The 53,673-nt window shown below is 63.2% G+C and carries 64 protein-coding genes (2 of these 64 cut by a window edge); 47 read left to right on the forward strand and 17 right to left on the reverse strand.

The genetic code is table 11. The features are described from left to right. From truD to rpoS, 5 genes are all read left to right on the forward strand, one after another. Positions 1-146, forward strand: the 3' end of a protein-coding gene (gene truD / locus VQ067_RS07110) for a tRNA pseudouridine(13) synthase TruD (RefSeq protein WP_003092343.1). Its footprint begins 922 nt before the window's first position; only the last 146 of its 1,068 coding nucleotides appear in the window; its start codon lies off the left edge, out of view; the stop codon is at positions 144-146. Then, complete coding sequence (gene surE / locus VQ067_RS07115; protein ID WP_003092341.1) at positions 134-883, forward strand: 5'/3'-nucleotidase SurE; 750 nt, start codon at positions 134-136, stop codon at positions 881-883. Before truD ends, surE begins: the two co-directional genes overlap by 13 nt. Before the next feature lie 32 nt (positions 884-915). Further along, positions 916-1,551 carry a protein-L-isoaspartate(D-aspartate) O-methyltransferase gene (locus VQ067_RS07120; RefSeq protein WP_003098558.1) on the forward strand — a complete coding sequence of 212 codons (636 nt, stop codon included), beginning with the start codon at positions 916-918 and terminating at the stop codon, positions 1,549-1,551. A gap of 45 nt (positions 1,552-1,596) precedes the next feature. Further along, positions 1,597-2,490, forward strand: a complete 894-nt coding sequence (locus tag VQ067_RS07125; RefSeq protein ID WP_033991080.1) for a peptidoglycan DD-metalloendopeptidase family protein — start codon at positions 1,597-1,599, stop codon at positions 2,488-2,490. Positions 2,491-2,594: 104 nt separating this feature from the next. Further along, positions 2,595-3,599: an RNA polymerase sigma factor RpoS gene (gene rpoS, locus VQ067_RS07130; protein ID WP_003113871.1), complete on the forward strand. Its 1,005-nt coding sequence runs from the start codon at positions 2,595-2,597 to the stop codon at positions 3,597-3,599. A 426-nt stretch (positions 3,600-4,025) separates the two neighbouring features. Here the strand turns inward: rpoS and fdxA are convergent, their stop codons facing one another. Beyond that, complete coding sequence (fdxA, locus tag VQ067_RS07135; protein WP_003092272.1) at positions 4,026-4,349, reverse strand: ferredoxin FdxA; 324 nt, start codon at positions 4,347-4,349, stop codon at positions 4,026-4,028. A 66-nt stretch (positions 4,350-4,415) separates the two neighbouring features. Beyond that, positions 4,416-6,983: a DNA mismatch repair protein MutS gene (mutS, locus tag VQ067_RS07140; RefSeq protein WP_078451731.1), complete on the reverse strand. Its 2,568-nt coding sequence runs from the start codon at positions 6,981-6,983 to the stop codon at positions 4,416-4,418. Positions 6,984-7,319: 336 nt separating this feature from the next. On the opposite strand from mutS, the gene VQ067_RS07145 reads away from it, so the two are divergent. Both VQ067_RS07145 and VQ067_RS07150 read left to right on the forward strand, forming a co-directional pair. Beyond that, positions 7,320-8,303, forward strand: coding sequence for an ATP-binding protein (locus VQ067_RS07145; protein WP_124074654.1), 984 nt, complete (start codon positions 7,320-7,322; stop codon positions 8,301-8,303). A 74-nt stretch (positions 8,304-8,377) separates the two neighbouring features. Continuing rightward, positions 8,378-8,689 (forward strand): STAS-like domain-containing protein, encoded by a 312-nt coding sequence (locus tag VQ067_RS07150; RefSeq protein WP_052150740.1) that lies wholly within the window; start codon positions 8,378-8,380, stop codon positions 8,687-8,689. 43 nt (positions 8,690-8,732) lie between these two features. On the opposite strand, the gene VQ067_RS07155 is transcribed toward VQ067_RS07150, so the two are convergent. The 11 genes from VQ067_RS07155 to VQ067_RS07205 all read right to left on the reverse strand — a co-directional run bounded on the left by VQ067_RS07155 (position 8,733) and on the right by VQ067_RS07205 (position 16,439). Beyond that, the gene (locus VQ067_RS07155) at positions 8,733-9,992 is read right to left on the reverse strand and encodes a site-specific integrase (RefSeq protein WP_015649074.1); all 1,260 of its coding nucleotides are present in this window, start codon (positions 9,990-9,992) and stop codon (positions 8,733-8,735) included. 290 nt (positions 9,993-10,282) lie between these two features. Then, positions 10,283-10,729, reverse strand: a complete 447-nt coding sequence (locus tag VQ067_RS07160; protein WP_171894641.1) for a hypothetical protein — start codon at positions 10,727-10,729, stop codon at positions 10,283-10,285. After that, positions 10,726-12,561 (reverse strand): DNA cytosine methyltransferase, encoded by a 1,836-nt coding sequence (locus VQ067_RS07165; RefSeq protein ID WP_034011743.1) that lies wholly within the window; start codon positions 12,559-12,561, stop codon positions 10,726-10,728. Before VQ067_RS07165 ends, VQ067_RS07160 begins: the two co-directional genes overlap by 4 nt. Further along, on the reverse strand, positions 12,558-13,037 hold the full coding sequence (locus tag VQ067_RS07170) for a hypothetical protein (protein ID WP_034011745.1): 480 nt from the start codon (positions 13,035-13,037) through the stop codon (positions 12,558-12,560). Before VQ067_RS07170 ends, VQ067_RS07165 begins: the two co-directional genes overlap by 4 nt. Positions 13,038-13,046: 9 nt before the next feature. Continuing rightward, the gene (locus VQ067_RS07175) at positions 13,047-13,286 is read right to left on the reverse strand and encodes a hypothetical protein (protein WP_015649068.1); all 240 of its coding nucleotides are present in this window, start codon (positions 13,284-13,286) and stop codon (positions 13,047-13,049) included. Then, positions 13,283-13,909, reverse strand: a complete 627-nt coding sequence (locus VQ067_RS07180) for a hypothetical protein (protein WP_034011746.1) — start codon at positions 13,907-13,909, stop codon at positions 13,283-13,285. The genes VQ067_RS07175 and VQ067_RS07180 overlap by 4 nt, the downstream gene beginning before the upstream one ends. Before the next feature lie 50 nt (positions 13,910-13,959). Then, the gene (locus tag VQ067_RS07185; protein WP_031639816.1) at positions 13,960-14,277 is read right to left on the reverse strand and encodes a pyocin activator PrtN family protein; all 318 of its coding nucleotides are present in this window, start codon (positions 14,275-14,277) and stop codon (positions 13,960-13,962) included. After that, complete coding sequence (locus tag VQ067_RS07190) at positions 14,274-14,582, reverse strand: hypothetical protein (protein ID WP_031673600.1); 309 nt, start codon at positions 14,580-14,582, stop codon at positions 14,274-14,276. The genes VQ067_RS07185 and VQ067_RS07190 overlap by 4 nt, the downstream gene beginning before the upstream one ends. A gap of 153 nt (positions 14,583-14,735) precedes the next feature. Beyond that, the gene (locus VQ067_RS07195) at positions 14,736-15,029 is read right to left on the reverse strand and encodes a phage antirepressor KilAC domain-containing protein (protein ID WP_014603908.1); all 294 of its coding nucleotides are present in this window, start codon (positions 15,027-15,029) and stop codon (positions 14,736-14,738) included. Positions 15,030-15,038: 9 nt separating this feature from the next. Then, a complete protein-coding gene (locus tag VQ067_RS07200) occupies positions 15,039-15,350 on the reverse strand; it encodes a hypothetical protein (protein WP_023087724.1) in 312 nt (103 codons plus the stop codon). 282 nt (positions 15,351-15,632) lie between these two features. Then, positions 15,633-16,439, reverse strand: a complete 807-nt coding sequence (locus VQ067_RS07205; RefSeq protein WP_171894642.1) for a LexA family protein — start codon at positions 16,437-16,439, stop codon at positions 15,633-15,635. Positions 16,440-16,452: 13 nt separating this feature from the next. Between VQ067_RS07205 and VQ067_RS07210 the strand changes: the two genes are divergently transcribed. The 31 genes from VQ067_RS07210 to VQ067_RS07360 all read left to right on the forward strand — a co-directional run bounded on the left by VQ067_RS07210 (position 16,453) and on the right by VQ067_RS07360 (position 42,118). Further along, the gene (locus VQ067_RS07210) at positions 16,453-16,707 is read left to right on the forward strand and encodes a transcriptional regulator (RefSeq protein WP_019726484.1); all 255 of its coding nucleotides are present in this window, start codon (positions 16,453-16,455) and stop codon (positions 16,705-16,707) included. 316 nt (positions 16,708-17,023) lie between these two features. Further along, on the forward strand, positions 17,024-17,578 hold the full coding sequence (locus tag VQ067_RS07215; protein WP_023087721.1) for a phage regulatory CII family protein: 555 nt from the start codon (positions 17,024-17,026) through the stop codon (positions 17,576-17,578). Further along, the gene (locus tag VQ067_RS07220) at positions 17,571-17,780 is read left to right on the forward strand and encodes a TraR/DksA C4-type zinc finger protein (RefSeq protein ID WP_003130865.1); all 210 of its coding nucleotides are present in this window, start codon (positions 17,571-17,573) and stop codon (positions 17,778-17,780) included. The genes VQ067_RS07215 and VQ067_RS07220 overlap by 8 nt, the downstream gene beginning before the upstream one ends. Further along, positions 17,744-19,990, forward strand: a complete 2,247-nt coding sequence (locus tag VQ067_RS07225; RefSeq protein ID WP_052168559.1) for a VapE domain-containing protein — start codon at positions 17,744-17,746, stop codon at positions 19,988-19,990. Before VQ067_RS07220 ends, VQ067_RS07225 begins: the two co-directional genes overlap by 37 nt. Beyond that, a complete protein-coding gene (locus tag VQ067_RS07230) occupies positions 19,987-20,358 on the forward strand; it encodes a PA0613 family protein (RefSeq protein ID WP_019396873.1) in 372 nt (123 codons plus the stop codon). Before VQ067_RS07225 ends, VQ067_RS07230 begins: the two co-directional genes overlap by 4 nt. A gap of 571 nt (positions 20,359-20,929) precedes the next feature. Continuing rightward, positions 20,930-21,292 carry a phage holin family protein gene (locus VQ067_RS07235; RefSeq protein WP_014603903.1) on the forward strand — a complete coding sequence of 121 codons (363 nt, stop codon included), beginning with the start codon at positions 20,930-20,932 and terminating at the stop codon, positions 21,290-21,292. Positions 21,293-21,406: 114 nt separating this feature from the next. Then, entirely contained in the window at positions 21,407-21,931 is a 525-nt protein-coding gene (locus tag VQ067_RS07240; RefSeq protein ID WP_023127296.1) for a terminase small subunit, read from the forward strand. Continuing rightward, positions 21,912-23,861 carry a phage terminase large subunit family protein gene (locus VQ067_RS07245; RefSeq protein WP_317951675.1) on the forward strand — a complete coding sequence of 650 codons (1,950 nt, stop codon included), beginning with the start codon at positions 21,912-21,914 and terminating at the stop codon, positions 23,859-23,861. The genes VQ067_RS07240 and VQ067_RS07245 overlap by 20 nt, the downstream gene beginning before the upstream one ends. A gap of 12 nt (positions 23,862-23,873) precedes the next feature. Next, on the forward strand, positions 23,874-24,089 hold the full coding sequence (locus VQ067_RS07250; RefSeq protein WP_014603900.1) for a hypothetical protein: 216 nt from the start codon (positions 23,874-23,876) through the stop codon (positions 24,087-24,089). Positions 24,090-24,091: 2 nt separating this feature from the next. Continuing rightward, a complete protein-coding gene (locus VQ067_RS07255) occupies positions 24,092-25,705 on the forward strand; it encodes a phage portal protein (protein WP_031652606.1) in 1,614 nt (537 codons plus the stop codon). Between the two features lie 2 nt (positions 25,706-25,707). Further along, the gene (locus VQ067_RS07260; protein WP_033964211.1) at positions 25,708-26,928 is read left to right on the forward strand and encodes a S49 family peptidase; all 1,221 of its coding nucleotides are present in this window, start codon (positions 25,708-25,710) and stop codon (positions 26,926-26,928) included. A gap of 13 nt (positions 26,929-26,941) precedes the next feature. Then, the gene (locus tag VQ067_RS07265; RefSeq protein ID WP_014603897.1) at positions 26,942-27,292 is read left to right on the forward strand and encodes a head decoration protein; all 351 of its coding nucleotides are present in this window, start codon (positions 26,942-26,944) and stop codon (positions 27,290-27,292) included. Positions 27,293-27,307: 15 nt separating this feature from the next. Then, a complete protein-coding gene (locus tag VQ067_RS07270; protein ID WP_340080810.1) occupies positions 27,308-28,345 on the forward strand; it encodes a major capsid protein in 1,038 nt (345 codons plus the stop codon). 1 nt (position 28,346) lies between these two features. Next, a complete protein-coding gene (locus VQ067_RS07275) occupies positions 28,347-28,532 on the forward strand; it encodes a hypothetical protein (protein WP_014603895.1) in 186 nt (61 codons plus the stop codon). 2 nt (positions 28,533-28,534) lie between these two features. Beyond that, complete coding sequence (locus tag VQ067_RS07280) at positions 28,535-28,849, forward strand: head-tail joining protein (RefSeq protein WP_015649052.1); 315 nt, start codon at positions 28,535-28,537, stop codon at positions 28,847-28,849. Continuing rightward, positions 28,849-29,517, forward strand: coding sequence for a hypothetical protein (locus VQ067_RS07285; RefSeq protein WP_014603894.1), 669 nt, complete (start codon positions 28,849-28,851; stop codon positions 29,515-29,517). The genes VQ067_RS07280 and VQ067_RS07285 overlap by 1 nt, the downstream gene beginning before the upstream one ends. Next, a complete protein-coding gene (locus VQ067_RS07290; RefSeq protein ID WP_033964215.1) occupies positions 29,510-30,046 on the forward strand; it encodes a hypothetical protein in 537 nt (178 codons plus the stop codon). Before VQ067_RS07285 ends, VQ067_RS07290 begins: the two co-directional genes overlap by 8 nt. Next, positions 30,043-30,600 (forward strand): phage baseplate assembly protein V, encoded by a 558-nt coding sequence (locus VQ067_RS07295; RefSeq protein WP_034011753.1) that lies wholly within the window; start codon positions 30,043-30,045, stop codon positions 30,598-30,600. The genes VQ067_RS07290 and VQ067_RS07295 overlap by 4 nt, the downstream gene beginning before the upstream one ends. 57 nt (positions 30,601-30,657) lie before the next feature. After that, positions 30,658-30,879 carry a hypothetical protein gene (locus VQ067_RS07300; RefSeq protein WP_014603891.1) on the forward strand — a complete coding sequence of 74 codons (222 nt, stop codon included), beginning with the start codon at positions 30,658-30,660 and terminating at the stop codon, positions 30,877-30,879. 9 nt (positions 30,880-30,888) lie between these two features. Beyond that, the gene (locus tag VQ067_RS07305; protein WP_340080811.1) at positions 30,889-31,215 is read left to right on the forward strand and encodes a GPW/gp25 family protein; all 327 of its coding nucleotides are present in this window, start codon (positions 30,889-30,891) and stop codon (positions 31,213-31,215) included. After that, positions 31,212-32,096, forward strand: coding sequence for a baseplate assembly protein (locus tag VQ067_RS07310; protein WP_033964218.1), 885 nt, complete (start codon positions 31,212-31,214; stop codon positions 32,094-32,096). The genes VQ067_RS07305 and VQ067_RS07310 overlap by 4 nt, the downstream gene beginning before the upstream one ends. After that, entirely contained in the window at positions 32,093-32,623 is a 531-nt protein-coding gene (locus VQ067_RS07315; RefSeq protein ID WP_033964219.1) for a phage tail protein I, read from the forward strand. The genes VQ067_RS07310 and VQ067_RS07315 overlap by 4 nt, the downstream gene beginning before the upstream one ends. Next, positions 32,620-34,701, forward strand: coding sequence for a phage tail-collar fiber domain-containing protein (locus VQ067_RS07320; protein WP_033964221.1), 2,082 nt, complete (start codon positions 32,620-32,622; stop codon positions 34,699-34,701). Before VQ067_RS07315 ends, VQ067_RS07320 begins: the two co-directional genes overlap by 4 nt. After that, on the forward strand, positions 34,698-35,162 hold the full coding sequence (locus tag VQ067_RS07325; protein WP_034002913.1) for a hypothetical protein: 465 nt from the start codon (positions 34,698-34,700) through the stop codon (positions 35,160-35,162). The genes VQ067_RS07320 and VQ067_RS07325 overlap by 4 nt, the downstream gene beginning before the upstream one ends. 43 nt (positions 35,163-35,205) lie before the next feature. Then, a complete protein-coding gene (locus VQ067_RS07330) occupies positions 35,206-36,366 on the forward strand; it encodes a phage tail sheath subtilisin-like domain-containing protein (RefSeq protein WP_023107128.1) in 1,161 nt (386 codons plus the stop codon). Positions 36,367-36,378: 12 nt separating this feature from the next. Then, positions 36,379-36,888 carry a phage major tail tube protein gene (locus VQ067_RS07335; protein WP_033964226.1) on the forward strand — a complete coding sequence of 170 codons (510 nt, stop codon included), beginning with the start codon at positions 36,379-36,381 and terminating at the stop codon, positions 36,886-36,888. 9 nt (positions 36,889-36,897) lie between these two features. Further along, positions 36,898-37,194 (forward strand): phage tail assembly protein, encoded by a 297-nt coding sequence (locus tag VQ067_RS07340; RefSeq protein ID WP_014603883.1) that lies wholly within the window; start codon positions 36,898-36,900, stop codon positions 37,192-37,194. A gap of 138 nt (positions 37,195-37,332) precedes the next feature. Further along, positions 37,333-40,023 carry a phage tail tape measure protein gene (locus VQ067_RS07345; RefSeq protein WP_034012938.1) on the forward strand — a complete coding sequence of 897 codons (2,691 nt, stop codon included), beginning with the start codon at positions 37,333-37,335 and terminating at the stop codon, positions 40,021-40,023. A gap of 8 nt (positions 40,024-40,031) precedes the next feature. Next, on the forward strand, positions 40,032-40,871 hold the full coding sequence (locus VQ067_RS07350) for a phage tail protein (protein WP_014603880.1): 840 nt from the start codon (positions 40,032-40,034) through the stop codon (positions 40,869-40,871). Further along, positions 40,846-41,052, forward strand: a complete 207-nt coding sequence (locus tag VQ067_RS07355; protein ID WP_015649042.1) for a tail protein X — start codon at positions 40,846-40,848, stop codon at positions 41,050-41,052. The genes VQ067_RS07350 and VQ067_RS07355 overlap by 26 nt, the downstream gene beginning before the upstream one ends. Before the next feature lie 13 nt (positions 41,053-41,065). Then, positions 41,066-42,118 (forward strand): phage late control D family protein, encoded by a 1,053-nt coding sequence (locus VQ067_RS07360; RefSeq protein WP_034012936.1) that lies wholly within the window; start codon positions 41,066-41,068, stop codon positions 42,116-42,118. A 37-nt stretch (positions 42,119-42,155) separates the two neighbouring features. Here VQ067_RS07360 and VQ067_RS07365 read toward each other — a convergent pair whose 3' ends face one another. After that, positions 42,156-42,341 carry a hypothetical protein gene (locus VQ067_RS07365; protein ID WP_014603877.1) on the reverse strand — a complete coding sequence of 62 codons (186 nt, stop codon included), beginning with the start codon at positions 42,339-42,341 and terminating at the stop codon, positions 42,156-42,158. A gap of 111 nt (positions 42,342-42,452) precedes the next feature. Here VQ067_RS07365 and VQ067_RS07370 point away from each other — a divergent pair, with 111 nt between their 5' ends. The 6 genes from VQ067_RS07370 to VQ067_RS07395 all read left to right on the forward strand — a co-directional run bounded on the left by VQ067_RS07370 (position 42,453) and on the right by VQ067_RS07395 (position 47,791). Then, positions 42,453-43,082, forward strand: coding sequence for a glycoside hydrolase family 19 protein (locus VQ067_RS07370; RefSeq protein WP_034012935.1), 630 nt, complete (start codon positions 42,453-42,455; stop codon positions 43,080-43,082). After that, positions 43,079-43,447, forward strand: a complete 369-nt coding sequence (locus tag VQ067_RS07375; protein WP_079392378.1) for a hypothetical protein — start codon at positions 43,079-43,081, stop codon at positions 43,445-43,447. Before VQ067_RS07370 ends, VQ067_RS07375 begins: the two co-directional genes overlap by 4 nt. After that, the gene (locus VQ067_RS07380) at positions 43,444-43,704 is read left to right on the forward strand and encodes a hypothetical protein (RefSeq protein ID WP_060853382.1); all 261 of its coding nucleotides are present in this window, start codon (positions 43,444-43,446) and stop codon (positions 43,702-43,704) included. Before VQ067_RS07375 ends, VQ067_RS07380 begins: the two co-directional genes overlap by 4 nt. Before the next feature lie 144 nt (positions 43,705-43,848). Next, positions 43,849-44,652: a DNA adenine methylase gene (locus tag VQ067_RS07385; RefSeq protein WP_060853383.1), complete on the forward strand. Its 804-nt coding sequence runs from the start codon at positions 43,849-43,851 to the stop codon at positions 44,650-44,652. Positions 44,653-44,909: 257 nt separating this feature from the next. Then, positions 44,910-46,715, forward strand: a complete 1,806-nt coding sequence (locus VQ067_RS07390) for an HsdM family class I SAM-dependent methyltransferase (protein WP_034011836.1) — start codon at positions 44,910-44,912, stop codon at positions 46,713-46,715. After that, on the forward strand, positions 46,715-47,791 hold the full coding sequence (locus VQ067_RS07395) for a BsuBI/PstI family type II restriction endonuclease (RefSeq protein ID WP_034011833.1): 1,077 nt from the start codon (positions 46,715-46,717) through the stop codon (positions 47,789-47,791). The genes VQ067_RS07390 and VQ067_RS07395 overlap by 1 nt, the downstream gene beginning before the upstream one ends. Before the next feature lie 441 nt (positions 47,792-48,232). Here the strand turns inward: VQ067_RS07395 and VQ067_RS07400 are convergent, their stop codons facing one another. Next, positions 48,233-49,240 carry a TolB family protein gene (locus VQ067_RS07400; RefSeq protein ID WP_003098486.1) on the reverse strand — a complete coding sequence of 336 codons (1,008 nt, stop codon included), beginning with the start codon at positions 49,238-49,240 and terminating at the stop codon, positions 48,233-48,235. A gap of 147 nt (positions 49,241-49,387) precedes the next feature. Here VQ067_RS07400 and VQ067_RS07405 point away from each other — a divergent pair, with 147 nt between their 5' ends. From VQ067_RS07405 to recX, 3 genes are all read left to right on the forward strand, one after another. Then, entirely contained in the window at positions 49,388-49,894 is a 507-nt protein-coding gene (locus tag VQ067_RS07405) for a CinA family protein (protein ID WP_003092262.1), read from the forward strand. A gap of 133 nt (positions 49,895-50,027) precedes the next feature. Continuing rightward, entirely contained in the window at positions 50,028-51,068 is a 1,041-nt protein-coding gene (gene recA / locus VQ067_RS07410; protein ID WP_003092260.1) for a recombinase RecA, read from the forward strand. 5 nt (positions 51,069-51,073) lie between these two features. Continuing rightward, a complete protein-coding gene (gene recX / locus VQ067_RS07415; protein ID WP_003109699.1) occupies positions 51,074-51,535 on the forward strand; it encodes a recombination regulator RecX in 462 nt (153 codons plus the stop codon). Between the two features lie 21 nt (positions 51,536-51,556). On the opposite strand, the gene VQ067_RS07420 is transcribed toward recX, so the two are convergent. Next, on the reverse strand, positions 51,557-52,627 hold the full coding sequence (locus VQ067_RS07420; RefSeq protein WP_003092255.1) for an LOG family protein: 1,071 nt from the start codon (positions 52,625-52,627) through the stop codon (positions 51,557-51,559). A gap of 82 nt (positions 52,628-52,709) precedes the next feature. Further along, on the reverse strand, positions 52,710-53,673 hold the 3' portion of the coding sequence (locus VQ067_RS07425; RefSeq protein WP_340080813.1) for an MBL fold metallo-hydrolase. Its footprint extends 440 nt past the window's final position; only the last 964 of its 1,404 coding nucleotides appear in the window; its start codon lies beyond the right edge, outside the window; its stop codon occupies positions 52,710-52,712.

The following is a 53,673-nucleotide window of genomic DNA, read 5'->3' on the forward strand; positions in this document are numbered from 1 at the left end:
TCCAGGGGCTGGCGTGGCATTATCCCGAACCTGATGTTCTGCAACTGGAATTCGTCCTGCCGGCCGGTTGTTTCGCCACCGTAGTGGTGCGTGAAATCCTCGACCTGGTACCGACAGGGCAGACGGAAAACCCATGCGCATACTGATTGCCAACGACGACGGGGTGACCGCACCCGGTATCGCCGCGCTTTACGACGCGCTGGCGGATCATGCCGATTGCGTAGTGATCGCCCCCGACCAGGACAAGAGCGGCGCCAGCAGTTCCCTGACGCTGGACCGCCCGCTGCACCCGCAGCGCCTGGACAACGGATTCATCAGCCTCAACGGCACGCCGACCGACTGCGTGCACCTGGGCCTGAACGGCTTGCTGGAGGAATTGCCGGACATGGTGGTCTCGGGTATCAACCTGGGCGCCAACCTCGGCGATGACGTCCTCTATTCCGGTACCGTGGCGGCGGCCATCGAAGGGCGCTTCCTGAAGGGGCCGGCCTTCGCCTTCTCGCTGGTCTCGCGGTTGACGGACAACCTGCCCACCGCCATGCACTTCGCCCGCCTGCTGGTCTCCGCCCACGAGCGCCTGGCCGTGCCGCCGCGTACCGTGCTCAACGTCAATATCCCGAACCTGCCGCTGGATCGCGTACGCGGTATCCAGCTGACCCGCCTCGGGCACCGCGCCCGTGCCGCCGCACCGGTGAAGGTGGTCAATCCGCGCGGCAAGGAAGGCTACTGGATCGCCGCGGCCGGCGATGCCGAGGATGGCGGGCCGGGGACGGATTTCCACGCGGTCATGCAAGGCTACGTGTCGATCACTCCGTTGCAGCTGGACCGTACCTTCCACGAAGCCTTCGGCGGCCTCGACGAGTGGCTGGGAGGACTGACGTGATGTCCGAAGACCTGCATCGCCGGGGTATCGGCATGACCTCCCAGCGTACCCGAGAGCGCCTGATCCAGCGCCTGTACGAAGAAGGTCTGTCCAACGCCCACGTGCTCGAGGTGATCCGCCGCACGCCGCGTCATCTGTTCGTCGACGAGGCGCTCTCGCATCGCGCCTACGAAGACACTGCCCTGCCGATCGGCCACAACCAGACCATTTCCCAGCCGTTCATGGTGGCGCGGATGACCGAGTTGCTGCTGGCGGCCGGCCCGCTGGACAAGGTCATGGAGATCGGTACCGGGTCCGGCTACCAGACCGCGGTGCTGGCGCAACTGGTCGAGCGGGTCTTCTCCGTCGAGCGGATCCAGGCGTTGCAGGACAAGGCCAAGGAGCGTCTTGCGGAGCTAAACCTGCGTAATGTTGTCTTTCGTTGGGGCGATGGCTGGGAGGGCTGGTCGGCGTTGGCTCCCTACAATGGAATCATCGTCACCGCGGCGGCCACGGAAGTCCCGCAGTCGTTGCTGGACCAGTTGGCGCCGGGGGGCCGTCTGGTGATCCCGGTCGGTGGCGGCGAGGTCCAGCAACTGATGCTGATCGTCCGCACCGAGGACGGGTTCAGCCGCCAGGTACTCGACTCGGTACGTTTCGTCCCGCTGCTCAACGGCCCGATCGCCTGAGCCGGCGGCCGGCGTCGCCGGCCCGATTGAACGAAAGCGAAGAAGATGGATAAGGGGGAAGGATTGAGGCTAGCAGCGACCCTGCGGCAATGGACTCGGCTCTACGGTGGCTGCCACCTGTTGCTCGGGGCCGTCGTCTGTTCCCTTCTCGCCGCCTGTTCGTCGTCGCCTCCCGGCGGGGTCAAGGTCGTCGATCGCAACGGTTCCGCGCCTGCCGCTGCGCGGCGTACGCCGGTCACCAGCGGGCAGTACATCGTGCGCCGCGGCGACACCCTGTATTCCATTGCCTTCCGCTTCGGCTGGGACTGGAAAGCCCTGGCCGCGCGCAATGGCATCGCGCCGCCCTATACCATCCAGGTCGGTCAAGCTATCCAATTTGGTGGGCGGGCACCGGCGCAACCGTCCGTCGCTAAAAACACGCCGGTCGTCGCTCCGTCCGTGGCGACCAAGCCTGCCCCGGTTCCACCCGCTGTTAGTACGTCGGTACCTGCCAAGCCCGTACCGGCTCCGGCCTCGACCACGACCCCACCCAGCAGCGGCGCGACTCCCGTCGTTGCGGGGTCTGCGGTGGGCGGTTGGGCATGGCCTGCGAGCGGTAGTCTGATCGGCCGTTTTGCCTCAAACGGAAGTTTGAATAAAGGGATTGATATAGCCGGTCAATTGGGCCAGCCTGTCCTGGCTGCGTCTGGTGGGACCGTTGTATACGCCGGTAGTGGTTTGCGGGGCTACGGCGAGTTGGTCATCATCAAACACAACGAGACCTACGTGAGTGCCTACGGTCACAACCGCAGGCTGCTGGTGCGGGAAGGGCAACAGGTCAAGGTAGGGCAATCGATTGCCGAGATGGGCTCCACAGGAACCGATCGGGTGAAGCTGCACTTCGAGATTCGCCGCCAGGGTAAGCCTGTCGATCCACTGCAATATTTGCCACGTCGCTGACCGGGAGTTCGCCCGCCCACATCATGTAGGTGAGCGGGTCCGGGCGTGTCCAGCGGGAAAGGAATCGCCCGGGCTTGAGTCGAACTCATGCAAGGGATAACGACATGGCACTCAAAAAAGAAGGGCCGGAGTTTGACCACGATGATGAAGTGCTCCTCCTGGAGCCCGGCATCATGCTGGACGAGTCGTCTGCCGACGAGCAGCCTTCTCCCCGGGCAACTCCAAAAGCCACCACTTCCTTCTCTTCCAAACAACACAAGCACATCGACTACACGCGCGCGTTGGACGCAACGCAGCTGTATCTCAACGAAATCGGTTTCTCGCCCCTGTTGACGCCCGAAGAGGAAGTCCACTTCGCTCGTCTGGCGCAGAAGGGCGATCCCGCTGGTCGGAAGCGGATGATCGAGAGCAACCTGCGGTTGGTGGTGAAGATCGCCCGGCGCTATGTCAATCGCGGACTGTCCCTGCTCGACCTGATCGAGGAAGGCAACCTAGGCCTGATCCGCGCCGTGGAGAAGTTCGATCCGGAGCGCGGATTCCGGTTCTCGACCTACGCCACCTGGTGGATCCGCCAGACCATCGAACGGGCCATCATGAACCAGACCCGGACCATTCGCTTGCCGATCCATGTGGTCAAGGAGCTCAACGTCTACCTGCGTGCGGCGCGGGAACTGACCCACAAGCTCGACCACGAACCTTCACCCGAAGAAATCGCCAACCTGCTGGAGAAGCCGGTCGCCGAGGTCAAGCGCATGCTCGGCCTGAACGAACGGGTGACTTCGGTAGACGTCTCTCTTGGTCCGGACTCGGACAAGACCCTGCTGGATACGCTCACCGACGATCGCCCCACCGATCCGTGCGAGCTGCTGCAGGATGACGATCTCAGCGAAAGCATCGACCAGTGGCTGACGGAACTCACCGACAAGCAGCGTGAGGTGGTGATTCGCCGCTTCGGCTTGCGCGGGCACGAAAGCAGCACGCTGGAAGAGGTCGGTCAGGAAATCGGCCTGACCCGCGAGCGGGTTCGTCAGATCCAGGTCGAGGCGCTGAAGCGCCTGCGGGAGATCCTGGAGAAGAACGGCCTGTCGAGTGACGCGCTGTTCCAGTGACGGAAAACCTTAGACCCACTGAAGACCCGGCGTTCGCCGGGTTTTTTGTGTCTGCTCTTGTAAGCATTAACTTACACGGCGTGTGAGCCTAAGTAGATAAATGCCCGGGAGGTTTGCCAAAAACGCTCGGTGAATTTAAGTAACTTATTGAAAATAAAGGAATATATTTTTCTAAAATGACTGCCGAAGAAGCTTCGCTGGGTTTTCTGGCAGGTTGCGGGAGCACAGGGAATCGCTAATATCACTCCTGCGTACAGGGAACACGCAACCCCGAAGGATCGGGGAAGGGACGTCGCCAGGGAGGCGATTCATCAGGACGATGACGAGGGACTGAAGAGTGGGCGGGGTAATACCCCGCCCCTTTTTTTTGCCTGCCGTTTTACTCGTCGCCAAAGAAAAGGCCCGCTGTTTGCGGGCCTTGGCGTATCAGCGCTCCAGATGCTGGAGCTTGCCGGCGACGCCGTCCCATTCCTCAGCGTCGGGCAGGGCATCCTTCTTCTCGGTGATGTTCGGCCAGACTTCCGCCAGCTCGCTGTTCAGCTCGATGAATTCCTGCATGTTCTCCGGCACTTCGTCTTCGGAGAAAATCGCCTGGGCCGGACATTCGGGCTCGCACAGGGCGCAGTCGATGCACTCGTCCGGATGGATGACCAGGAAGTTGGGTCCTTCGTAGAAGCAGTCTACCGGGCAGACTTCCACGCAGTCGGTGTATTTGCACTTGATGCAGTTGTCGGTGACGACGAAGGTCATTTTCTAGTTCTCTCCTCAGGCGGGCGGCTAAGCGCGCGCGATTCTAGCAGCTTGTGCGGTAGTCCGTCAGACCCGCATCTTCCATGCATATAACAGATCGAGAGCTTGCCGCGGGCTGATATCGTCGGGATTGATCCTCGACAATTCATCGATCACCGGGTGCGGCAGGCTGGCGAACAGGTCGCTCTGCATCGGCGAGGCGGGCTTGCCGCTCTGCTGGCTCGGCATCTCGTGCGGCAGGCTGGTGGTTTCCAGGCGCTTGAGGTGTTCGCGGGCGCGCTGGATTACCGGGGCCGGCACGCCGGCCAACTGGGCCACCGCGAGGCCGTAGCTCTGGCTCGCCGGTCCCGGCAGTACATGGTGCAGGAACACGATGCGTTCATTGTGCTCGGTCGCGTTCAGGTGCACGTTGGCTACCGCGGGCTGGCTTTCCGGCAGTACGGTCAGCTCGAAGTAGTGGGTGGCGAACAGGGTGAAGGCGCGAGTCCGGGCCAGGTCCTCGGCCGCTGCCCAGGCCAGCGACAGGCCGTCGAAGGTGCTGGTGCCGCGGCCGACCTCATCCATCAGCACCAGGCTCTTGTCAGTGGCGTTGTGCAGGATGTTGGCGGTTTCGCTCATCTCCACCATGAAGGTCGAGCGGCCGCCGGCAAGGTCGTCGGACGAGCCGATGCGGGTGAAGATGCGGTCCACCAGGGACAGCTCGCAGCGCGCAGCCGGAACGAAGCTGCCGATATGCGCAAGCAGCACGATCAGCGCGGTTTGCCGCATGTAGGTGGATTTACCGCCCATGTTCGGACCGGTGATCACCAGCATCCGGGTGTCGGCATCCAGCGCCAGGTCGTTGGCCACGAACGGTGTCTCCAGCACCTGCTCGACCACCGGATGGCGGCCCTGCTCGATGTGCAGGCAGGTGTGTTCGACGAACCGCGGGCGATTCAGGTCGAGGTTCAGCGCGCGTTCGGCGAGATTCGCCAGCACGTCCAGCTCCGCCAGCGCCGAGGCGCTGTCCTGGAGCGGAGCGAGATGGCCGATCAGGCGTTCCAGCAGCTCTTCGTAGAGCGCCTTCTCGCGGGCCAGGGCGCGGCTCTGGGCCGACAGCGCCTTGTCCTCGAAGGCCTTCAGTTCCGGCGTGATGAAGCGCTCGGCGCCTTTCAGGGTCTGCCGGCGGATGTAGTCGGCCGGCGCCTGTTCGGCCTGCACCCGTGGCAGCTCGATGAAGTAGCCATGGATGCGGTTGTAGCCGACCTTCAGGTTGGGCAGGCCGGTGCGGGCCTTCTCGCGCGCTTCCAGGTCCATCAGGAATTGCCCGGCGTTTTCGCTCAGCGCCTGCAGCTCGTCCAGCTCGGCGTCATAGCCGGTCTTGATCACGCCACCGTCGCGGATCACCGCCGGCGGGTTGTCGATGATCGCCTTGGCCAGCAGTTCGGCGAGTTCGGGATAGGTGCCGATGGTGGTGGCCAGCGCCTGCAGGTGCGGCGCTTCCAGTTCGGTCATGGCGTTCTGCAGGTCCGGCAACGCCGCCAGCGCGTCGCGCAGGCGCGCCAGGTCGCGAGGGCGGGCGTTGCGCAGGCCGATGCGGGCGAGGATACGTTCGAGGTCGCCGATTTCCTTGAGCTGCGGTTGCAGGTTCTCGAAGCGATAGCGTTCCAGCAGGCAGGCGATGGACTCCTGGCGGGCTTCCAGCACCGCGCGGTCACGCAGCGGACGGTTCAGCCAGCGGCTCATCAGGCGGCTGGCCATGGCGGTCTGGCAGCGGTCGACCACCGATTGCAGGGTGTTCTCGCGGCCACCGCTGAGGTTGATATCCAGCTCCAGGTTGCGGCGGCTGGCGCCGTCGAGGATCACCGTGTCATCGAGGCGGTCGTGGCGCAGGCTGCGCAGGTGCGGCAGGGCGGTACGCTGGGTTTCCTTGGCGTAGGCGAGCAGGCAGCCGGCGGCGCCGATGGCCAGGGTCAGGTTCTGGCAGCCGAAGCCTTTCAGGTCCTGGGTGCCGAATTGCTGGCAGAGGCTCTTGTGCGCCGAGTCGCGATCGAAGTCCCACGGCGCGCGGCGACGTACGCCGCGGCGCTTCTCCGCCGGCAGGCCCTGTGGCCAGTCGTCGGGAATCAGCAGCTCGGCCGGGTTGAGGCGCTCCAGTTCGGCCAGCAGGGTTTCCCAGCCTTTTATCTCCTGGACGCTGAAGCGGCCGCTGGTGATGTCCAGCACGGCGAGGCCGAACAGGCGCTCGTCGCCGAGGATCGCCGCCAGCAGGTTGTCGCGGCGTTCGTCGAGCAGCGCCTCGTCGCTCACCGTGCCGGGGGTGATGATCCGCACCACCTGGCGCTCCACCGGCCCCTTGCTGGTGGCCGGGTCGCCGATCTGCTCGCAGATCGCCACCGACTCGCCGAGCTTGACCAGCTTGGCCAGGTAGCCCTCCGCCGAATGGAAGGGAATGCCTGCCATCGGGATCGCCTTGCCGCCGGACTGGCCGCGCGCGGTCAGGGTGATGTCGAGCAGCTTGGCGGCCTTCTTCGCGTCCTCGTAGAACAGCTCGTAGAAGTCGCCCATGCGATAGAACATCAATTGGTCGGGGTGCTGATGCTTCAGTTTGAAGTACTGCTGCATCATTGGCGTGTGCTGGGAGAGGTCGGAAATTGCTTTGTTCATCAATTAGATAGGTTGGTTATGACAAGGGGGTGGGGCAGATTTGGGGCCTATCGCATCGCCATCAAATGCCTTTTATAGGCGCACGACTTAGTAGCTGAGTAGTCAAGGAGCCGCAGCATCAGGTTCTGCTCCAGCCTGGTGAGTTACGCCAAATCATTGCCTGCTGGATGGCAAGGGTAGCATGGGCAATCTTGGCTCGACATGAATCCATCTGTCGCCTGTCTATGGCGGTTTGGCTTCACTTTCTTGAGTCAATGATGGCTAAGCGATATAGTCGCCGACCCAGGATATTTGCAAGGATTCGCTAGAGTGACGGGAATGCAGATGAGTTTTTCGGATGATGCTATCCCTTTCCCGTCTTCGTTAAGCGAGTCCGATCCACGAGCGTTGTTCGACTTTTGCGCTAAGCTCAATGCTGGCGTCGGAGACGTCCATTTGGACGCTTCTGCTCTTCAATTTGTCGATCCCCTTGGGTTAGCTGTGCTGAGGGCGACCTTGGAGTGCCAGCCGGCAGAAAAGACCTTTTTCATCCAATTCATGCAGGCCAGGATGATTAGGTACTTCGTGCGTATGGAGTTTTTCTCGGGGCTGCGCGTCGAAGGGATCGACGTTGAGCAAGGGAGAAACCCGGAAGGTGAGCCCGACAGGTGTGTTGAACTCATTAAGGTAGGGGATGGTCAATCAGAAGCGGTAGCTTCCCGTCTAGTACAGGCGATGACCGGCCAGGCCGCTGATAGTGACGATCCTTTGACGGAGGCGTATAGGCGGCCAATTGAGTATGCTTTGAAGGAATTGCTTGAAAACGCCTGCTCTCATGCCAAGAAGGAAGGCAACGGCGCTTCGTCAGTTTGGGTTGCTTGTCAACACTTTCAATCGAACGGTGTGGTACGGTTGGCTATCGTCGACAACGGTTGTGGTTTTTTGGCGACCCTTAAAGGGCATCCTGCGCTGAAAGACCCAACGGATGCTGCTGCGATTGCCGCAGCCTTGGAAGCGCGAGTCAGTTGCAATCGTGGTCCCCTCATCGGCTATGAGACCGATAGTCAAAATCAAGGGGTGGGATTGACGACTACAGCTAGAATAGCCCATGCGGCTAGTGGTTTTTTAGTCGTAGCCAGCGGAAACGCTTGGCTAAGGACGGATTTGGGGCAGACGGAGAGTAGCGGCTTGGCCGATTGCCCCTGGAAGGGAGTGGCGATTTCCTTCCATTGCAACCGTGACCAGTTACCTCAGGTAGACATTCCTGCCTTGCTGCCTGCGGTGGAAGACGACGTCGGTGATGAGATCAGGTTCGACGACGATCTGTAGGTGGCATGAGTTGCTTGAAACGAAACTTTTTCTGATGCGTACGATACAGTGCGCAAATTGCCGAGGGAAGCGTCATGCAAACGATCTATCTAGCGACTGGGCGTGAGTCCATAGGAACGCTGGGGATGAGAGCCTCTGCTACACCCTACCGACAGGAAATCGAAGGGTGTCTCAGAAGAGGGGCAAAGGTGGCGATCGATTTTTCTGGTAAGGATGCCACTCAGTCCTTCGTGGACGAACTGATTGGTGGGGTTGTGCTCAGGTACGGTCGTACCGCTCTGTCCAGCCTAACGTTCAAGAACTGCTCTGAAGATGTCAAAATGATCATCAAATTTGTCATCAATGATCGAGTTCACCAGAAGGAGTCCGAGCGAGCTATCGCTTGATTGGATTCGATTCCTAAGAAAAAGCCCCCGCAAGGGGGCTTTTTTAATGTCCTGTCCTTTGCTTTCTGAGCCCCTGCATTCCTTTCCAAATGCGTTGGAGTTCATTGGGTGACTCGTCGTCCATCCATTTTGCGTACACTTGAACCAGCATGGTGAAGTCTTTATGGCCCATCTGCTTGGCGATAAATGCAAGGTTGCCACCTGCAATTAGGCACCAGCAGGCGTAGGTATGACGAGTCTGGTATGGGCGCCGAGGGCGGATACCTGCCCGGCGCTGTATGTTCGCCCACTTCGAGTTCCAGGATGTGGGCACGAACCAAGGGTTCACATTCCTTCTCCTGGCTTGAACGGCCGGAGAGATCAGTGGTGTGACTACTTCCTGTATCGATTCGTGGCGGTTGAGCTGAACCGTGATCGTCTGCTGTGGAACGCATGACTCAGTGGAGAGTAGCTGCCGGCATGCTTCTAGTGCGGGAGGGAGCAAGAGTACTGTTCGTTTCCTGCCGGTTTTCGGTAGCTTGAAAGCGCCAGTGCTAGTAATGGCGCGCCTCACCAAAATCTGCCCTTTCGCAAGATCGATGTCTTCCCGGGCAAGCGCCCCCAGTTCGCCAGGCCGCAGCCCGGTATATACCGCAAGGGTTACAGCGGCTCTATCCATTGGATGTAGGCAGCCCTTGGTTAATAGAGCGTCGAGTTCATCCTTGGCCAACGGATCGGGGTCACGCTCGGTCATTTCAAAACGGATACAAGCGCTTGCAAGCCCCTCTCGGCAGTAGCTATTTGTCTCGCACCAGTTCAGGAAGCCGGCGAGAGTAGCGAGATAGTGGTTGACCGTCGATATGGCTCGCTCCTCGATCAATTCTACGCGCAGCTTTTGAATATCCTCGGGCCGTAGAGCGCTGGCCAGGCGGTCCCTGCCCAGCATGCCAATGCAGATATCGAGCGCCAAGTTGTAACGACGCTCGGTCTCTTCTGTGATATCCACCGCCTTGAGCGGTTTGTAGCGATCAAGCAATACGTGCAGCCGCTCGTCGCGGCTGCTGCTGTGATTGCCAGCGCGCCGCGAGTTTGGAAAATGCCGGGCGTAGTCGAATGTCCCCATCTTTATGTCGTGGAGCACCGCCGCCCGGAGCTGGGCGGCGTGCTTGATATTGGCTTTGGTGATGGGGAGACCGAGGGTTTCGCGGTAGCGTCGTTTCTGCCACATGAACACGATGCGAATGCTGTTGCCATGCACTTCTACTCCGGAGTGCTTCGCTAGCTCCGCCTCTATGCCGCGTCCTGCGGCGCGCTCTCCACCCACCTGTCGACCTCCTCTATGTTGATGAATATGCGGCCGTCGCGTGCCTTTCTCCAGATTCTCCCCTGTGGCCAAGTACCGTTCTTGACCTTGTGGGTGATTGCATCCTTGGAGTAGCCGGTAAGTTCTGCGGCTCGCTTAATCAGTACCCAGCGTGGCATTCCGAGAAAGTGGGTGGTCATCAGTGGCACCCCACTTGCCAGGCGGCCAACGTGCGGAGGATCGGGAATACCTCCATAGCAAGCACCACGGCCAGGCCAAGGGCGGCGATAATGCCGAGGGCGGTCAGTGCTCTACGCATCGCGTGGCTCTCCCTGACTCACCGCTGCCTCGGTCATGTTCGCCGCGAAGAACCCGCAGTGCCGGCACTCTCGGCCGGTCTTTGTCACGCCCCTGTCCTTCCACCAGACGCCATAGAAGTCGTGCCGGCAGGTCTGTTCGGTGGTGCTGAAACGGTGCTGCGTACCGCGCTCGGCGAGTTCCGTCGAAGGGGAAGGCCAGGCGCGCTGGATCAACTCCCCCAGCGTCAGCGGATCCACCAACTGCTCTCCGTTGCAGACGGCTTCGAATCTGGAGCGATAGATGCCGCGCTGGCCTAGCCAGGCGGCGGGCAGTGGCCGGGATACGCCGGCGCACGGTGCGGAACCGGTCAGAAACTCGGTGGAGTGCTCCACGCTGATCTCTGGAAGGTCGACCGCCTCGGCGTAGGGCATGCTGTCGGGTTGGGTCTTCTGGCTCATGCTGCCTCCCGTTGGTAAAGGTCGATTAGGTCCGCGGCGTTGGCGGCGATGAGGTCTTCCGCTTCATCCGGGCAAACACTGTTGCCGATGAGGCGGATCTGTTCGGTGTTGTTGATGGGGCGCCATTCGAGTTGGCCATCGGCGGTCTCGAACAAGCCGCGATCGATGATGTAATCGGGGCTGAAGCCCTGCGCCATCTTCAGCTCCGGTGCCTTGAGCATGCGCAGGGTGAAGTCCACCAGGGCATAGTCCCCCAGTAGCACCACGTCGGCGGGCTCGCTGAAGTGCTCCGGCAGATACTTGCGTAGGAACTCCGCGCACCGCTTTGCGCGCTCCAGCAGCTCGGGCGGCAGGATGCTGGCAGGAACCTTGGTCACCGTAACTAGGGCCATGCGCTCTCTGGTGGGAAGCGTATGCATGGGCTCGCGCATGTCCTGCCACTGGCCGCCGGTGCCGTAGTATTTCACCAGGTACGCAGTAGCCAGGCGTTGGTTCGTTCCGCGTCCCAGGATCGTACTGAGCGGCGCATCGGCAGCCCGACCGTCACCGGTATAGAACCCTCCGTTGGCTTGCTCGAAGTGGCATGCAGCTATGGCGTGGTGCCCGCTTCCGGTGGTAATGGCGTTCATCGGCTGAAGGAGCCCATTGCCCACAGAGCCCTTGCGCAGCGTCACCATCGCTGCGGTGACCAGTGCGTGCTTCCGACCGCTCGCCACGACGGTGCCTAGAGGCTTGGCCAAACCGGGGGCGCGGGGGGCTTGTCCGGCTCGCTCGCCGTAGCCGATCTCTACCAGCGTTGCGGCTGACAGTGCGAAGTGTCCGCCCTTGACCTGGGCAACTTGCGTCCGCAGGGGCTCGGCCACGCTGAAGGTGCGTTGGTTGCTCGCGTTGGCGAACTCCGTGAGACTGGCCGCCGCCAGGTGTTGAGCATCCATCGGGACAAGGTAGGGCTGGTCGGCCATGACGGTGTGCCTCCAGAACCCCTTGGCCACCCTGCGGCAGGTGTTGTCCACCAGTGGTCGCGCGCGGTCAAACAGGCTGGTGCCCAGGTCGCTCCAGTCGATGCACTCAGCGGCAGAGCGCCAAGGTAGCTGGCCCGGCTGCGGAGCCTGGTGACGTTTCGGGGAGGTCCAGACGATCGGGCGTCCGTCGGTGCGGCCGATCATGAATAGGCGCTTGCGGATTGTCGGGGCGCCTGCGTTGGCTGCTCGGCGTTCACGCCACTGAACATCACAGCCCAGGCCACGCACCAGTGCTTGCCTGGGAACCCAAAGCCCGATTGCGTCGATTATCTCGGGCATGTCCGGGTGGTCCTCGGCCAAGCCGGTGGTCAGGCAAGCGATGAATGCCCTGAACGTGCGGCCGGCCTCGCTCTTGATCGGCTTGCCGGACTCGTCGAGAGGCCCCCAGTCTTGGAACTCCTCCACATTTTCGAGGAAGAACATACGTGGGCGCGTAGCGTGTACCCAGCGGACCACGACCCAGGCGAGGGAGCGGACCCGCTTACTGCGAGGCGCGCCTCCCTTGGCCTTGCTGAAGTGGCGGCAGTCGGGCGAGGCCCACAGAATGCCCACGGGTTGCCCGCCGGTAGCCTCTAGCGGATCTACTTCGAAAACGTCTGTCCTGAAGTGGAGGGTGTTCGGGTGATTGGCTCGGTGAACGGCAATGGCAATGGGGTTGTGGTTGATTGCAATGTCTGGATCTCGATAGACGCGAGCACCCCCGCTGCCTGCGCCTCCGGCACCGGCGAAGAGGTCGACATAAAGCTCTTTCTGGAACGGGAGGGCGCACTGTTGGGCTGCCTGGTGGAGGTGCTGCTGAAAGCTGCTCATGCCCGTCCCCCTTCGGCTTTCTCCAGGCGCTGGAGGAGGTCGGTGTTCGCGATGCGCAGCGCGGCAATCTCTTGGTTCTGCTCGCGGATCTGCGCGCACAGCGTGCGGATTAGTGCGTTATCGGCGGGCTTCGGTGGGCGCTTTCCCCCCTCGACAAGCTGCGCGGGCGAGCGAGTCATTAAGCGAAGCGTGGCTATGTGCTTCGCGCCCCGGCGCAGCCTTTCGTGGGGTACGCGTGCCTTCGGCGTGTGCTGAAGGTTGGGTTGGAATATGCCTGCTGCTGCGCAGCAGTGGCTTTCTATAGCGCCACCCTCGGGCATCGGTTGGCGGCCTTGGGCGATGGCGATCAGTTGGATGCGACGTGCCAGGCCGCCGCCGCGCTTTTGCGCGGCCGGGGCTTGGGTGCTGTGGGTGGCGTGTGCCAGGGCGGCGCCCTGGTCTTGTGCCGCTACGCGGCTAGCCGGGATAGTAGTCATCGCGCTGCCTCACATGCACATCGGTGCGGTGTCGCCGGAGTAGTCGAGGTCGACTGACTCCCAGCCGCTCGGACGAAGGTGGTCATCGATCTCGCGGATCTGGTCGCTGATATCGGCCATCGTGATTTCCCCGCGTCGAGCATCGTCCTCGTCCCACTGTGGCTGGGCGCGGCGCAGGCGGGTCAGGCTGTCGACGTGGTGGCTGCGGTGCTTCAGCAGGTCGTAGGTGGAGAGGCTGGAGTAGTTCATGCCGCCTCCTGCGCTTCAGCTTCTGCGCTCTGGCTGGCCAGTTCCGTGATGGCGAGCCGCTGGAGGATCGCGGCGAGCTGCTGTTGGGCTTCGGCGTCTGCGTTGCGCTTGGTGGTGCCGGTCTTTTGGAACTGTCGAGCGTGGCCGCTGAGGAGGCGACTGGCGGTGCGGATGGCGTCCAGTTCTTCGGCGGCCAAGTTCTGCTCGCGGAGGAGCTTCGCGGTCTCAGCCTGCCGATGATTGGTCGCGATGCTTGTCTCCAGCTCCGTCTCCAGGCGCTTCAGTTCCGCTTGTTGCTCTTCGTGGCGCTGCTGCCAATTCGCAAGTTTCTCGGTGGCCTCGGCTTCGATGCTTTGACGAAGCTCCTTCTGGTCGCTGATCTCTTCCTCCTGCTCATCTATGACCTGTTGCAGGCGCTGGGCATTGGTGCGCAGCTTGATCAGGTCGGTATGCAGCGCAGTCAGTTCCTGGCCGTGCGAGACGCGGCAGAGATAGAGTGCCTCGTCGACCGACTGCTGTTGCGCGTTCTTTCTGTCCTTGCGCCCGGCAAGGTAGGCGGTGGTGATCAGGATCAGCACCGCGGCAAGCGTGGTGGCTGCGAGAATGATGTGTTGGGTATGCATGGTGGTTTTCTCCATTGGTGGTGGATGGCCGGTGGTGGCGGCCGGTGTGGTTACTCGTTACTGCCGAGGCGGGCGTATGCCTCGTCGGCCTGCCAGGCTCGGGAGTCGATCCAGGCCGCCAGGTGGCGCACATCGACAAATGGCTGGGCGCGCTGACTCGGGTCGACGGTGGTGATGGGCAGGCGGATTCGGCGTTCCTTGATCGAGCGGCTGAACGTGTCTTCGTTGAGGTTGTGGAAGTACCGAATGCGCAGGTGCTCCAGCGGGATCAGCACGTCACCGAAGGTGCGGTAGAGGAGTTCCACCGTCTCCGGTCGCGGGGCCGGGGTTAAGCGAAGCTCGGGTTGGTTGTCGTGCGGAGTGCTCATGCAGCAACCTGTGCAGTGTCGCGGAGAGTCTTGGCGAATTTCGCGCCGGTGTATGGAGGTTGGCCGTAGATCAGTTCTGTACGGCGCTCATGCGTCGCGTTTTGTACGAGGCTGATCAGTGCGTCGAAAGCGGCGGCGGTGATCGCGTCGCTGTGATAGGCCAGATAGATTGCTCCGCGAGCGCGCCCTTGGGCATCGTCGATGGAATAGTCGCTTTCCGCTTCGCGTGCTATTCGAAGGGTCTGCCGCAGTAGGTATGCAAGCGCGGATTGCACTGCCTGCTTTGTGGTCGGGTTGCGTTTCATGCCTTGCCTCCTTTGGGATGGTTCCAGGCGATCTCTACGTGGGTTCGTACAAGTTCCCGTAAGTGTTCCGGCACCCGCTCCAGGGCCGCCCTGCGTTCCTCTTTGGTTCGAAGGGCGACGATCTGGCGGGCGTATTCGCGGGGCCGGGGCTCGTCAGCCAACCTCGCGGCGGTCCGGGGCCGCCGGCGGGCAGACGCGAGGGATGCCGAGCTTGTCGGCCAGCCATGCCACTCCGGCCGGGCGCACCTTCGTCGAGTGGCTGTACTGCATGCCGAGTTCGGGGTGATGCCAGGGCGTTTCCTTTGCGCGCAGGTAGAGGCGGTCGCGGACCGGAGCGGCTGGAAGAGTGTTGCTGTCGAGCAGGCCGGCCGCCTTCATCCGCTTGATCAGCTCGGGACGGGTCAGCCCGAGGCGCTGCGCTGCCTGGTGCAGTGACAAGTCTTTCATCGCGGCCTCCTACGCTGCTTGGTTGAAACGGCGGCGAGCCGGGGTGTCGTCCGCCGTGTCCAGGCGGCCATTTGCGATGGATTCGAGGTAGTCGGCCACGGTGTTGGCGTTGGAAGGGGCATCGATAGGGAGGCCCAGGCTATTCAGCGTGGAGCCCATTCGAACGACGACGCTGACCTGTTCAGCGCCGCGCTCAATGTCAAGAGTGGCGTGGACTGCCTGGCGGGTTTCGGCGTCGTAGAGGGCGTGGTTGAAGCGGCCGTTTAGGCTGAGTTGAGCCTTGAGCCGCACAAAGGACGGTTGACGGAGTGCGTAGGTCATGCTGCGTCACCTCCAAACGGGGAGGTGGCGGTTACCGAATGACGGCGGCCCGGGGTGCGGCTGGCTACAAGCTGGGCTTTGCCGTTGAAGATGACGACAAGGCAGCCAGTGTCGGCCTGGAGGCGTTGGATCTGCTGGGGGGAGGAGGTACAGGCCGGGTGGACGTGTACCGTGGCGGAACGTTGCATGGTGTTACCTCGTCTCTGTGGTGGAGAGTCGAGGTAAAGCTACAGTTTGTTTTGTTGGCTGGTCAACAGTTTTGTTTGTAGATTTTGTTTGTTGCTACAGCTTCTGTACGCGCCAAACCGCCTTGCCACATATCTGCCATTCTTCGTTGACGCGAATGTATCGGGGTTCCCAAGCGGGATTCAGTGCTTCCAAATACCACTCGCCATCTTCCATCTGAAGGCGTTTGAACGTGACGCGATTAGAGTTGGTCAGCTTCGCTGCGACAAGATCCCCCGGCTTTGCCTCGATTGATGGATCGATGACCACGCGGTCTCCGCTTTCGAAACTCAAGGGGCCGGTGGGATTCTTCATGCTTATCCCGTCGACAATCAAAACAAAGGCATCCGGGCCTACAGGCCCTGGAGCATCTACCCATTCCTCAGCATCACCCGGCTGGAATAAATCGACTGCCTCTACCCAGGCGCCTGCTGCAATGGAGCCTACCACTGGCAATTTCCTCCCTGTAGGGCCGGCTACTGTTGCCCGCTCTGCCGCTGTGATTGTAGGGGGCATGATGCTTGCGGCGGCGGGAAACGTGGGGTCCACCGATTGAGGGGGAATGCCTAGCACTCGGGCAATGACTGCCAGGTATTTAGAGTGCTTGGTTTTCCCTTGCTCAATTGCAGCATAGGACTGTTGCGTAAAGGCTTGGCCGCCTAGCAGCTCGCGGACCCCTTTCGCTACCTCGCTTTGGGAAAGCTTTAGCTCTTCGCGGCGCTTGCGAATCGTGGCGGCAATTGCAGCTTGGCGTTCAGTTGGTGTGTTCATGGGGTGAACGCTACAAAAGGATTTGTTGCCTCTCAAACAAAAGTGTCTGTTGAAATTCGACAGCTTTGTTTGTAGGCTGGGCGCCAGTTCCATCCGAGGAAGCCTTATGTCAGATCAAGAACCAATGAAAGTCGCGTTTCAGCTTGCGATTTCCCGGGCAGGGGGCCAATCCGAGCTTTCACGAAAGCTCGCCGCGTTCGGGGTCAATCTGTCCCAGCAAATGATTTCTCACTATTTGCGAGGTAGTGGGCACTGCCCGGCAGAAATGGTGCTGAAGGTCGAGGCTCTGACCGGCGTCAGTCGCCACCGGTTGCGGCCGGACGTGTTTGGCGAGCGCGACGATGGATTGGCTGTTGCCTAGTCAACGTAATAACCCTCGCCACCACCGAGGGAGGGGAGCCAGGCCGGCTGGAGCAGCACGCTAAGTACCACCACAGCCGGCCGAGCTTCCCAGGCCCGAGGCACGGATGCCTCGGGGTTGCCAGCCTCTCCACCACAGAGCTGCTGGCTGTAACGGTCGGGTGATCAGGGATGCCGATCACCCGGCCATCGTGGCAGTTGGCGTTTCCACCACAGAGCGGCCATCTGCCTTGTGACCACCATGCAATGTGACCACGGCGCCTACTCTAACCCGGTTGATGGCTCCGTGGCACTGGCAGCATCAAGGAATAATTGCCATGTCCCGACCCTCGTTCGCGGATCAGTTCGACCGCATGGGCCGCGAGGTGCTTCCCCTGGGCGAAGCGCTCAACCTCGTTGCCCGCAATCAGCGGATGTGCCACGGCGGCATTACCGGCTTCGCACACTCCACCGGCCGCAATGTCTCGACCACGGCCCACAAGTTCGACCCGAACCATCCCAGCCACATCCTCAACATCTACGACGTGCTTGATTTCCTGCGGTACGTGTCGGCCGAGGGGCGGGCGGTAGTGCTTGACGCGCTGCATGCCGAGCTGGGCGACAGCCTGTGGTTCTTCGTTTCGCCGCTTCAGTTCGAGGATGTGCCGGCCAGCCTGATTGCCGGCGCCGGCGAGATCCTGCACACGTCGGCCAACGCAGCGACCACCATCGCGCGCCATATCGAGGACGGCCGCATTGACGCGGCCGAGCTGGCCGAAACCCAAAAGCTGGCGATGAGCATCATCCGCGCAGCGGTCGGCCTCTACGAGCGTGCCCGCTACGTCCACCAGACCACCAAGGGCGCCGAGCGCGGGGAGGTGAGCAATGGCTGATATCGCGGATCACGCCAATGACCTGGTGCTCGAACGCATGGAGGCGGCACTGGCTGCCCGTGCGCTGGTCGCGGTTGGCGAATCGGCTCATGAGTGCGAGTGCTGCGGTGAGCCGATTCCGCCGCGCCGCCGCGAAGCTGTGCCGGGGTGCCAAACCTGCATCGAATGCCAGTCCTTCAACGAGCGGAGGGGGCGCCGGTGAGTAACGAAGCCTTGGACGAAGTGCTGAATCAGCTTCGAGACCATGGAATTGAACCCTTCACCAAGCGGAGCCCGAGCTGGGTGTTCGGGAAGCTGGTGCGCTGCAAGGTCGAGGGCGACCGGAACGGGGAGGCTACTGGCTGGTACGTCCTGCACGAATACACCACTGCCAGCGGCAAGACCCTCTATTTCGGGCGCTTCGGCAACTGGCGGCAAGACCTCAACGAGAAATTCAAGCTCAAGGGTGTTCGCCTGACTGCCGAGGAGCGCGAGCTGATGCACGCGCGGCAGGAGGAGGCCAAGCGCAAGGCGGCAGCGAAGGCCGCCAAGGCCGCCCAGCGTGCCGCCCAGGGCGCCGCGCGGCTGTGGGAGCGGTTATCGGAGAAAGGCAAGGCGCCGTATCTCGACCGCAAGCAAATCGTCGGGATCGGCGGTCGCTACGGTTACGGCGGGCGTTTCATGGTGCCCATGCGGACCCTCAAGGGGCTGGTGGGACTGCAAATCATCTACCCCGAAAAGCAGCCCGATACCGGCCGGGACAAGGCTTATTGGCCCTATGGCATGCAGAAGGAAGGAGCGTTCTGCCTGATCGGTCCTCGCCCCGAGCCCGGCGAGCCGGTGTTGATCGCTGAGGGGTACGCAACCGGCGTCAGCCTGCACATGGCGACGGGCTGTGCGGTGGCTATTGCGTTCGATGCCGGCAACCTGCTGCCGGTCGGCAAGGCGATGCAGACCGAGTACCCGTCTCGGCCGCTGATCTTCTGCGGCGATGACGACTGGAAGACCACCCGCCAGGACGGGTCGCCTTGGAACCCGGGCGCTCAGGCTGCGGAGAACGCCGCCACGATCCTCGGCGGCCAGTTCGTACTCCCTCGCTTCGGCAGCGAGAGGGAGGAGGGCTGGACTGACTTCAACGACCTGCACTGTGCCGAGGGGCTGGAGGTGGTCCGGGCCCAGGTCATGGCGGTGGTCCGACCACCCGCTGAGGGGGGCTGGCGTGACTGCCTTCTGCGGATCAAGGGCGGCGGCCTGGCAGCGCACATGGTGAACATCAGTCTGATCCTACAGAACGATGAGCGCTGGCACGGAGTGCTCGGCTACGACGAGTTCAGTGCCAAGACGATGAAGCTGCGGACGCCGCCCTATGGTGGTGGTACGGGGGAGTGGACAGATCTGGACGACATGCTGGCGTGCGAGTGGCTGGCCCAGCAGTACGGTTTGCTGACGAAGGTGCCGCCGGTGCTGGAAGCGGTGTCGGTGGTGGCCAGCAAGAACAGCTTTCACCCGGTGCGGGCGTACCTTGAGGGCCTGGAGTGGGACGGTACGCCGCGGATCGAGCATTGGCTGAACAGGGCCCTGGGCGTGGAGGAGACCCCGTACTCGATGAAGGCCGGCAAGCGCTGGCTGATCGGCGCTGTTGCGCGTGTTATGCGCCCGGGCTGCAAGATGGATACGGTGCTGATCCTCGAAGGGTTGCAGGGCGAAGGCAAGTCGACCGCCATGTCGGTGCTGGGCGGCGAGTGGTTCATGGATACCCCGTTCGTGCTAGGTGACAAAGAGACGTTCCAGATGTTGCGCGGCAAGTGGATCAGCGAGCTGGGCGAGCTGGATGCGTTCAACAAGGCCGACAGCACCAAGGCAAAGCAGTTCTTTTCGGCCTCGGTCGATACCTTCCGCGAGAGCTACGGTCGCAGAACCCGCGATGTGCCACGACAGTGTGTTTTCGTGGGTACGACCAACCAAGACGAGTACCTGAAAGACACCACCGGCAACCGTCGATACTGGCCGGTCCTCTGCACGAAGGTGGATCTGGACCTGTTGCGCGAGATCCGGGACCAGCTATGGGCCGAAGCGCTGTTCTGCTACCGCGCCGGGGATCAGTGGTGGGTCTCGCGTGAAGAGCGCGCGCTGTTCGAGGAGGAGCAGGACAAGCGCTACACCGTCGACGCATGGGAGCACAAGTTGATCGGTTGGCTGGAGGGATACGTCGGCGAGACCGTCACCAGTGCTGACCTGCTGGGGGGAGCGCTCAACCTCGATTTCGGGCATTGGGGCAAGCCGGAGCAGATGCGAGTAGGCCATATCATGCATCGTCTGGGCTGGCGGCGCAGACGCCTGCCCGCATCCGGTAAATCGCCGGTGCGACCGTGGGGCTACGAGCGGCCGCCGTCGTGGAAGGGACAGCCGACGCAGAAGGAGGCCGCATTTTGATCAAGCCAATTGACGAGATGCTACGGACCTGGGCCGCCGAGCTGCACCCGCCGAATGGCGTCGGCTCTGCCGGCAACGCTAGCGGCGGGAGCAATGTGATTGCTATGCTGATGGCGACCAGGGGAAACCTGACTCGCTCCACAGCGGGGGCTCGCTGTCCCCTGGATCGCACGGCGGACATTGAGCTGATCGTGAACAAGCATCTTCCGCCGCCCATCGAGCGGGTGGTGCGGTTGCATTACACGGACTACGACATGTCGGACCCGATGAAATGGGAAGCGTGCGGGTGCGGTAGAACCCAGTATTACCAGCGCCTGCACCTGGCCCATGCGGCCATTGCTGAAATCCTGCTGCGGCGGGCGGCCTGACTTGGCCGGGCGCTGTCCCACCGTCCTACTCTGTCCCGCTTCGTTTTTCGAGGCGGGACAGCGCAAAGCCCCGTCGCTGCTGGGGTTGTCCCACTGTCCCACCTTTCACATACCCGCCCGCACATAGGCGCGTATCGCGCGCATGCGCGTAGCGTGCGCTCTTATTATTCTTCTCTTATATGCGTAGAAAGTAGTAGGACAAGTGGGACAGTAGGACAACGCCATATAAAACAATGGGTTATCTGTCCCACCTGCTGACCCACCTACTGACCAGTAGGACAGCGCCGGAGGCGCTTGATAACCGTAGATGGATATACGCCGGACGAGTCCGGGACGAGTTTGGGGCGACTCCGGGATAAGCTCGGGATGGCAATAAAACTGGGTTGCTGCCACCGAACTGAAGGGGTAAAAAGTAGGCACTCTCGTAGAGGTGCGCCACTGAGGCACACGCTCCACATCATCCGAACCCGGCCATCGCGCCGGGTTTTTTATTGGCTCGATTTCGGCGCCTCTGGCCTGCCAGGCGGGGCGTCGGGACCGGGGGCGGGCCACCACTCAGACCGAGGTGAACATGGCGACAGAGAACGACGTTCAGCAGACGCTGAGCGATATCCCGACCTGGCTGTTCGTGCTGGTGTCGATGGCCGGCCTGTCCGGGGAGCTGTGGCGCGCCGAGGCGGCAGGGCTGACGGTCAGCGATCTGCTCAAACGTGTCCTGCTACGCTCGGGGGCGTCGGTGGTGTTCGGCCTGGCCTCGGTGTTGCTCGCCACGGCGAGCGGTGCGGGGCTGCCGGTTGCCGCCGCGCTCGGTAGCGTGGTCGCGTGCCTCGGCGCCGATGTGACCTCGGGGTTCTACACGCGCTGGCTTGCCCGGCGCGCCGGGATGCCGCCGGCCGGCGATGAGCAGCGGGGCGGGCCGGCCAGCCCCCCCTGAAATCCCGATTTTTTGGGTCCTTCCCCGGTCCCCGGCCCTATACGGGTACGCGGACTCGCGTTTTCCCTCTAGCTGTGATTTCTACAGGAATGTCCGTCTTTTCAAGGGGTTAGCATGGGTCGCAGAGTGACGAAAGCCGACCTGGCCGAGATCGTCGGGCGCGACGAACGCACCTTGAGCCGGTGGCAGCGTGAGGGAATGCCGGTGGTGTCGGTCGGGCTCGGTCGCGGGAACGAGAACGAGTACGACACCGAAGACGTGATCGGCTGGCTGGTGCAGGTCGCCTCCCTCAACGGCAAGAAAGAATCGGTACGAGACCGATTGGACAGGCTGCGCGCCGACCGCGAGGAGATCGCCCTGGCCCGCGATGTGGGCGAGGTGGCGTTGGTGGCCGATATGGCGACCGCATACGAAGCGATGATCACTGCGGCCAAGGTCGAGTTGCTCAACACCTACCCCGACGCGCTGGCAGCGTCGTTATCGGCCCGCTATGGCATTGAGATCGACGAAAGCCTGATTCGCGAACCGATGGAAGAGACCCTAAGGAAACTGGCCGAGTATGAACCGGATGACGCCCCGTCAGACGGGGATACTGACTACGCGCTCCCTGAAGAGGGCTTTGAAGAAGACGGCGATTAACGCCGTTCGCCGTATGGCCCGCAAGTGGTCTCCTCCGCCGCGGATGAGCATTGCCGAGTGGGCGCGGAAGTACCGTTGGCTGTCTCCCGAGGAGGCGGCGAAGCCTGGTCCGTATCGGTTCGAGGTGACCCCCCATCTGGTGTGGCCGGGTGGTCCTCTGGAGGCCCTGGACGATCCGAATGTGACCGAGGTAGTCGGGCGCAAGTCCGCCCAGGTCGCATGGACCTCCGGCGTGCTGGGTAACGCCCTCGGCAAATGGATCGATCTTGACCCCTCGCCGATCCTGATCCTGTTTCCGAAGGCCGAAGCTGCGAAGCAGTATGTGGCCGAGAAACTGGAGCCGATGGTGGAGGCCACGCCTCGGCTGCGCAAGAAGATCGATCTTCGCAGCCGCAAGCTCCAACAGCGGCAAGATTTCAAGCGCTTCCCCGGTGGCTTCCTGAAGCTGGTCGGCTCCAACAGCCCCTCCAGCGTGAAGTCAACGCCGGTACCCCGTGTCGGCGTCGAGGAGCCCGACGACTGCAACCTGAACCTAAGGGGGCAGGGCGACAGCATCAAGCTGGCCAAGGAGCGGCTGAAGACCTACCGACGATCCAAGGTGATCATCGGCGGCACGCCGACGCTCAAGGGGCTGTCGGCCATCGATGCCGAGTACGAGCTGTCGGATAAGCGCATTGCCATGGTTCCTTGCCACGACTGCGGCCAGGAGCACGAACTGAGCTTCGATCACCTGCACTGCCCGGAGGATCCGACGCAGTATCACGAAGTGTACGGGCACAAGCGCCCCGAGCTGGCCTACTACGCCTGTCCGCACTGCGGGTCGGTGTGGGACGACGCGCAGAAGAACGCGAACCTACAGCATGGCCGCTGGGTGGCGACTGCTGAGTTCCGCGGTATAGCCGGCTACGACATGAACGAGCTGATCGCGACGTTCTACGGCTCACGCTTCGCGGTGCTGATGGAGAAGTGGCTACAGGCCGAGTATGCCGCCGCCCAGGGCAACATCGGCCCCATGATCGCGTTCGTGAACAGCTCGAAGGGTGAAAGCTACGAGTTCAAGAGCAATGCGCCTGGGATCGAGGAGCTGGTGAAGCGCGCCGAGGCTTACGGCGAATGGACGGCACCGGCTGGCGTGCTGCTGGCTACCGCAGGGGTGGACGTACAAGGCGACCGCCTGGCGGTGATTGTCGTCGGTTGGGGGCGTGGGGAGGAGTCCTGGCGTCTGTTCTGGAACGAGCTGCGCGGCAATCCGGCCGACCCCAGCGATGGGGTCTGGTCTGAACTGGATGCGCTGCTGGCAAAGCCGATCCCGATGGAGGGCGGCGGCGAGCTGGCTATATCGGCGGTGAGCATCGACAGCTCTGACGGGAACACCAACCACGCCGTCTACGCGTACGTCCGGGACCGCCAGCGCTTCAACATCATGGCGATCAAGGGGGCCTCCCGAGATAGCTTGGAGAAAGAGATTTTCTCCCGGCCGTCTGCCTCTGTGGATACCGCGCGCGACAACACCAAGGCGGCGAAGTACGGCCTGCGGGTGTACATCGTCGGCACGCACAAGGCCAAGACCCTGCTCGACTCCCGTGTGCGCCTGGTGGGTGCTGGGGCGGGGCGGATGCACTGGTACACCGATATCCGCCAAGACTACTTCGAGCAGTTCACCAACGAGGTGTTGGCGCCGCACCCGCGGATTCCCACAAAGATGATTTGGCAGAAGAAGGCGGGTCGGCGTAACGAGGCGCTGGATTGCGAGGTGTATGCCCTGCATGCCGCGCGCAGCCTGAAAACCCACCTTCTGCGGGATGACGAATGGGATGCCCTGGAGCGCCAGGTGCGGCAACCCACATTGTTCAGTGGCGACCAGCCCGTGGCACCAATGCCCAAGCGGGCGGTGCCGCGCGGTCGCGGTACACGCAGCCGGGTCGGCTGACTGAGGGAAATCATGACCACAGCGAAACAGCGCCTGGAGGAAGTCCGGGCGGCGATATCTGACGTCCTGTCAAAGGGGCAGCGCCTGAAGCGTGGCGAGCGCGAGGTCTACAAAGCCGAGCTGGCGTCTCTGCGGATGCTCGAACAACAGTACGCCGCAGCCGCCGCTCAGGAAGAGGCCGCCCAGCACGGGCGGGGTCGTAACCGCGTTTACTACCTGAAGATTTGACCATGGGCTTTTTCCGACGCTCACCCGAGCAACAACTGATGCGCGAAGCCCTCCGTCTGGCCAAGGCGGCGGCCCGTCCCTCGGCGCCGATGGCGCAGGGGGGTGGCGGTGGCACGGAAACGCGCTGGCGGGGAGCTTCACGCATGCTCCGCAGTATGGCCAGTTGGATTCCTGGCCTGGGCAGTCCTCGTCGAGACCTGAACCGCGGCGAGCGCAATATGCTGATCGCCCGTTCTCGGGATGCCCTGCGCAACCACCTGATTGCGCGGGCTGTCGTGATGCGCCTGCGCACGAACGTGGTCGGCACGGGGCTGGTCTGTCGGGCGCAGGTCGACCACCAGGCGCTCGGGATCTCCGGTGAAGAAGCGGAGCGGCTGAACGCTCAACTGGACTGGATCTGGAACCACTACGCCGACAGCCCGGCCGAGTGCGATGCCGAGGCGACGTTGAACCACTACCAGCTCCAGGCGCTGACCCTGGTGTCGTCGCTGGTCGGCGGCGATGTGCTGGTGGCAACACCCTTCGAGGAGCGGCCCGGCTGCATCTTCGGCACGCGCCTGCAACTGATCGAGGCCGAGCGCGTTTGCAATCCCGGGCACGGCCTGGATAGCGCAGGGCTGGTCGATGGCATCGAGTCCAACGGACTCGGCGCACCGGTTGCCTATCACGTCTGCTCGGGCTATCCGAACGACCTGCCGACTGCCGGGCCGCTAACCTGGCAGCGTCTACCGGCATTCGGTGCGCAGACCGGACGGCGCCGGGTGTTGCACGTCATGTCGGACAAGGAGCGGCCCGGCCAGAAGCGCGGCGCGCCGTACTTGGCGCCGGTGCTGGAGCCGTTGCAGAAGCTGGAGCGCTACAGCAGCGCCGAGCTTATGGCGGCGGTGATCTCGGCAATGTTCACCGTGTTCATCAAGAAGGGCTCCGACTACAACAACGCCGGCGGCCTGCCGATGACGGGCCTGGTGAACGGTGGTGGTAGTGCCTCCACCGACGACGAAGCACCGGCCCTGGAGCTGGGCGAGGGGGCGGTGGTTGACCTGGGCGAGGGCGAAGAGCCTGTTGTCGCCAACCCCGCCCGGCCGAATGCGCAGTTCGATCCGTTCTTCATGGCGGTCGTCAAGGAGATAGGCGCCGCCCTGGAGATCCCCGCGGACGAGGTGCTGTTGCATTACAGCACCAGTTACAGCGCTGCGCGGGCCGCCATGCTGCAAGCCTGGCGATTCTACAGTCTGCGCCGCTGGTGGCTGACCTGCGATTTCTGCCAACCGAGCCGGGAGCTGGTGATTGACGAAGCGGTGGCGCGCGGCCTGATCGACCTGCCCGGCTATCACGATCCGATCAAGCGGCGTGCGTACTGCCAGGCGCTATGGATCGGGCCGGCGCGTGGCGCCATCGACGAGCTGAAGGAGGCTAACGCCGCCGGTAAGCGCATCGAGTACGGCCTGTCGAACGAGACCCTGGAGACTGCGGCGATGACTGGCGAGCCCTGGCAGCAGGTGTTCAACCAGCGCTTGCGGGAGATCGAGCAGCGCCGCGCCAACAACCTGTACACGCTGCCGAAGGGCCGCGAAACCGAGGCGCCGCCGGCGCCCGGTCCCGACGACGAGGAATAACCATGCGCGCATTCGAGCTGGCTGCATCGCAGCCCTGGCTAATGCTGCCCGAGCATCTGGAGAACCTGCTGGCCATCGCTGAGCGAATGGGTGACCCCCAAGCGCTGGTGACCCGCGAAGGCGAGCGCCTGAACAAGGCCCGCACGGTGACTGTTCGCAACGGCGTGGCCATCGTGCCTGTGACCGGCCCAATCTTCCGTTACGCGAACCTGTTTACCGAGATCAGCGGAGCCACCAGCACCCAGGTGCTGGCCACGGACATTCAGCGGGCGCTCGACGACCCGGCAGTCCGCAGCATCGTACTGAACATCGATAGCCCGGGCGGTGTGGCATCCGGCATCAACGAGCTGGCCGAGCTGGTGTACGAGGGGCGCAAGCGCAAGCGGATCGTTACCTATGCCGGTGGCTACCTGGCAAGCGCTGCGTACTGGATCGGAAGTGCTGCCGAGGAAATCGTTGTCGACGAGACGGCGATGGCCGGGAGCATCGGCGTCATCGTTGAAGCGGTGGTTCAGCCCGATGGACCGGACAAGCCGAAGCGCTACCAGGTGGTCAGTCGCAACGCCCCGAACAAGCGGCCTGACGTCACCACCGAAGAAGGGCGCAAGAAGATCGGCGAGACCGTCGATGCCCTGGCTGAAGTCTTCGAGAACAAGGTGGCCCGCAATCTCGGCGTGGCTGCTGAACGTATCCCGGAAATGGGTGACTACGGCGGCCTTCTGGTCGGCGCCGCGGCGGTGAAAGCCGGCCTCGCGCACCGACTTGGCAGCCTGGAAGCCCTGATCACTGAACTGGCCAAACCGGCCGCAACCCAACCGAGGAAAGCAAGTATGAAAGTCGTGAAGACCACGGCGGAGCTGCGCGAGGCGCTGGCCAGCGGCATCGACCCGAACACCATCGAAGTGGCCAGTGCCGGCGCCGAGGAGATCCAGGCGGCCCGTACCGACGCGGCTGTCGCTGAGCGCAAGCGTATTCAGGGCATCAGCGCACTGGCCAGCAAGGGCTTCGAGAAGGAGGTGGCTGCTGCCATCGAAGCCGGTACCAGTGTCGAAGCGACCGCCCTGCAACTGCTCCAGGCGGCCTCTGATCGCGGCATTACCCTCGCCGGAATCGTTGCCGACTCCACCGGGGCCTCGGCCTCCACGCCGGCTGGCGACGACGCGGCCAGCAAGGAGCGTGGCGCTGCGGTATCCGCCATCGTGAACGGTGCCAAGCGCCGCTAAAAGGAGATCCGCCATGTACGAAGTTCAACGCAATACCTACGTCCCGGACCAATTGGCGGCCGGTGATTTCCCCATTGCCACCGGCTCCGGTGTGATCGCTGCCGGCCAGGTACTCAAGCGCGGCGCGGTGCTGGGCCGGGTCACTGCTTCGAAGGAGTACAAGCTGTCGGTGGCTGCCGCCGACGATGGCTCCCAGGCGCCGAGCGCGGTTCTGCTGGAGGCCGTCGATACCTCGGCAGGTGCCAAGGTCGCGCCGCTGCAACTGACCGGCGATGTGCGTTTCGGCGCGCTCACCGTAGGCGAGGGCCACGGGCGTGACAGCCTGGTCGATGCTCTGCGCCCGTTCTGCCTCTTCGTTCGCTGATAGGAGTTCAACCAGATGACCGATATTTTCGACTGCCGCACGATGCTCGATGCGGTGGAGCAGATGGTGCGGCCGCGTACCTTCCTGCGTGACCTGTTCTTCAATGGCGCCAACCCGGTGACCTTCGGTACCACTGCGGTGGATATCGATATCGTGAAGGGCACCCGCAAGATGGCTCCGTTCGTGCATCCCCGCCTACCGGGGAGCCTGTCGCTGCGCTCCGGCTACCGGAGCACCACCTACAAGCCGCCGTACATCCAGCCCAAGCGTGAGACCACCGCGGAGCTGATCCTGAAACGTTCGCCTGGCGAAAACCCGTTCGCTACCAAGTCCGCGCTCCAGCGGGCCGGCGAGCAATTGGGCAAGGATCTGGCGGATCTCGACGACGAGATTACCCGTCGTGAAGAGTGGATGTGTGCTCAGGTGCTCAGCGGCGGCCGTCTCAACGTGAAGGGCGAGGGCGTAGATGATGTTATCGACTTCCAGATGGAAGATACCCACAAGGTGACGCTTGCCACCGGCAAGTGGGGGACCAGTGTCGCCGACCCGATTGGCAATCTGCGGACTTGGAAGCGCCGCATTGCCAAGGATTCCGGGCGCACAGCGAACGTGTCGGTGTTCAGCGGCGAGGCCCTGGACGCGTTCCAGAACGACGAAAGCGTCATGAAAAAGCTGAACACCCGTCGCGTCGACCTGGGCATGATCAACCCCGAGGAACTGCCTGATGGCGTTACGTACCTCGGCTATCTCAACGATCCGGGGTTGGATCTCTACGGCTACGATGAGTGGTTCGTGCCCGACGATGGCGACGAGGAGGAGCAGCCGATGATCTCGGCGGGTGGCATCATCCTGGGCTCGACCAACACCCGTAACGCGATGTTGTACGGGGCGATTCAGGATCTCGACGCCATCGAGAGTGGCCTGGTCGAGGCGTCGCGCTTCCCGAAGAGCTGGACGACCAAGGAGCCGAGCGTTCGCTGGGTGAAGCTCCAGGCTGCTGCGCTGTCCGGCCTGCTGGAGCCGGATGCCTTCCTGTTCGCGAAGGTGGTGTGACATGGCCGCCGCAAAGTCGAAGTACATCGTCATTAGCGGTTGCGTGCAGGACGGGCGCGATATCTATCGGAAGGGCGATCCCTACGAACCGGCCAGCGCGGAGCTGCGGGAGGAGTTGCTGGCTGCGGGCGTTATCGGCCTGGCCAAGGACCACGCCCAAGCGCAGAGCGGCGAGGACGGCGAATAGCCATGCGCTTTCATGAGCGATTCGCTGATCTCGATGCGCTGCTGTTCGATGAGCTGGGCGACCCTGCCCATTTCGAAGGGCGGGCAGAGCCTGTGCTGGGGGAGTTTACCGCCCCATGGCAAGCTCCGCGCATGGGTACCGCGCCGCTTCCATTGCGTGAGCCGCGGTTCACCGTTCTGGCCAGCGATGCGGCGAGCGTGGAGGTCGGGCAGGGAATCGTCGTGGATCTCCCTCCGCCAGACGGCGGCGCCTATATCGTCGTGCGGCGGGAGCCTGATGGCACCGGCCTGGTCGCGCTGCTGCTGAGGAGGGACTGATGGCTATCGGTACCACCCATCGGGTGACCGCGCGAGGCGGTACGCTGAACGTCCAGCCGAAGGCCGCCGATATGGCGGCCTTCTCGACTCTGGCGGCGGCGTACCCGAAGGCGGCGATGAACGCGCAGCGCCGGGCGATCAACAAGACGCTCGGTTGGCTGCGGACGCATATCGCCAGGGCGGTCGGCCAGAAGGAGCGCATAGCGGTTCGGGCGGTGCGGCAGCGGCTGATCGCGTATCCGGTGCGTGGCTCGGGTACCCAGGGCAAGCTCTGGTTTGGCATCAACCCCATCGAGGCCAGCCGAATCGGTCGGCCTCGTCAGGGAAAGGCGGGGGTGACGGTGGCCGGGCGAACCTATCGCGGGGCCTTCTATGCCCGTGTGTACGGGGGCGAGCCAGATATCTGGATTCGAACGGCCAGCCCGCACTTCGACCCGAGCGATTACCCGGCCAGCGACGTTCGATCGATGGCCTACGGTCGCCGCGGTTCGATGGACGCGGACATGTACGGCCGCTTTCCCTTGGCCAAGGCAAAGGTGCTGCTGGACGACGTGCGTCCGCTGTTCGATGCCTGGGCCAAGCGGGCCGACCAGAAACTGCTTGAGTTCGCCCAGCGCGAACTTGCCTACGAACTGCACAAGCTGACCAAGGGAGGCGCGCGTGGCTGACTTCGTGCTGCTCGACTTCTACCGAGCGATTGAGGCAGAGCTGAACGCATCGCTCGCCGGTATGCGCTCTATCGCGTTCGATACGCAGATCGAGGACCGGATGCCAGCGCCGTGCATCCTGCTGGAGGTGTCGGAGTTCGAGCCGAGCCAGGACCCCGACCAGGGCACTGGCGAGGTGGGACTGACCTTGCATGTGCAAGCCCGGATCGTCGTAGGGCGGGAGCGCGCGGAGAACCGCACCAAGGCCGTTCAACTGGCAACCCAGCTTGCCCATCTGCTGCGGGGCCAGACATGGAATCTGGACGATGTTTCGCAAGCCGAGTTCGTGCAGGCCGGCGAGGACTACACGAAGCCTGAGCTGGACGCCTTCTGTGTCTGGCTCGTGGAGTGGACGCAAACGGTCTATGTAGGGGCCGAGGAGTGGCCCTGGAAGGACGAGTCTGGCGAGGAACTGCTGTTCGGCATCGATCCCGACACCGGCCCCGGTCATGAGGGGGACTACTTCGCGCCCGAGGATATCCCGCTATGAGCTACGCGACAGCGGAACATGACCGCATGATTGCCGCGATGATCAAGCCGTGCGTGGTTGCTGCGGTGGATCTCGCGGCCGCTCGGGTGCGCGTGCAGGCAGGGGCTTGGATCAGTGGCTGGGTGCGCTGGCATAGCCTGGCCGCCGGCACGGCGCGGCACTGGCGAGCGCCGAGCCTCGGCGAGCAGGGTGCGCTGATCAGCCCTAGCGGCGTAGCCGACATGGGAACGTTCATTCCCGGCGTGTACGGCGTTGCCGGCGACCAGCCCGACAACCGTGCGAACGTGGAGGTCTGGCGGTTTCCCGATGGCGGCTCCCTGGTCTACGACTGGCAGGCGAAGAGCTACGCGGTGACCCTCCCGGCAGGTACCTGCACGACGACCGTTGGCGGCGCCTCGGTCACCGTCACCCCGGATCAGGTAGCCGTCCAGGCCGGCGAGATCCTGCTGGCTGGCAAGGTCACGGTGGCCGGTACGCTGCACGTCACCGGCAATATCACCAGCGGCGGCTCGATCATGGACACCACCGGCAACAGCAACCATCACACACACTGAACATAACTCAACGCTGAGCCCGCCCTTGTGCGGGCTTTGTCGTTTCAGGAGGGACCAATGGCCAAAGCCAAGACTGAAGAAGCGGAAGCCGTCCAGGCGCCGGTTCAAGACCATCCGACGCCCGAGTTGCCGGTGACGTTCATCGATCAGGCCTACCGACAGCGCACGCTGATCATGCCCGGCGGCGTGACGGTGCAGGTGCGCAATAGCGAGGTCGTCGCCGACACCGAAGAGGTGTTCGAGTGGTTGGTGGCTCGCGCTGAATTCGTTCGTAAGTAGGGGTGATCGATGATTGGGCTGGATCGACGGACCGGGCAGCCGCTTTCCGGCGTGGCCCACTTGAAGCAATCCATCGAGGACATTCTGACTACCCCGTTGGGCACCCGGCGCATGCGCCCGGAGTACGGCAGTAAGTTGCGACGCTTGGTCGATCTGCCGGTGAACGACGGTTGGAAGAGTGCCGTGCAGGCCGAGGTCGCGCGGGCGCTTGGCCGGTGGGAACCTTGGCTGCGCCTGGAGCGTGTCCGGGTGGTGGCGGTCATGGGTGGGCGGATCGATCTGGAGTTGGCTGGGGTGTACCTGGGTGACTCCGTAATGCTGGAGGTCAGCGCATGAGTACCGTGGATCTGGCCTCACTGCCGGCGCCCGAAGTGCTGGAGCCGTTGGAGTTCGAGGCGGTATATGCCGAGGAGCTGGCGGATTTCAGGGCTTACATGGGCGACCAGTGGAACGCGGCGCTGGAAAGCGACCCGGTGGTGAAGCTTCTCGAACAGGCGGCCTACCGTCGAATGCAGAACCGCGCTCGGGTGAACTCAGCGGCCAAGGCGTTGTTGCTGGCCTATGCCGAGGGTAGCGACCTCGACCAGTTGGCGGCGAACGTCAAGCTACAGCGCCTGGTGATACGGGAGGCCGACGAGTCGGCGTTTCCGCCGACCGAGCGGGTGATGGAGGACGACGCCGCGTTGCGGGAGCGCGTACAGCTAGCCTATGAAGGCCTGACCACCGCAGGGCCTCGGTCCAGCTACATACTGCACGCGCGCAGTGCGTCGGCCCTGGTGGGGGATGCGACGGCCGAAAGCCCCAGGCCGGCGGAAGTGGTGGTTACCGTGTTGCACGTCGAAGGGCAGGGCGTCGCCGACCAGGCGCTGCTCGATACCGTCTATGCCCGCCTGAGTGATGAGGATATCCGGCCGGTCGGTGACCGGCTGACGGTGCAGAGCGCCGAGGTGCTGCCGTACAGCATCGATGCGGTGGTGTACATGGAAGGCGTCGGGTCGGAGAACGAGGCGATCCTTGCAGAGTGCCAGCGTCGGATAAACGCCTGGATCAATCCGCGCCGTCGCCTGGGTGTCGAGGTGTCCCGGTCGGCGATTGACGCCCAATTGCATATCACCGGCGTTCGCAAGGTGGTGTTGAACGGTTGGGTCGATATCGTGCCGACCAAGGCTCAGGCGGCCTACTGCACGTCCGTGAAGGTCGTACAGGGGGACGCATGAGTCAGCTACCGAGCAACGCGACCGAGCTGGAGCGCGCCCTGGAGTTCGCGACGGATGAAGAAACGGACGTGCCTCTGCGGCTGCTGGTCAACCCCGATACCTGCCCGGAACACATCCTGCCGTGGCTGGCCTGGGCCTGGTCAGTGGATCGCTGGGACAACGAATGGTCGGTGCCGACAAAGCGGTCAGCAATCCGCTCTGCCTTCGAGATCCACGCGAGGAAGGGCACTATCGGCGCGCTACGTCGGGTGGTCGAGCCAATTGGCTACCTGTTGACGGTGACCGAGTGGTGGCAGACCGACCCGCCCGGCGAGCCCGGCACGTTCTCCATCGAGGTTGGCGTGAGCAGCGGCGGTATCACTGAAACCACCTATCGTGAGGTGGAGCGCCTGCTGGATGACGCGCGGCCGGTCAGTCGCCATATCGTCGGGCTCGACATTCGCTTCGAGCCCAAGCTTCAGGTCTTCACTGCGGTTGTAGAAACCGATGGTGACATCTTGGATGTATTCCCGAGGTTCATTCCATGAGCAAGCAATACGGGGGCTTCCTTACCGACAAGGGGGCTGCCAAGCAAATCGAGGCGGCGGCTGGCGGGCTGCGGCGTGACATTACCCATATGTTGATTGGTGATGGAGGCGGTGCGCCCGGGGAGACTCCTGATCCGGTCCCTAGTCCGTCGCAAACCGCGCTTATCCGACAGCGCTACCGGGTCAAACTAAACCGGTTGGTAGCGGCCGAGGATAGTCCTAGCGTGCTAGTGGCCGAAGCCATTCTGCCGCAGGAAGTGGGGGGCTGGTGGATGCGCGAGCTGGGACTGGAGGATTCCGATGGCGACCTGATCGCTGTAGCGGATTGTGCGCCTAGCTACAAGCCGTTGGTCAGCGAGGGGGCGGGGCGAACCCAGACCGTCCGGTTGCATATCGCAGTCAGCCACGCAGAAATCGTTAACCTTCTGATCGATCCCAATGTAGTTACCGCGACGGTGGCAGATCTGAATAAGGCCCTGTTGGAGGTTCGGGCGATCAATGATGCCACTGGGCAGATGACGCTAGAGCAGGGCGGCGGTATTACACTGCCTTTATCCTTGAGTCCGACGGGGGTTGCTCCTGGTACCTACCGCAGCCTCACTGTTGACGCGAAGGGCCGAGCAACCAGTGGCAGCAATCCTACTACCCTGGGTGGCTATGGCATCACCGATGCTCTGGCGAAGAGTGAGGCGGTGGAAGAGCCAACACCGCACAAGCTGCTACGGCTCAATGGCGCGGGCCAACTGCCGGCGTCGATTACCGGTAATGCAGCGAGCGCTACGAAGCTGACGTCGGAGCGGGTTCTTGCGTGTAGCGGTGCTGCAACAGGCAGCGCAGTATTCGATGGAACACGGGACGTTTCCATCGCGCTGACCCTCGCAGATAGCGGAGTGGTGCCCGGTGTCTATCCCAAGGTGACAATCAACGCCAAAGGTTTGGTGACAGCAGGTGCATCGTTGTCCGCCGCTGATATCCCAAGTTTGGATTGGAGCAAGATCAACAGCGGCAAGCCCAATACGCTGGGTGGCTATGGCATCACCGATGCCCTGGCGAAGAGTGAGGCGGTGGAAGAGCCAACACCGCACAAGCTGCTACGGCTCAATGGCGCGGGCCAACTGCCGGCGTCGATTACCGGTAATGCAGCGAGTGCTACGAAGCTGACGTCGGAGCGGATTCTTGCGTGTAGCGGTGCTGCAACAGGCAGCGCAGTATTCGATGGAACACGGGACATTTCCATCGCGCTGACCCTCGCAGATAGCGGAGTGGTGCCCGGTGTCTATCCCAAGGTGACAATCAACGCCAAAGGTTTGGTGACAGCAGGTGCATCGTTGTCCGCCGCTGATATCCCAAGTTTGGATTGGAGCAAGATCAACAGCGGCAAGCCCACTACGTTGGCGGGCTACGGGATTACCGATGCGCTGAACGCAGGATTCAACAGTCAGAGTCCAATTTTCTATTCGGCGGTGGCAGGCGATGGGCTCGCGCAAGCCGCCATCCAAATTCGTGAAGCCGAATTGATTGGCGCGAACGGGCGAATTTACAAATATGCGCCGCGACTCTGGTTTCACTGGAGCGGCGTATACGCGGGCGACCTCGGGATGAACGATGTTGGAAATCTGCTTTGGCGCGGGAGTCCAATCTACACCGCGGCGAATCTGGATCTCTCGGTGTATGCCCGTGTCTCGCATACGCACGATGCTAGCCAAATCACTTCAGGGATTCTCCCGGTACATTTGGGGGGAACGGGCGCGAATAACTCCACGGGGGCAAGGGAGAGTCTTGGAGCCGGTGTACCTTCGACCGCGTGGCTCTATTCCACCGGCTGGTGGCGGGATAACGACACTGGATTTATCCGCCAGTGGGGGCGCGTGACGGTAGCGGGTGACGGGACGGCGACTATCACGTTTCCGATTCCTTTCCCGAACGAATGCCTAGGCGGTTTCGCTGGTCAGACCGCCTATTTCCATCCGGGCACCGACGCGAGCACCGCATTCTATGGACAGACAACGACAGGGGCGACCCTCGAAAATAGCTATCAACTCCAATCCGTATTGTTCTGGGAGGCATTCGGTCGATGAGTTCCAGTGACTATGTTTTCTCGCCGTCTGCGGTGGCGTTCTATCCCGTTTCGTTGCGGAAGGTCTACGAGGAAGGCAGCGGTTGGCCGCTCGATGCGGTGCCGGTCAGTACAGCGCTCTATGAGCGGATATTGGCCGGGCAGGAGTCCGGTAAGCGAATTTCCGTCGATTCCTCTGGCCTTCCAATGTTGGTCGATCCTCCGCCGCCAGACGAGCAGCGGCTCGTCGCGCGGGCTCGTGCATGGCGCGACGCACAACTAATAGTGACCGATGGCCTAGTGGCGCGGCATCGCGACGAGCGCGAACTCGGCAAGCTGGCCACCTCCCTGTCGTCTGAACAGTTCCGCGAGGTAATGAGCTACCGCGAGGCCCTGCGCAATTGGCCGGACGACCCGGCATTCCCCGACCCCGCCTCCAGGCCGGAGCCGCCTGCCTGGCTGGCCGAAGAAGACACCAACTAAACCCCGCCCTAGTGCGGGGTTTTTCATTCTAGGAGATCCACCAATGAGCTTTTTCCATGGCGTCACGGTAACGAATGTGGACGTGGGCGCGCGGACCATTGCTTTGCCCTCCAGCTCGATCATCGGTCTGTGTGACGTGTTTACTCCGGGAGCTGGAGCGACCGCCAAGCCGAACGTGCCGGTCCTGATCAGCAGCAAGAAGGAAGCGGCAGCGGCGTTCGGGATCGGTTCGCCGATCTACGCTGCGTGCGAGGCCATCTACATGCGCGCCCAAGCTGTCATCGTGGCGGTCGGTGTGGAAGCGGCGGGCACGCCCGAAGAGCAGGCCAGCGCGATCATCGGCGGCATCAACAGTACCGGCGAGCGTACCGGCCTGGAGGCGCTGCTGGACGGCAAATCGCGTTTCAACGCTCAGCCGCGGCTGTTGATTGCGCCTGGGCATTCCGCACGGCAGGCAGTGGCCAGTGCGATGGACGCCCTGGCCGGCCGCATGCGGGCAATCGCGATCATCGACGGCCCGGGCAAGGATGATGAGACCGCCATAGCCTACGCCGCGAACTTCGGCAGCAAGCGCCTGTACATGGTCGATCCGGGGGTGCAGGTCTGGAACACCGAGACCAGCAGCACCACCGACGCTCCGGCCTCGGCCTGGGTGGCGGGTCTGTTCGCCTGGACCGATGCCGAGTATGGATTCTGGGCCAGCCCCTCGAATAAGGAGTTCGTCGGGATCACGGGCACCACGCGGCCCATCGAGTATCTGGACGGCGACCCGACCTGCCGAGCCAACCTGCTGAACAATGCCAACATCACCACGATCATCCGCGATGACGGCTACCGCCTGTGGGGCAACCGCACCTTGTCTTCGGATGCGAAGTGGGCATTCGTCACCCGCGTGCGGACGATGGATATCGTGATGGACGCGATCCTGGCAGGGCACAAGTGGGCGGTCGACCGCTCGATCACCAAGACCTATGTGTCTGACGTGACCGAGGGGTTGGAGTCCTTCATGCGCGACCTGAAGAACCAGGGCGCGGTCATCAACTTCGAGGTCTACGCCGACCCCGACCTGAATACGGCCAGCCAGCTCTCCCAAGGCAAAGTGTATTGGAACATCCGATTCACCGACGTTCCGCCGGCCGAGAACCCCAACTTCCGCGTCGAAGTCACCGACCAGTGGCTGACCGAAGTCCTCGACGCAGCATAAGGAGCGCGCGCAATGGCAATGATTCCGCAGGTACTGACCAATACCAACCTGTTCATCGACGGTATCAGCTTCCAGGGCGATGTGCCGTCGTTGACCCTGCCCAAGGTCACCGTGAAGACCGACGAGTTCCGCGCCGGCGGCATGGATGGCTCCATCGACATGGACATGGGGCTGGAGCGCATGGAGTCGTCGTTCACCACCAACGGGGTGCGGCGCGAGGCGCTGAACTTCTTCGGCCTGGCCGATGGCACCGCGTTCCGTGGCGTCTTTCGCGGCTCCTTCAAGGCGCAGAAAGGCAAGGTAACGGCGGCGGTCGCGACGATCCGCGGCACCCTCAAGGAAGTTGATCCGGGCGACTGGAAGGCCGGCGACAAGGCCGAATTCAAGTATTCGGTGGGCGTCACCTACTACAAGCTCGAAGTCGACGGCCGCGTGGTCTTCGAAATCGATCCCTTGGCGCCGTTGCGGGTTATCAACGGTGTCGACCAATTGGCTGAAACGCGCGCAGCGCTGGGCATTTAAGGAGTGAGTATGAAAGAGAAAACCCCCGCGTGGTTGGAATTGCGTGCCACCGGCGCCACGGTCAGCTTGCGTTCCACGGCCGAGGTCAACGGCGTGAAGGTCGACAAGCTGACCCTTCGCGCGCCGACAGTCCGTGACATCCTGGCGTCGGAAGAGCAGGGCGCTGAGACAGAGGCACAGCGCGAGCTGGCCCTGTTCTCGACCCTGGCCGAGGTTGGCCGAAAGGATCTGGAGGGGCTGACCATGGTCGATTACCGGCGCTTGCAAACCGCCTACTTTCGCCTGGTGCAGGACGACGGGGTATAGCGTTCAGCACCACAAGCGCATGGCCAGGCGTCTGGCGGCGGAGTTCCATTTCTCCGTCGCCGATATCGAGGCCATGCCGTTGGCTCGCATGATCTGGTGGCTCAGTGACTGAGCCACTTTCAACCGACAGAGAATCCTATGGCGTCCAATCAACTCTCCCTCGGGCTGCTGATCGGCGGCGCCGTGAGCGGTTCGCTGAATGCAGCATTCCGCACCGTCGAGGGCAGTATCGACCAGCTCCAGGCCAAAGGGCGGGAGCTGGATCTGTTCAAGGCCCAGACCAAGGCGGCGTTGGAGTTGGGCAACACACAGCGCCGCAGCACCTTGCGGGCCTATGGCGAGCAGCAGAGGGTCGGCGCGGCGCTGGAGTCTCAGCATGCAGCAGCCACCGCCCGGCTGGCATCGCTCAATCGCGAGTTGGCCGCGGCGGATCAGGCTCGGACCCGGCGACTGGCTACGCAGTCGACGGAAATGGACCGCCTGCGCTACCTCCAGTGGCAGCTCGCACAAGAGGCCAACCGGCAAGCCGACGGCGGCAACAAGGGGGAGGCGAAGCGGTTGCGGGGCCAGGCTCAGGCGGCGGCCGAACTGTACAAGCAACGCCAAGCCCAGGCGGCGGCCGACAACAAGGCCGACGCGGAAAAGGTCCGGGGGATTCAGCGCCGGATCGAGGTGGCGCAGCGTGAAGCCCAGCAAGCCAAGCGCAGCCTGGCGGACCAGCAAACGGAAATGGGCCGGCTGCGTAACGTGCTGCGAGACAACGCCAGGGAGGCGGGGCGACTCGGCGATGCCTTCCGCCAGGCCGCCCGCGAGGCGCAGGGCATCAAGCTCCAAGCCAGCGGCATGGCTCGCCTGGAGGCCGGGAAGTCCGGTATGCGCTCGACGGTCGGCCAGGCGGTCGCCGGTACTGCCGCTCTGGCTGTGCCTACGAAGATCAGCGCGGACTACCAGGCAATCGTTCGGGATATCGCGATCAAGGCTGGGGTGGCCGGTTCCGCTGAAGAGCGGGATCTGTCGCGCACGGTCATTACCACTTCCCGCGACACCGGGATGGCGCGCAACGAAGTGGCCGATGTGATCAACCAATTGGTCAGCGCGGGCATGGATCTGGACGTGGCGTCGGGGTTCTCTCCGGTCGCGGCCAAGTTCGTGGTGGGGCAAGGCGCGGGCGGCGTGGATACCGCGAGGATGATGCAGGCGCTCCAGCAGAACGCGAAGATCTCCGATCCCAGGGTGATGGAGAAAGCACTGGAGGCTATCGCCTTCCAGGGCCAGGCCGGCTCGTTCGAGGCCAGTGACATGGCCCGATGGTTTCCCCAACTGCTCGCGGAAATGGGCAAGCTGGAGATCTTCGGTATGGATGCCGTCACGCAACTGGGCTCGATGCTTCAGGTGCAAATGAAGACCGCCGGCGGTGCCGATGAGGCGGCTAACAACCTGAAGAACTGGATGGCCAAGATCGGCTCCAGCGATGTTGTGCGAGCCTACCAGAAGGCTGGCATCGACTATCAAGGCTCGCTCAATACTGGCTTGCAAAGCGGAATGTCGACGCTGGAAGCCAGCTTTGCATTGGCCCAGCAGTACATCCAGCGCACCGATCCAGCCAAGGCCAAGAAGATGGCCGAGGCAACCGCAGCCATCAGCAAGGAGGCGGACCCGGCCAAGGCCAGGGCGATGATGGAGGCCCTGGAGCAGACACTGCGCACCGGCGATATCTTCGCGGATATGCAGGTTAAGGCGGCTCTCACCGCCTACACGCAGAACAAGGCGCTGTACGAGTCGCTGAAGAGGGAATCGGCATCGGTCACAGGCATTCTGGACCAGAACCTGAGGGAGCGTCGGGAGGCCTCAGCCCAGCGCTGGGCTGAAGTCGCCCAGGCCGCGAACGAAGGGATGCGGGCGGTTGGTGACGCGATTCGTCCGATGACTGATGCGGCGGCCGACGCCGTGCGGCCATTGTTCCAGGGGCTTACTCGACTCACCGATGCCGCACCTGGGGTAACTGCCGGAGTCGTGGGCGTCGGTGCCGCGTTGGTCGTGCTCCGGGGGATCGTCAACGCCTGGAGGATTGGCCGTGGACTGATGGATATTGCCCGGGGCCGCTCGATGATGGGCAACCCGAATATCGTTCAACGTGTGTTCGTGACCAACCCCGGCGCCGGCGGCTTGGGTGGTGATGTGGGCGGTGGTTCTGGTCGGCGCGGCCGGGCAGGTGGTGGTCGCAGTGGGCGCCTCGGCGCCGCAGGGCGCGGTGCCTGGGGTGTGCTCCGGGGCGCTGGGCGCTTCGCCAAAGGGGCGGGACCGCTGGCTCTTGTCGGTGCAGGCCTCCAGGCGGCCGACACCTTCGTGAACGCGGAGACGCGAGACGAAAAGGCCGAAGGCTACGGCGCGGCTCTGGGCGGCCTCGGTGGCACGCTCGCCGGCGCTGCGGCGGGAGCGGCGATTGGATCTGTCGTTCCGATCATTGGAACTGCGATTGGTGGCCTGATCGGCGGGATGATCGGGGCCTGGGGTGGTTCCGAGCTGGGGGCCGCCGGCGGCAAAGCGCTGTTCGGCAGCGGCGGCCTGTTCGGTGGGTCTCCACCGGCAGAGCCCGCGAAGCCCGCTGTTCTGCCTGTCACTGCGGTGGTGGCGGAGCCGGCGAAACCGGCGCCGGTGCCGGTGAAACAAGAGTTCAGTTTCTCGCCGAACATCAGTCTCACTGTCCAGGGGGATGCGAAAGATCCCCAGGCGTTGCTCCAGGCGATCATGCCAGAGCTTCGCCGGCAGCTCGCCGACTTTGCCGGGCAGATGCAGCGGGTGTCCCTGTTCGATGAGCCCAATGTGTAGGAGGGTGAATGCCGTATATCGAAATGATGGAATCCGGCCTGCGCCAAGTGGTGCGGGCCGGGGAGGAGGGGCGTAGGAGTGTCGACGGCATGTTGGCGCCCATCACGGGTGCGGTTTCCGATCTCACGGGCGCTGCCGATGAGCTGTCCACGCTGCCCGGCTTCCCGGCCGGGTTGGGCGACCGGGCGCTGCGACTGACTCGCAGCCTGGGCGTGGCACAGGCAAAGGTGGGTGGCGTCATGAATACCTACAGCAGTGCTGCCCGTGCGCTATCTGGGCTCGATCAGCGGTATGGAGCGTTGTCCGACGCCGTGTCGAAGGTTACCGGGCAGGTCGGGCGGCTCGCCGGCGTTGCCAGTCCCAAGCTGGCCAACATCATCCCGACCGGCTTGCGTTCGAGCATGACGCCGAGTGCGGCCGCCTCCAAGCCGTTTGCGCATCTGTTGGTCATGCAGCCGCGGGACGTGAACAGTAGCCCGTTCTACTTCAATCTCGACACGGCCGCGTTCGATGAGCTGCGGAGACAGACGGCGTTTCGTTGGGCTGCTCAGGAACGACTTACCCGGCGGCCGGCGCAACAGGCGGTCGGGGAGGGGGAGGACAAGCTGACGTTGAAGGGGGCTGTCTTCGGTGTTCGGGTCGGCCTGGGGCAAATCGAGCAGCTACGTGAAATCGGGCGGCGCCAGGTGCCGCTCAGCCTGACCACGGGTTACGGCCAGGTGCTCGGCCTGTGGTGTCTGGCGAGTATCGAGGAGGAGCAGTCGGCCCTTGTTCAAGGCGGCGCCCCTCGCAAACAAGCATTCAGCCTGGAGTTTGTCCGCTATGGAGACGATCTGCAGAACGTCTGACGGGGATCTGCTGGACACGCTCTGCGTCCAGTATTACGGGCATCTGGTGGGGACAGTGGAGGCGGTCTACGACGCGAACCAGTGGCTCGCCGATGAGCCGCAGCCCTTCCGGGCCGGCCTGCTGATCGTCATGCCCGAGGTCGAAGTGCCGGTGACCGGCGAGGTGCAGTTGTGGGGCTGACCCTGGAGGATGAATGAAGCCGATATTTCGGGTGATCGCGGACAAGGCCGATATCACCGCGCGTATCAACGACCGGTTGTTGCTGCTGCGCACGGTCGACAAGCCGGGAATGGAGTCCGACGAGTTCGAGTTGCGCATTGACGACCGCGACGGTGCCGTGGTGTTGCCGGAGCGGGGGGCGTCGGTCGAGATCCAGATAGGCTATGACGGGCGCGGGCTGACCCGGATTGGCATCTACACCGTGGACGAGGTGGAGTTATCCGGCCCGCCGGATACCATCGTCATCCGCGGCAAGGCCAGCAGCATGCGCGGCAGCGGCAAGACGATCCGCGACGGAGGCTGGGAGGGGGTGACGCTCGCGCGGATAGTGGCGGACATTGCCGCACGCAACGGCTGGCAGAGCCAGTGCCCGGTGCAGACGGTGGTTCCGCGTGTCGACCAGATTGGCGAATCGGATTTTAACCTGATCACGCGGCTGGCCAGACAGTACGGCTGCACGGCCAAGGTGGCGGCGGACAAGTTGCTTGTACTGCCTCGCGAAGGTGGGGAGCGAGCATCCGGCGCGCCACTGACGACCGTCACGCTGACCCGGCCGGAGATCACCCGGTTTCAGTTTCGGTTCAGTGACCGGGCCACGCACAAGGCGGTCAAGGCCGCGTATCAGGACAAGAAGACGGGCAAGCTGGAGGTTGTCGAGCTGGCGAATGCAGAGGCTCCGGCCGGGCTTCCGCCCGTGCATACCGACCGCCACATCCATCCGAACAAGAGCGCTGCTGAGCAGGCCGCCAAGGCGCGGTTGGCTGCGTTCAACCGCTCCACGGCTGGGGTGCGCCTGGAAATGCCAGGGCGAACGGATCTCTTCGCGGAACGAACAATAGTCGTCGCCGGCATTAAGTCGGGAATCGATGGTTCCTACCTGGTGGAGTCGGTGGAACAGGTCTTTACCCAGGCTGGCTGGAGCACGACGGTTGAGTGCAACGCCGGCAAGAAGGGCAAGGCCAAGGCCGCCGGCAAGAAGAAACAGAAAAAGCCACTTCAGGTAGTGGCCATCGGGAAAGCATCGTGAAGGGCCCGCCGCCTGTATGAGCAGGCGGGCGGTTGGGTCACCAGTCCTCTGACCTGTACTCGTCGGGCAGGGACTGTTCCCGTTCCCAGCGTTGTTCGAAGTGGTCGACCAGCAGGGTCATAAGGGCGTCGCCGAGGAGGTCTTTTTCCTTCAGTTCGGCCAGCGCTTCAGCGCCGGTTAGTTGTTTCTCGGCGTACCGTTTAGCGATGTTCCTTACGCTCACTGTTCTCCTTCCTCTCTAGCTCGCGGTTCCTAGCGGGCTGCATTGTGCCATCAGAACCTATCCATTAGTACCCAAAGCCCGCGCATGCGGGCTTTTTCATTGGAGTTCGACATGCCTATCACTGAAAGCCAACTGCTGTACATCCTCCCGAGGTGCCGCCCGGTTGTTGGGGTCTTCCTGCCCGCGCTGAACCGCGCCATGTTGCAGTTCGATATCCAGGGCGGAGCCAGGCAAGCGGCGTTCCTTGCACAGGTCGGACATGAAAGCGCCCAGCTCACGCGGCTGGTAGAGAACCTGAATTACTCGGCGCAGGGGTTGGCGAATACCTGGCCGAGTCGATATCGCGGCGCCGACGGACACCCAAACGCTTTGGCGTTGAACCTCGCTCGGCACCCCGAGGCCGTTGCGAATAACACTTACGCCAACCGCAACGGCAACGGCGATGAGTCCAGCGGAGACGGCTGGCGGTTCCGCGGTCGAGGGTTGCTGCAAATCACCGGCCGTAAGAACTACCGGGCTGCCGGCGCCGGCCTTGGCCTGCCGCTGGAGGCTGAGCCCGAGTTGCTGGAGCAGCCCGAGCACGCGGCCAGGTCGAGCGCCTGGTGGTGGGCGGCGAATGGGCTCAATGGTCTGGCCGACCGGGGCGAGTTCGCCGCCATCACCCGCCGGATCAACGGCGGGCTCAACGGCCACGCCGAACGCCTGGCGCTGTGGGAGCGGGCGAAGAGGGTGCTGTCGTGATCTCGTCCCGTGTTGTCTCGGTCGCGCTGGGCTGCCTGCTACTGGTCGGCCTCGGCGCCGCCGGCGGTGTCTGGCTCGGCGCGCGGCACTACCGGCCGCAGCTCGATGCTGCGCTGGCGGATCTGGTCGCCTGCCGCGCCGCCAGGGGAGGCCTGGAGGACGCAGTGGCGGAGCAGGTCCGGCAGGTCGCCGCGCTGCGTCAGGCTGGCGAACAGCGGTCCCGGGATGCCGCGCAGGCGATGGGGCGGGGCCGGCAGCAGGCCGCCGAGCAGTATGCCGCGGCACAACACCTGCTGAGCCAGCGGACCGCCGGCGAGCAGTGCGCGGCTGCCGATGCGGTCATTGATCAGGAGCTGGGTCTATGAGGGTGGTGCTAATGCTGGTGATGGTTGCGCTGGCGGGATGCGCCGGCCAAGTCGAGCCTGAGCCGCGAACGGTGCGCGTGGAAGTGCCTATTGAGGTGCCGTGTCGTGCACCTGATATAGCAGAGCCGGCGTGGGCCACGGCGGGGCTGCGGAGAGACGACGACCTGCAAGTGAAGGTGCGCGCGTTGCTTGCGGAACGCCGGCAAAGGATCGGATACGAGGAGGAACTCAAGGCCGCCGTGGCGGCGTGCAAATAGAAGGAGCGACCGCAACGGTGCTGTCACATCGTCGCGGTCGCTGAACCTGCAGACCTACCCTGCAAGCCCAGCCCAGGCTCCTGCCTCGTGCACGAAGCGAGCGGAGCCTAACACCTGTTTATTCATACAGTAAAGGCTTGCAATATGACCAGTCCTGTTTTCCCCTGGATGGGCGGAAAGCGGCGCCTTGCCGACCGTCTCATCCCTCTCTTCCCGCCCCATGAATGCTATGTCGAGGCCTTCGCCGGTGGTGCGGCGTTGTATTTTCTGCGTCCAGTTCCTGCTCAGACTGAGGTGCTGAACGACTTGAACGGCGATGTCGTGTGCCTCTATCGGGTGGTGAAGCATCACCTCGAGGAGTTCGTGCGCCAGTTCAAGTGGGCGATCTCGTCGCGTCAGGTATTCGAGTGGCAGAAGATGACACGACCAGAGACGTTGACCGACATTCAGAGGGCCGCTCGTTTCTTCTACCTGCAGCACCATGCTTTCGGCGGTAAGGTCAGCGGGCAAACGTTCGGCACCGCGACAACAGGCCCGGCCGTCAACCTCCTGCGCATCGAGGAAAACCTGTCAGCTGCATGGCAGCGGCTGGCGGGAACCTATGTTGAGAATCTGCCGTGGCTTGAGTGCGTTGAGCGCTACGATCGCCCGCACACCTTTCATTACATGGATCCGCCGTACTGGCAGACCGAGGGCTACGGCGTGGACTTCCCGTTCGAAGAGTACGAGCGGATGGCCGACTTCATGCGCCGCTGCAAGGGGAAGGTAATGGTCAGCATCAATGACCATCCAGATATCCGCCGGGTGTTCGAAGGCTTCCATATGGAGCGCCTGGATATCCGCTACAGCAACACCAACCAGCGGCAAGGCTTGGCTGAGGTCACTGGCGAGTTGGTGATCATGAACTGGGAGCCTGCCACTCTCGGCGGTTTGTTCGTCGGGATGTAGCCTGTCATGCCGGCCAATTGGCCGGCTTTCGCTCCCCCCCCTCCGGGCCGTAGGTTTGTACCAATTCTTATAACAAGCCTGCTAAAAGAGGGTGTTTTAGGTGGCTTTATGGTGGAGATAGAAAACTAAATACCTTGGTTCTACTACTATTGCGCACGCTGCGACACCCTAGGTTACTATGCCATGCAGTATTGCGTAAAAGCGGTCGGCGTGGATGCCGAATGCTGTAGAATCTCGGCCCGCGAAAAGGGGGGAATATGACTCACACGGCACAGGCAAAGCAGGCACGGCAGGCAGACCAAACGGCTGCGGAATCTCCGAGCCAGGTACTGGCCTCGGCCAGAGTCATGGCCCGTGCCTTGGCAACTACCTTCCCGGCGGATCACCAACTGGCCCTGGCCCGTGCGTTCGGCGTTCGCCTGATCGAGGCCTGGTGGTGCGGCCTGACTCGCGTCGATATCGTTCCCCAGGAGCTGCGCTCGCCACTCCAGTCGTTCCCTACAGAACCGCTGCCGGAGGCCGCAGCCGCTCTCGCGGAAACCATCGGCCGTACTGCTGCGAATTTTGATGCCGAAACAGCCGCCTATCAGATCGGCCTGACCTACACCGGTATGCTCCCGGCCGAACATCGCGGGGAGTACGGTATTTTCTACACCCCGCCCGTCCTGACCGCTCGCCTGATCGACCAAGTAACGGCAGCCAATGTTGACTGGGCGAAGTGCCGTGTGCTTGATCCAGCTTGCGGCGGGGGGGCCTTCCTAGCACCCATCGCCCGGCGGATCATGGACGAGCAGAAGGATTGCAGCCCGAAGCTGCTGATGCAGAGCATCGGTAATCGCTTGCGCGGCTACGAGATCGATCCCTTTGGAGCTTGGCTCAGCCAGGTCACTCTGGATGCCATGGTACTGCCGATCAGCCGGCTGGCCGGGCGTAAGCTGCCTGTCATGGTTACAGTTTGCGACTCGCTGCGTCGCAGTCCGCCGAAAGACCGTTTCGACCTGGTGATTGGCAATCCTCCATATGGCCGGGCCAAGCTCGATGTAGAGGCCCGCGAACGCTACAAGCGCTCGTTGTATGGTCATGCCAACCTTTATGGACTGTTCACCGATCTGGCGCTGCGCCATACCAAGTTGGGCGGCGTGATTGCCTACGTGACTCCGACCTCCTTCCTGGCCGGCGTTTACTTCAAAAATCTACGGGCCTTGCTGGGGCGCTCAGCGCCGCCGCTGACTATCGATTTCGTCACCGCCCGTAAGGGCGTTTTTGATGACGTGCTGCAGGAAACTGCACTGACGACCTATCGTCGAGGCGCGGATAGCGCTCCGGTTGTCGTTGCCGAGATTGCTCCCACCAGGGACGGGCTTGAGGTCCATCAGACGGGCGAGATCGCCCTTCCTGCGGACCCATCGCAACCCTGGCTCTTGCCGCGCACGACTGAGCAAAGCGCCTTGGTCGAGTGCCTGACGCACATGCCCCATCGTCTGGCCGATTGGGGCTATGGAGTGAGCACTGGCCCGCTGGTGTGGAACCGTTACAAGAGCCAGCTCGCACAGCGTCCAAGCAGCAAGCGCCTGCCACTGATCTGGGCCGAGGCAATCACAGCCGATGGCCGTTTTGTATTCCGCGCGGACAAGAAAAATCACGCTCCCTACTTCGAGCTGAAAGCCGGAGACAATTGGCTTGTGACTACTAAGCCCTGTGTCCTGCTACAACGGACCACGGCCAAGGAGCAGAGTCGCCGCCTGATTGCCGCGGCACTCCCTGCCGAGTTTCTGGAGAAGCATGGTGGTGTCGTCGTTGAGAACCACATCAACATGATTCGTCCGATCACCGAAGCGCCCCAAGTTAGCGCCGAGGTGTTGGGGGCATTCATCAACAGCGCGGCCGCAGATCGCGCGTTCCGCTGCGTCAGCGGCTCGGTCGCGGTCTCGGCCTACGAACTGGAATCGTTGCCGTTGCCAGCACCCGAGGACCTCATAGAGCTGGCACGATTGGTCGATGCCGGTGCCGACCGCGAAACCATCGAGACTGCATGCAGTCGATTGTTTGAAGGGGATATGTAGTGCTGCCACCGTACGTACCAAGGGAACTGGTCGCTGAAAGGCTCCCGCTGATCTTCCCGGAAGGAACTCCAAATCGGACATACTGCATTCGCGAGTTGTCAGCCAGCACAGTATTCACCATGCTATATATCGGTGCCGTCGAGCTATCCACGGTACGACTAGGGCCGGTGCATGTCTATCGCATGACCGACCTGCAAGCAGCGGATGGCAGTGACGAGGCGCGCATCAGCTACAGGACGAACGTGCGAAAGCGGAAGTTCAAAATCCCTGGTGAACGCTGGTATGCAGACAACACTCGCGAGCCAATTCGCGATGAGACCCTCCGCGAGGGCCTGATAGCTGTTGGCGCTGTCGTAGAAGATAAAGAGATTGCCACCACAGCAAGCGTTCCACGCTACGCACTTAAGACTGACCTGGCGGCTCTGTTCGATCCTGCGCTCCAAGGCGAGCCCCTGAGGGCTGCTATTCTCAAGTGGCAAGAAGAACACCTGAACAAAGGTGCCCTTGCGCGAATTTCGTTGATGCGTATGGGGGCTGCCGGTAAAGACGGTGTGCTGATCCACTTCCCGAACGGTGAAACCCGTACGCTAGCCCATGGTCCTAGTTCGAAGATTTCACAGGCAGTTGTGGAGGTTTTCTCCAAGCTGTTCCTGGAGAAGCCAGCAGTTCTCTGGCTCAGTGAATCGAGCAACAAGGTCGCCATGCAAGACCTGCGTATGGCTTCGAGTATTGGCCTCGACATCGAGGCGCAAAAGAACCTGCCTGACTTAATTCTGGTGGACCTCGGGCCGAGCAATCCCTTGATTGTCTTTATCGAGGTTGTGGCCACCGATGGTGCGATCACGGCACGGCGCCAGAGTGCCCTGTTCGAGCTAACGGACAAAGGCGGCTTCAAGCGCTCGCAAGTGGCTTTTGTCACTGCCTATGCAGACCGAGAATCAGCCGGCTTCAAGAAGACCGTCACTGGCTTGGCTTGGGGTTCGTTCGCCTGGTTCATGAGCGAGCCCGACAAGGTTTTCATGCTGCGAGATGGAACCAGTCAGCTGTCTAGCCTGAATCAACTGCTTACTGATTAGATAGTCTGAGTGCGTCCAAGTGGGGCCATCCTGCTCCAAGCCCCAGGCGCTCGACGAACCTGCTTAACCCGGGTTTTGGTTTTGCACGTTCCGGAAAGCGCGAGATATGGGCGCTTTACTGTTCGTCACGTTCTCGGTGGCGCATCTCTGGGGCAAAAATGGGGCAATTCGTTCGCCAGACTATGCCATTCAATGCCATTTGAGGCTTGGAACCACAGGGTCGAAAGAGAAGCCATGTCCTTATCTGGCCTGACTTCCGGGGATTTCCTGCCTAGTAATGCAGCACAATTGGCGTGTGCTGAGAGAGGTCGGTCATACGGGCCTTCGGAAGCGGGCTTTGGACGGTGCAAAAGAGGGCAATGTTAACCCGATTCACCGGCCTGTGTCGGGTCCGTTCGGAACCGGCGCGGACCCTCAGGTCCGCGCCTGTGCGGGCTGCTTTCAGCGTGCCGCGGTATAGCTGGCGCCGAGCTTCTGCCGACCGTCGGGCAGGTTGATCTGCGCCGGGTCGAGACGCCAGACCCGCGCCGCGGCGATGTCGCCGAGGAGCAGGCTGTAGGTCGGGTCGAACGAAGTGCTGGAGAAGATCAGGTAGTCCTCGTTCACCGGCGCGGCGTCGGAATTGTCGCCCTGGCAGTGGTTGAGCGGCAGGATCGCCGGGGTGCCGGGCGGGCTGTTGGGTACGACCATGGCCAACTGGTCGTTGCCGGCCGGCTGGGTGCGCGAGAGGAAGTAGGCGGTATAGTCGCGTACCACCGGGTAATAGTCGCGGCCCCCCGCGGCCGGGGTGGCGAGGGCGCTGACCTGGCCGTTCTCCAGGTTTCTGCGCACCACCCGCAGGCTGTCGCCGGCTCCTGTCGCGTAGACCACGTACTTGCCTGAGGGTGTGAGGAACGGCATCGACTCCTCGGTGCTCCAGCCGTCGCCGGTCACGGCTTTCCAGGCGCTCACGCCGACGCTGCCATCGCCATTGAAGACCAGGGTGGCGAGGCGGATGTCGCCCTCGTGCTTGAGCACGACCTGGCGGCCGTCGAAGGAGAACTTCGGATCCTCGTTGCGACCGCCGATGGCCGCGGTCAGGTTGCTCGGCGCCTGGGTACCGCCGATGGCCCAGGCGAACACGTGCCAGGCGCCATTCTGGCGGCCCATGAAGGTCAGGTAGCGGCCGTCCGGGGAGAAATGCGCATTCATCGGGTCCTCGATGTTCCAGCCGGGCTGGTTGAGCTGGCGGGTGCTCTTGCTCTTGAAGTCGTGCAGGTAGAGGTTCGAGGAGCCGTCCCCGTACTCCATATAGCTGTGGTAGACCAGGCGCCCGCCGAGCGCGGGCAGGCTGCTGGCGGGTTGCAGGGCCAGGTTGGCGGTGCAGGCCGCATGGGCGGGGAGGCTGGCTACGGGGGAGAGGAGCAGGGCGAGGGAGAGCAGAGAGACCTTGAGTGGCGCGATGTTCATGGGGTGCCTTTCCTTGGACGGTGATGGAACACGCATGTTCGCGCATTCGCTGCCTTCGCGCGGTTGCGCTTGTCCGAAAGCTGCTTCTGAATGGAAAAGCCGATGGTGTAGGGTAGTCCCTTTCCGTTTCTACCCTGGAGAACAGTGATGACCCTGATGGAGTCCGACCTGACCGCACTGGCCGCCCGCCTCGGCGAAAGCCTTCGTTACCTGGGCGAGCAGGTCAGCACGGCGGAATCCTGCACCGGTGGCGGCATCGCCGAGGCGATCACCCGCATCCCGGGGAGTTCGGGCTGGTTCGAGGCTGGCTACGTGACCTACTCGAACCGCCAGAAGACCCTCCAGCTGGAGGTGCCCGAGTCGCTGTTCCCGGCAGTCGGCGCGGTCAGCCGGGAAGTGGTCGAGGCCATGGTGCGCGGCGCCCAGCGGCACAGCGGGGCGCGTTTCGCGGTGGCGGTGAGCGGTGTCGCCGGGCCCGACGGCGGCTCGCCGGAAAAGCCGGTAGGCACGGTCTGGCTGGCCTGGGCCGACGGCGAGCGGCTGGTCAGTGAGCGCTGCCAGTTCAACGGCGACCGCGACGCCGTGCGCCGGCAGACGGTGGCGACCGCGCTGACCGGCCTGCTGCGCATGAGCAACGGCGAGAACCCGGGCTAGCCGCGCCTGCGGGCAACCGTTCGGAACATTCTTCCCGTCGGGGGTAGGCGAGCGACTTGCCCTGTGGAATAATACTGTCTACTTATACAGTTGTTCGTGGCCGTCCGGCCGCCCTGACTTCGCGAGGACTTCAATGGACGAGAACAAGAAGCGCGCCCTGGCCGCGGCCCTGGGACAGATCGAACGCCAATTCGGCAAAGGCGCGGTCATGCGCATGGGCGACCATGAGCGCCAGGCGATCCCGGCCATCTCCACCGGCTCCCTGGGCCTGGACATCGCCCTCGGCATCGGCGGCCTGCCCAAGGGCCGGATCGTCGAGATCTACGGTCCGGAATCCTCGGGCAAGACCACCCTGACCCTCTCGGTGATCGCCGAGGCCCAGAAACAGGGCGCCACCTGTGCCTTCGTCGACGCCGAGCACGCGCTCGATCCCGACTATGCCGGCAAGCTGGGCGTCAACGTCGACGACCTGCTGGTCTCCCAGCCGGACACCGGCGAGCAGGCCCTGGAAATCACCGACATGCTGGTGCGCTCCAACGCGGTCGACGTGATCATCGTCGACTCCGTGGCCGCGCTGGTACCCAAGGCCGAGATCGAAGGCGAGATGGGCGACGCCCACGTCGGCCTGCAGGCACGCCTGATGTCCCAGGCGCTGCGCAAGATCACCGGCAATATCAAGAACGCCAACTGCCTGGTCATCTTCATCAACCAGATCCGCATGAAGATCGGCGTCATGTTCGGCAACCCGGAAACCACCACCGGCGGTAACGCACTGAAGTTCTACGCCTCGGTCCGCCTGGACATCCGTCGTACCGGTGCGGTGAAGGAAGGCGACGAGGTGGTGGGTAGCGAAACCCGCGTCAAGGTGGTGAAGAACAAGGTTTCCCCGCCGTTCCGCCAGGCCGAGTTCCAGATCCTCTACGGCAAGGGCATCTACCGTACCGGCGAGATCATCGACCTGGGCGTGCAATTGGGCCTGGTCGAGAAGTCCGGCGCCTGGTACAGCTACCAGGGCAGTAAGATCGGCCAGGGCAAGGCGAACGCCGCCAAGTACCTGGAAGACAATCCGGAAATCGGTTCGGTACTGGAGAAGACCATTCGCGACCAGTTGCTGGCCAAGAGCGGCCCGGTGAAGGCCGACGCCGAAGAAGTGGCTGACGCCGAAGCCGATTGAGGCCAATGGCGATCGTGCTCGATACGCCCGTCGCCGTGCGGCGGGCGGCCATGGATCTGTTGGCGCGCCGTGAGCACGGGCGCGCCGAGCTTTCCCGCAAGTTGCGCCAGCGTGGCGCGTCTGCCGAGTTGATCGATCCCGCCCTCGACCGCCTGGCCGAGGAAGGTCTGCTCGACGAATCCCGCTATCTCGAAAGCTTCATCGCCAGTCGCGCCCGCGGCGGCCATGGGCCGTTGCGCATCCGTGAGGAACTGGCGCAACGCGGTCTGCCGCGCGCCGATATCGAAAGGGCGCTGGGTGCCTGCGAGGTCGACTGGAGTGCGCAATTGCGTGAGGTCTGGCGCCGCAAGTTCGCCCGCCTGCCGCAGGACGCCAGGGAAAAGGCCCAGCAGGGCCGCTTCCTGGCGTACCGGGGTTACTCCATGGAGTCGATCAGCCGCCTGTTGAACGGCCGCAGCGACGATTGAGCGCGTGCCGGAGCGGCAGCTTCAGTCCCAGTTTTCCGGCAGGTTGATGTAGTCCAGCAATTCCCGCAGCCGCCCCTGGTCGCGCCCGTTGAACACGAAGGCGAGGCGGGTCAGGTTGCGGAACTCCGGTTCGTCCTGTTCCTGCTCGCTGTAGGCCTGCTGCTGGAAGCCGCCGCTCAGGCAGAGGCTGGCGAAGTGTTCGTGCAGGTGCGCCAGCGCGGCTTCGTTCAGGGCGTGGTTCAGGCGAATCACGAACGTGCCTTTCAGCCAGCGGCTGGAGTGGAAGTTGCGGTAGAACTGGGCGATTTCCTTCACCGCGTCTTCGGCCGAATGCACCAGGCGCATCAGGCGCATGTCGGCCGGCAGGATATAGTGATTCTCCAGCAACTGTTCCTGCATGAACTCCAGGGCGTGTTCCCAGTAGCGGCCGCCCGGCTGGTCGAGCAGCACGATCGGCACCAGCGGGCTCTTGCCGGTCTGTACCAGGGTCAGCACTTCCAGTGCCTCGTCGAGGGTGCCGAAGCCGCCGGGGCAGAGCACCAGGGCGTCGGCTTCCTTGACGAAGAACAGCTTGCGCAGGAAGAAGAAGTGGAACGACAGCAGGTTGCCGCTGCCGTCCACCGTATGGTTGGCGTGCTGCTCGAAGGGCAGGGTGATGTTGAAGCCCAGGCTGTTCTCCAGCCCGGCGCCTTCGTGGGCGGCGGCCATGATGCCGCCGCCGGCGCCGGTGATCACCATCAGGTCGTAGCGGGCCAGTTCCTCGCCCAGCTTGCGCGCCAGGGCATAGACCGGATGTTCGACCGGCGTGCGCGCCGAGCCGAACACGGTGACCTTGCGTCGCCGCTTGAACTGCTCGAGGACGCTGAAGGCATGCTCCATCTCGCGCAGGGTCTGCAGCATGATCTTGGCGTCCCAGCGGTTGCGGTCGGCCTGGGCCATGCGCGTCACGGTGAAGAGCATCTCGCGGTAGAGCGCGAGATTGGGGCTGTCGCCGGGAGCCGCAAGGGCCGCCAGTTCGTCGACCTTCCGCGCCAGGTCGGTGCCGCTGGTCTGGAAGTGCCGGGAAAGATAGTCATCGGCTTCGTAGGGCATTCGCATACTCCTTCTACAACCACCCTGGACAGGCGGTCATCCGCATACTGCCACGGACTGCGTGACAGTTGCGGACGGCGGCTCAGATCTCGATGCGTTCGCCGGGCTCCGGTATCTCGGCATCCCAGTCGAGACGCTCGCGGATCGCGCCTTGCAGCGCTTCCATCTTTTCCCGCTCGCCATGTATCAGGTATAGCGCTGGACGGTGGGCGAAGTGACCGACCCAGTCGAGCAGCTGCGATTGCCCGGCGTGGGCGGAGATGCCGCCGAGGGTATGGATCTGCGCCTTGACCGCGATGCGCTGGTGGAACACGCGAACCGCGCTGGCGCCGTCGACGATGTTGCGGCCCAGGGTGCCGCGCGCCTGGAAGCCGGGGAATACCACATGGCATTCCGGGCGCCAGAGGTTGTGCTTGAAGTGATGGACGATACGGCCGCCGGTGCACATGCCGCTGCCGGCGATGATGACCGCGCCGCTCTTGATCCGGTTGATCGCCATCGACTCGTCGGCGCTGCGGGTGACGCGCAGCACCGGCAGCCATTCCTCCAGGCGGGTGGTGCCGGTGCCGCGAATGTACTCGCGGTCGCGGTCGTCGAACTCGTTGCTGTGGCGCAGGTAGATGCCATTGGCACGGGCGGCCATCGGGCTGTCGAGGAATACCGCCTGTTGCGGCAGGCGGCCCTCCTGGTAGAAGCGGCCGAGGTAGTAGAGCAGGTCCTGGGTGCGACCGACGGCGAACGACGGGATCAGCACGTTGCCGCCGTCGCGATGCGCCTGGTCGAGAATCGCCGCCAGTTCCTCCAGGGTGTCGTTGCTGTCGCGGTGATCGCGATCGCCATAGGTGGATTCGAGCATCACCACGTCGGCCCGGCTCAGCGGCGAGGGCGCGCGCATCAACGGCGAGCAGGTGTTGCCGAGGTCGCCGGAAAACACCAGGCGGCGCGGTTGCACCTGGTCGTGGAATTGCACTTCGACGATCGACGAGCCGAGGATGTGCCCGGCGTTGTGAAAGGTCACCCGCACGCCACGAGCGACCGCCACGGTG

The organism is Pseudomonas sp. KBN12P06040 (assembly GCF_037574965.1).
GTDB classification, from domain to species: Bacteria; Pseudomonadota; Gammaproteobacteria; order Pseudomonadales; family Pseudomonadaceae; genus Pseudomonas; species Pseudomonas aeruginosa.

Bases quoted from the DNA above. Each gene is read 5' to 3' on its own strand.
- VQ067_RS07170 (WP_034011745.1), bottom strand. From the start codon at position 13,037: ATGACTACTATCCCGGCTAGCCGCGTAGCGGCACAAGACCAGGGCGCC.
- VQ067_RS07325 (WP_034002913.1), top strand. From the start codon at position 34,698: ATGAGTTCCAGTGACTATGTTTTCTCGCCGTCTGCGGTGGCGTTCTAT.
- VQ067_RS07310 (WP_033964218.1), top strand. From the start codon at position 31,212: ATGAGTACCGTGGATCTGGCCTCACTGCCGGCGCCCGAAGTGCTGGAG.
- VQ067_RS07285 (WP_014603894.1), top strand. From the start codon at position 28,849: ATGGCTATCGGTACCACCCATCGGGTGACCGCGCGAGGCGGTACGCTG.
- VQ067_RS07280 (WP_015649052.1), top strand. From the start codon at position 28,535: ATGCGCTTTCATGAGCGATTCGCTGATCTCGATGCGCTGCTGTTCGAT.
- VQ067_RS07330 (WP_023107128.1), top strand. From the start codon at position 35,206: ATGAGCTTTTTCCATGGCGTCACGGTAACGAATGTGGACGTGGGCGCG.
- VQ067_RS07250 (WP_014603900.1), top strand. From the start codon at position 23,874: ATGACCACAGCGAAACAGCGCCTGGAGGAAGTCCGGGCGGCGATATCT.
- VQ067_RS07185 (WP_031639816.1), bottom strand. From the start codon at position 14,277: ATGAGCACTCCGCACGACAACCAACCCGAGCTTCGCTTAACCCCGGCC.
- VQ067_RS07240 (WP_023127296.1), top strand. From the start codon at position 21,407: ATGGGTCGCAGAGTGACGAAAGCCGACCTGGCCGAGATCGTCGGGCGC.
- VQ067_RS07305 (WP_340080811.1), top strand. From the start codon at position 30,889: ATGATTGGGCTGGATCGACGGACCGGGCAGCCGCTTTCCGGCGTGGCC.
- VQ067_RS07295 (WP_034011753.1), top strand. From the start codon at position 30,043: ATGAGCTACGCGACAGCGGAACATGACCGCATGATTGCCGCGATGATC.
- VQ067_RS07150 (WP_052150740.1), top strand. From the start codon at position 8,378: ATGCAAACGATCTATCTAGCGACTGGGCGTGAGTCCATAGGAACGCTG.
- VQ067_RS07145 (WP_124074654.1), top strand. From the start codon at position 7,320: ATGAGTTTTTCGGATGATGCTATCCCTTTCCCGTCTTCGTTAAGCGAG.
- VQ067_RS07260 (WP_033964211.1), top strand. From the start codon at position 25,708: ATGCGCGCATTCGAGCTGGCTGCATCGCAGCCCTGGCTAATGCTGCCC.
- VQ067_RS07335 (WP_033964226.1), top strand. From the start codon at position 36,379: ATGGCAATGATTCCGCAGGTACTGACCAATACCAACCTGTTCATCGAC.
- VQ067_RS07320 (WP_033964221.1), top strand. From the start codon at position 32,620: ATGAGCAAGCAATACGGGGGCTTCCTTACCGACAAGGGGGCTGCCAAG.
- VQ067_RS07125 (WP_033991080.1), top strand. From the start codon at position 1,597: ATGGATAAGGGGGAAGGATTGAGGCTAGCAGCGACCCTGCGGCAATGG.
- VQ067_RS07355 (WP_015649042.1), top strand. From the start codon at position 40,846: ATGGAGACGATCTGCAGAACGTCTGACGGGGATCTGCTGGACACGCTC.
- VQ067_RS07160 (WP_171894641.1), bottom strand. From the start codon at position 10,729: ATGAGCCAGAAGACCCAACCCGACAGCATGCCCTACGCCGAGGCGGTC.
- VQ067_RS07350 (WP_014603880.1), top strand. From the start codon at position 40,032: ATGCCGTATATCGAAATGATGGAATCCGGCCTGCGCCAAGTGGTGCGG.
- VQ067_RS07205 (WP_171894642.1), bottom strand. From the start codon at position 16,439: ATGGAACTGGCGCCCAGCCTACAAACAAAGCTGTCGAATTTCAACAGA.
- VQ067_RS07385 (WP_060853383.1), top strand. From the start codon at position 43,849: ATGACCAGTCCTGTTTTCCCCTGGATGGGCGGAAAGCGGCGCCTTGCC.
- VQ067_RS07360 (WP_034012936.1), top strand. From the start codon at position 41,066: ATGAAGCCGATATTTCGGGTGATCGCGGACAAGGCCGATATCACCGCG.
- VQ067_RS07225 (WP_052168559.1), top strand. From the start codon at position 17,744: ATGCCAGTCCTTCAACGAGCGGAGGGGGCGCCGGTGAGTAACGAAGCC.
- VQ067_RS07315 (WP_033964219.1), top strand. From the start codon at position 32,093: ATGAGTCAGCTACCGAGCAACGCGACCGAGCTGGAGCGCGCCCTGGAG.
- VQ067_RS07195 (WP_014603908.1), bottom strand. From the start codon at position 15,029: ATGAAAGACTTGTCACTGCACCAGGCAGCGCAGCGCCTCGGGCTGACC.
- VQ067_RS07190 (WP_031673600.1), bottom strand. From the start codon at position 14,582: ATGAAACGCAACCCGACCACAAAGCAGGCAGTGCAATCCGCGCTTGCA.
- VQ067_RS07220 (WP_003130865.1), top strand. From the start codon at position 17,571: ATGGCTGATATCGCGGATCACGCCAATGACCTGGTGCTCGAACGCATG.
- VQ067_RS07235 (WP_014603903.1), top strand. From the start codon at position 20,930: ATGGCGACAGAGAACGACGTTCAGCAGACGCTGAGCGATATCCCGACC.
- VQ067_RS07390 (WP_034011836.1), top strand. From the start codon at position 44,910: ATGACTCACACGGCACAGGCAAAGCAGGCACGGCAGGCAGACCAAACG.
- VQ067_RS07300 (WP_014603891.1), top strand. From the start codon at position 30,658: ATGGCCAAAGCCAAGACTGAAGAAGCGGAAGCCGTCCAGGCGCCGGTT.
- recA (WP_003092260.1), top strand. From the start codon at position 50,028: ATGGACGAGAACAAGAAGCGCGCCCTGGCCGCGGCCCTGGGACAGATC.
- fdxA (WP_003092272.1), bottom strand. From the start codon at position 4,349: ATGACCTTCGTCGTCACCGACAACTGCATCAAGTGCAAATACACCGAC.
- VQ067_RS07165 (WP_034011743.1), bottom strand. From the start codon at position 12,561: ATGAGCAGCTTTCAGCAGCACCTCCACCAGGCAGCCCAACAGTGCGCC.
- VQ067_RS07215 (WP_023087721.1), top strand. From the start codon at position 17,024: ATGTCCCGACCCTCGTTCGCGGATCAGTTCGACCGCATGGGCCGCGAG.
- VQ067_RS07200 (WP_023087724.1), bottom strand. From the start codon at position 15,350: ATGACCTACGCACTCCGTCAACCGTCCTTTGTGCGGCTCAAGGCTCAA.
- VQ067_RS07120 (WP_003098558.1), top strand. From the start codon at position 916: ATGACCTCCCAGCGTACCCGAGAGCGCCTGATCCAGCGCCTGTACGAA.
- VQ067_RS07270 (WP_340080810.1), top strand. From the start codon at position 27,308: ATGACCGATATTTTCGACTGCCGCACGATGCTCGATGCGGTGGAGCAG.
- VQ067_RS07275 (WP_014603895.1), top strand. From the start codon at position 28,347: ATGGCCGCCGCAAAGTCGAAGTACATCGTCATTAGCGGTTGCGTGCAG.
- VQ067_RS07340 (WP_014603883.1), top strand. From the start codon at position 36,898: ATGAAAGAGAAAACCCCCGCGTGGTTGGAATTGCGTGCCACCGGCGCC.
- VQ067_RS07380 (WP_060853382.1), top strand. From the start codon at position 43,444: ATGAGGGTGGTGCTAATGCTGGTGATGGTTGCGCTGGCGGGATGCGCC.
- VQ067_RS07180 (WP_034011746.1), bottom strand. From the start codon at position 13,909: ATGCATACCCAACACATCATTCTCGCAGCCACCACGCTTGCCGCGGTG.
- VQ067_RS07345 (WP_034012938.1), top strand. From the start codon at position 37,333: ATGGCGTCCAATCAACTCTCCCTCGGGCTGCTGATCGGCGGCGCCGTG.
- VQ067_RS07175 (WP_015649068.1), bottom strand. From the start codon at position 13,286: ATGAACTACTCCAGCCTCTCCACCTACGACCTGCTGAAGCACCGCAGC.
- VQ067_RS07265 (WP_014603897.1), top strand. From the start codon at position 26,942: ATGTACGAAGTTCAACGCAATACCTACGTCCCGGACCAATTGGCGGCC.
- VQ067_RS07255 (WP_031652606.1), top strand. From the start codon at position 24,092: ATGGGCTTTTTCCGACGCTCACCCGAGCAACAACTGATGCGCGAAGCC.
- VQ067_RS07405 (WP_003092262.1), top strand. From the start codon at position 49,388: ATGACCCTGATGGAGTCCGACCTGACCGCACTGGCCGCCCGCCTCGGC.
- recX (WP_003109699.1), top strand. From the start codon at position 51,074: ATGGCGATCGTGCTCGATACGCCCGTCGCCGTGCGGCGGGCGGCCATG.
- VQ067_RS07420 (WP_003092255.1), bottom strand. From the start codon at position 52,627: ATGCCCTACGAAGCCGATGACTATCTTTCCCGGCACTTCCAGACCAGC.
- VQ067_RS07370 (WP_034012935.1), top strand. From the start codon at position 42,453: ATGCCTATCACTGAAAGCCAACTGCTGTACATCCTCCCGAGGTGCCGC.
- surE (WP_003092341.1), top strand. From the start codon at position 134: ATGCGCATACTGATTGCCAACGACGACGGGGTGACCGCACCCGGTATC.
- rpoS (WP_003113871.1), top strand. From the start codon at position 2,595: ATGGCACTCAAAAAAGAAGGGCCGGAGTTTGACCACGATGATGAAGTG.
- VQ067_RS07400 (WP_003098486.1), bottom strand. From the start codon at position 49,240: ATGAACATCGCGCCACTCAAGGTCTCTCTGCTCTCCCTCGCCCTGCTC.
- VQ067_RS07210 (WP_019726484.1), top strand. From the start codon at position 16,453: ATGTCAGATCAAGAACCAATGAAAGTCGCGTTTCAGCTTGCGATTTCC.